Here is a 44,718-nt window from a genome sequence, read left to right as displayed (position 1 = left end):
TTCGTAATTGGATTGCAAATATAGGGCTGTTTTTGAATAATCCAAATAGTTAAAATGAAAAAAATTAAATAAAATTTAATGTTAGGAGTTAACTCTTTTCATTTCAAAGAAATAATTTTTTAGATTTTAAAAAGAAATATTCGTCTTTTTCTTTTTTTCTTCAATTTTAACGCCTTTAAATAGGTAAATAATCCCAATAAATGAGATCGAAATGGTGATGATAGAGAAAATAAATGCAGCACTTGTAGCTAAAGTTTCATCAAAATTGAATCGATGTGCAGCATACATAAACACTGCTTCTCTTATTCCAAATCCACTAAATGAGATAATCGATAAAATTCCTGATACTAAAAAGATCAATAAATATATACTGAAATTGTCTGGATGAATATTCAATCCTTCCAAAACAAAATACAACATACCAACTTGTATCAATTGTAATACAATCGAATAAATCATCGAGTTGTAAAAAGTTCTTTTATGAATAGGGAAAATGATTCCTAAAATAAATGGAACAGCTACAAAACCAACCAATGAAAAGATTAAAGAACCATATTGTATCCAAGGGTAATCTGTCAAATTTGAGAAAAATATTAGAAAAATGATGATTAACAACATTGCGCAAAGTCCAATAATTTTGTCAAGAAAAACCGCTTGCGAAATTTCTTTTAGACTGATTTTATAGTTTTTATTCAACACATAAACTTTGTATGCATCTCCACCAATTCCACCTGGAACAAAGGTATTGTAAAACATTCCTAAAAAATACAAACGTGCATTTGATTTATATGATAAATCAAGATTGATGTCCCGAAAATAATAGTCTAAACGAAAAACAGACAATGCTTGCGAAAGTACATAAAGGATAACAGCAATAAAAATATACGCCCAATTCGCATTTTTGTAATGACTGAAAATATCAAAAATATGTAGTTTAACAAAGAAGATATAATAGATTAACGCAATACTAATCGTTAATTTAATTCCTGTTATAATATATTTTTTAGTTTTTGGATTCAATTGAAATCTTTTGATAATTAACGCACAAATTTAGAGAATCTTCTAGTAACCATTCAAAAAATTATTTATCTACCAATATTTGTCTGATATTACGTAGTTTTGCGTTTAAATTAATCGAATCATGCAATCAAAAGTTATTGTAATTACAGGTTCTTCTTCGGGGGTAGGATTGACTTTGGCAAATTATTTTCACGATAAAGGACATCAAGTTTATGGTTTATCAAGAACAGCTAAAGGTCAAGAAAAATTTAAACATATTGCGACAGATGTTTCGGATAAAGAAAATGTAAAACGTAGTTTTCAGCAGATTTTTTCGGAAACAAATAACCAAATTGATGTGTTGATTAACAATGCCGGAATTGGAATGTTAGGCGCTGTGGAAGATGCTTCGAAAGCTGATATCGAGAAATTATTGGAGGTTAACGTCTATGGTCCAATTTATACAATGCAAGAAGTTTTGCCTACAATGCGCGCGCAAAAAAACGGTTATATCCTGAATGTTTCGTCGATTGCGAGTAACAATGGTTTGCCTTTTAGAGGATATTATTCGGCTTCGAAGGCGATGATTGATCGTTTGATTGAATCGGCTCGTTTGGAAAATCGTCACACAGGAGTAGAAATTGCTACGTTGAATTTTGGAGATATCAAAACCAATATTGCAGAAGGTCGTGTGAAAACTTTTGTGTCAAAATTTTATCAAAAAAGATATGATGCAATGGTTGCTGATATCGATCACGAAGTGCAAGATGGTACGCCAACAGAAGATTTGATTCCGATTATTGAAAATATTTTGGCTCAGAAGAATTTGAAACCACATTATTATATTGGAAAATCGATGCAGAAATTTTCGGTAATCTTGAAAAATATTTTACCTCAAAAAATGTTCGAAAATATTATTGCAAAATATTCAAAATTAGATTAATAGATGGAAAAGGTTATTTGGCATTATAAATCTTTTGACGATTTAACATCGAAAGAGCTATATAAAATAGTGCAATTGCGTAACGAAGTTTTTGTGATTGAACAAAATTGTATTTACCAAGATTGCGATGATAAGGATTTGGTTTGTGGACATCTTTGGGCAACGATTGGCGATGAGGTTGCAGCGTATTCTCGAATTGTTCCGAAAGGAACTTCATACGAAAACGAACCTTCAATTGGTCGTGTAATTTCGAATCAAAAGTTTCGTCGTTATGGATTAGGGAAACAATTGATGAAAAATTCGGTTCAAATCATTGAAAATCAATTTAAAACGTCTTCAATCCGAATTTCTGCTCAATCTTATTTGAAAGAATTTTATTCTTCGTTTGGCTTCGAGCAAGTTTCGGAAGAATATTTAGAAGACGATATTCCGCATATCGAAATGTTGAGAAAATGAAATTTCTAAAATACTTTTTCATAACGCTATTTTCAGCTTTCATTGCATTAGTTTTGGTTGATGTCTATTATTCGAATCAACTCAAAAAAATGGCTTTGTTTAGCGGAGAAGTGCAAGAATGGAATCAAATAAGAGAAGGAAAAACGAAGGTTGAATTGGCTATTTTTGGTTCTTCTCGAGCATTTATTCAAATTAATCCGAATATTTTAGAACAAGATTTAAAACTGACCACGCATAATTTTGGATTAAACGGAAGTAAATTCAAAATGCAATTGTATCGTTTCAATTTGTATTTGAATCATAATCCAAAACCAAAAATAGTTGTTTGGAATTTAGATACTTTTTCGTTTTCACACATTGATGAAGTTTTTCAGCCAAATCAATATGCGCCATTTATGTTATGGAATTTTAAACTTTATGGTGCATTAAAAGAATATAAAGATACGAAATTGGTTGATTTTATTGTACCGCTTTATCGTTACAGAGATCAAACGTATTGGAAAGATCAAATTGTAAGGGCTAAGAAAGAAAAATTGCATAAAGACGGACTTTTTCGTGATGATGGTTTCAAATCATATAACCGAAAATGGAATGTTGATTGGGAAAAAATGAAAAAGAAAAACTCTGATTTTGACTTCTCAGATTATACTTTATTAGAAGAATTAATTGCGAAATGTGAGCAAGAAAATATTCAGCTTATTTTTACAATTGCACCCGAATTTTACAAAGGTCAAGATTATATGTTGAATCGAGAAGAAGTGATTAATCGTTATCAAACAACATTACAAAAGCATCATCTTCCGTTATTAGATTATTCGACTGATTCGATCAGTTATCAACAAAAATGGTTTTACAATACCACCCATTTAAACGATAAAGGGGCGGATGAGTTTACCAGAATATTAGCAACAGCTTTAAAACCTTATATGCAATAGGTGTACAATATAATTAACGCATTCAAAAAGACACTGTTGGAACAAAGTTCCAGTAGTGGTTTTTTGTATGGGATACCTAAAAGAAGAAAGGAAGGATTCGGAATTTTTAGCGAAAAATCGTATTTTTAAATCCGTAATTTCAACCCCTCTTTAGGCCACTTTATTTTCTTTCACGGCCATTGTTCAGTATCGGTTCTATGACGCTTCTATGCCGCCTTTATGCTACCTCTATGCTGCCTTTGTACCGCCTCAACTTCGCCTCAATCAGGAGGTTTCTCTTGTCTTTCTTCGGTGATGCTCTTGTCTTGCTTTAAGTAAAGTTCTCCTATGAAATGAATGCGCATAAAAAATCCTCATTCCAATGAATGAGGATTGATCGTATAGTACCGTTAAATGGTTTCGATTTGTTTTTTGTTTGGTTTCTGCGTCAAATACACACCTGATAATATCATAGCAAAGCCAAATAAATGCATGAATGTGATTTGTTCTCCAACTAAAAATCCCCAAAAAACAGAAACAATCGGCATCAAATAGGTGACCATTGAGGAGAACATCGAGCCAGTGGCTTGGATTAATTTGTAGAATAAAATCATTGCTAATGCAGTCCCAATTAAGCCTAATATGGCGACATATCCCAAACTTTCTAATTGTTGAGGTGTACCAACAAAGTCAGTGAAAAAACCGGATAAAAATAAGATTACAATAGAAGGTAATAACCAGATTGTAAATAATGCTGATGACAATTGGAATGATGGTACATCGTTTAAATAGCGAGTTAAAATCAAACTATTTAGTCCATACAAAGCAGTTGCTAATACAATTAATAAACAATGTAATAAACTGTTTTCACCTGAAAAACTATCTCCACTAATTAATAGAACAGCTCCTAAAAAACCGATCAACGCACCAATTATTTGATTTTTAGTTCCTTTTATGTTAAAAAACAAAGCGCCAAATAACAAGATAAATAAAGGAACCAACGAATCTAAAATTCCAGCCATCGAGCTTGAAACGTGCGTTTGAGCCATTGGGAATAAAAACATTGGAATAAAATTTCCACAGAAACCAGCCAATGCAACGTATTTTAATTTGTTTTTTGGAATCTTAAATAAACTTGGAATTCCCCAAATGGCTAAAATTCCTCCTGCGATAGATAGACGTAAAGCGCCTACTTGATAGGGTGTGTAAGAAACCAATCCTTGTTTGATTAGTATAAAAGAACTTCCCCAAGTTAAAGCTAAAATACCGAGGATAATCCAATATTTTAATTCGATTTTCATGTGCTAAATTTGCGCAAAGATGCGAAAGTTAGCTGTTTTTACAAACATAATTTATTTACAAAAGCAATCGTTGGTATGATCGTTAACCATTCCGGTCGCTTGCATGTGCGCATAAATTGTTGTTGAACCAAAGAATTTAAAACCTCTTTTTTTCAAATCTTTTGCAATTTTGTCCGAAATTTCTGTGGTTGCAGGAACTTCTTTTATAGAATTCCAGTTATTTATAATCGGTTTGTAATCAACGTATTTCCAGATGAAATTGGAAAAAGAACCAAATTCTTTCTGAATTTCTATAAATAATTTTGCATTATTAATTGCTGCTGAAATTTTTCCTTTATGCCGTATAATTCCTTCATTTTTAACCAATTCATCAATTTTAGTTTTATCAAATTTGGCTACTTTTTCAACATCAAAATTCGCAAAAGCTTCTCTGAAATTTTCTCGTTTTTTAAGAATTGTAAACCAACTTAATCCAGCTTGAAAAGATTCGAGAATCAGAAATTCGAATAAAATTTTATCATCTTTTACAGGTTTTCCCCATTCGTTATCGTGATAATCGATGTAATCTTGGTCTTTATTTACCCAAGCGCAACGTGTTTTTTCCATGGTTTATAAATTTTTATAGGCTTCTTCAATAGAAAAAATTGGTAATTGACATGCATAATTTTCGCAAATATGAATGGATGTTTTATTTTCAATCAATCTATTTTTAGTAATCTCTAATTGTTCTGTTTCTGAAGCAACAAAAATCGCATTCGGTACATAACATTGTTGGATTTGTTTCGAATATTTTTGAGCTTCATTACCAACGATAACAATTTCTTTGAACGGATAACTGAAATTTAAATACAACTGAATCCAATTTGCAAAACCAGTTGGATAATCGTGAATTTTTTCATCAATATTCGTTAACATTTGCTTGGCTTGTTCGATGTATTTTTCTTCATTTAAAATTTTTCCTAATTTGAATAAATTAGTTGCCATGACAGAATTTGAAGAAGAAATAACATTATCATAAATCTCAAATGTTTCATTCACCAAAGGTGTGTCATAATGCGACTTGTAAGCAAACATTTTATTTTTGTGATTGTAAAATTGATTAAATGTTTCCTCTGTTAATGTTTGAGCGGTTTCCAAATATTTTATCTCGGATGTGATTTCAAAAAGCTTAATTAATGCTTCAATCATCAACGCATAATCATCTAAAAATCCTGGAATTGTCGTTTGTTTATCTTTATAATTTCGGAATAATGTTTCGTTTTTCCGTTGATTTTCTAAAATAAAATGAATTGCGTTTTCGGCTAAATCAAGATATTCAGGAATTTCAAAAGTGATAAATGCATCGCACAAACCTTTTATGGTTAGCGCATTCCAAGAAGTTAAAACTTTTTCGTCACGATGAGGTTTTATACGTTGTTCACGAATTTGATTAAGGATTTTTTTCCATTCAGAAACTTTGGTTTGAAGTTCTATTGTTGTAATATTCTGTTTAGATGCAAAATCTTCGTCATCTGTCAACCGCATTAAAATATTATTGCTTTGTTCCCATTCACCAAATTCATCAACATTGTAATATTGCTGAAATAAGTCAAAATCATTTTTCAAAATTGTTTTCAATTCATCCGATTTCCAAACATAATATTTTCCTTCTTCACCTTCAGAATCAGCATCAATAGCAGCATAAAAAACATTTTCTGGCGAAAGCATTTCATCTTTTAGCCAATTGATGGTTTCTTTTACTATATTTTCATATTCTTTTTCGTTGAAAACTCGATAAGCATTTGAGTATAGAGAAAGCAGTTGTCCATTGTCGTAAAGCATTTTTTCGAAATGTGGAACTTTCCAATACGGATCGACTGAATATCGCGAAAAACCTCCTTTCAATTGATCGTAAATTCCTCCAAAAGCCATTCTGTCTAATGTTATTTTGGTTTGAATTAAACAGTTTTCGTTTTTAGTTTGAATTCCATAACGTAAAATAGTCTCCCAAGCATTTGGTAACATAAATTTTGGTGCACGATTAAAACCGCCCCATTCGTCATCAAATTGTTGTCTCCAAAATTCGAATGTTTCGTCGATTTTTTCTTTCGAAAAAAAATGTTCAGATTTCAATTCAATCGTTTCCATTTTGTGTAAACCATCAGCAATAGAGTTGACATATTCCATTGTTTTAGCTTTATTGTGATGATACAAATGATTAATATTTTCTAATAATTCAATCCATTGAACTTTTGGGAAATAAGTTCCGCCATAAAAAGGATGACCATCAGGCAAAGCAAAAACATTCAGCGGCCAACCACCAGATGGATGAATTATTTGCGAAACATTCATGTACAAAGCATCTAAGTCAGGGCGTTCTTCACGGTCGATTTTAATGCATACAAAATACTTGTTCATTAATTTAGCGACTGTTTCGTCTTCAAAAGATTGGTGTTCCATGACGTGACACCAATGACAAGCTGAATAACCAATTGAAATAAGCAGAGGTTTGTTGATTTCTTGTGCATGATTCAAAACTTGGTCGCTCCAACTTTGCCACCAAACAGGATTGTTTTCATGCTGTTTTAAATAAGGGCTTGTTGCATTTTTGAGGTTATTTTGTTGAAAACTCATCCGTAATTATTTAGAAATTTAAAGTTCGTTTATTTTTTGTGGATGAAAAATTATATTTTCGATAAAAATTAAACACATGAACTTTTACGAGTATATTTCTATAGGTGCGTATATGGCTTTGATGATTGGAATTGGAATTTATTCTTACCGAAAGTCGACAAGCAATTCTGAAGAATTTTTGATTGGAGGACGGAAAATGGGAGCTGCTGTTACGGCACTTTCTGCAGGTGCTGCTGATATGAGTGGTTGGTTGCTGATGGGAGTTCCTGGAGCAATGTATTTCACAGGTTTATCGAGTGCATGGATTGCAATAGGTTTAACAATTGGTGCTTTTCTTAATTATGTTTTTGTTGCGCCACGCCTTAGAGTTTATACTGAAGTTGCCAATAATTCGATTACAATTCCTGTCTATTTCGAAAATAGGTTCAAGGATAAAACACGTTTATTACGTATTGTTTCATCTATTTTTATTTTGGTGTTTTTTACTTTGTATACATCTGCTGGAATGGTTTCTGGAGGGAAATTGTTTGAATCTGCTTTTCATATGGATTATATGACAGGAATTTGGATGACAAGTTTTGTTGTTGTTCTGTATACTTTTTTGGGTGGATTTTTGGCTGTTAGTTTAACAGATTTTATTCAAGGAACAATTATGGTGTTGGCTTTGGTTATTGTGCCAATAGTTGCTATTGCTGAAATTGGTGGAGTAGAAGAAACTTTTTCATTAATTAATACGAAAGGTGATAATTATTTAGATCTATTTGAAGGGACAACTACTATTGGGATTTTATCTTTGATGGCTTGGGGTTTAGGTTATTGTGGTCAACCACATATTCTTGTTCGCTTTATGGCAATTGGTAAAGTGTCAGATATTCCGAAAGCAAGAAATATTGGAATAACATGGATGATCTTTACTGTTGGTGGAGCATTATTAGTAGGTTTGGTTGGAATTGCTTATTTGATGAAGTTTGATCAATCAACGATGCAACTTTTTGATGGTTCTAAAACAGATGCAGAAACAGTGTTCATCTATTTTTCGCGTGTATTATTCCATCCATTGATCGGAGGATTCTTATTGTCAGCAATTTTAGCTGCTGTAATGAGCACCATTTCTTCTCAGCTTTTAGTTACATCAAGTTCGTTAACAGAAGATATTTACAAAGCATTTTTAAATAAAAAAGCAACACCAAAACAGTTATTAACAGCAAGTCGTTTATCGGTTTTAATTGTAGCATTAATCGCGGTGTTGTTGTCATTAACACCAAAAGATTCTATTCTAAATTTAGTTGGAAATGCTTGGGCAGGATTTGGATCTGCATTTGGACCAGTAATCGTTTTCTCTCTTTTTTGGAAAAAAACTTCTTGGCAAGGAGCTTTAGCAGGTATGTTAACAGGAGGAATTGTTGTCTTAGCTTGGGTTTATGTAAATCACGATTACAAAGATTGGTATGAAATGATACCTGGGTTTTTATCTTCGGTTATCGCAATTTATGTCGTTTCGTTAATGACTCAAAAACCTAATAAAGAAATTGACAAAGAATTTGATGAAATGAAAGCTGTTTTGAAAGAGAATTAACATGCATCCAAAAGAAATAGAAAATATATTAAAGTTAAATCCTTTTGAGCGCTATCAATATTTATTCGAAAAATTGCTGACGGGGAAATTGCTTATATAATGATTTTTCCTGATGGTAATTATGCTATTTCTATAATTAATGATAAAAAAATATTTCCAATTTGGTCAGCGAAAGTATTTGCTGAATTAACAAAAAATGATGGTTGGGAAAATTGCCAAATATTGAAATTGACTTTAGATGATTTCGAAGAAACTCTTTTCTATTATATTGATGAAAATAATTTATTGATAAATGTTTTTCCTACAGATAAAACTGGTTTTGTCGTTAGTTTAGAAGAATTCGCTAGGGACTTAAAAGATGAATTAGAACAATATCAATGAAATATAAAAAAAATAGGTAGGCATTTGTCTACCTTTTTTATTGCTTAAAATTATGAATTTATTATTCAAAAGTTAAAACTTAAAACTTAAAACTTCAAAAATTGTTGATAAGTTTCACTTGTAGAGAATAAGGTCAAAAGAGAGATTTGTTTGTATATTTGTAAAGTTTGATTAAAAAAATAGTCAAAATTAAATCAATTTATACGAAAGGATGAACGATATTATTCAATTACTGCCAGATCATGTAGCCAATCAAATTGCCGCAGGAGAAGTTGTACAACGACCAGCTTCTGTCATAAAAGAATTGATTGAAAATGCGGTGGATTCTGGCGCGACTTCTATTCAGGTGATTGTAAAAGATGCTGGCAGAAGCTTGATTCAAGTGATTGATAATGGTTCGGGAATGAGTGTGACAGATGTTCGAATGGCTTTTGAACGTCACGCTACTTCAAAAATCAGAAAGACAGAGGATATCTATAATATTCATACAAAAGGTTTTCGTGGAGAGGCTTTGGCATCGATTGCTGCGGTTGCGCAAGTAGAAACGAAAACGCGTCGAGAAGATGATGAGGTTGGTTCGCAATTGGTGATTGAAGGTGGAGAAGTTCGTAACCAAGATCCGGTTGTTTGTCCAGTTGGAACGTCTATTTCGGTAAAAAATCTTTTCTATAATGTACCTGCTCGTCGTAATTTCTTAAAATCAAATCAAGTTGAATTTCGTCATATTCAAGATGAGTTTCAACGTGTTTCGATGGCGCACGAAAACATTAGTTTCTTTTTACATCACAATGATGCAGAGGTTTATCATTTGAAAGCCGGAAATCTGAAACAACGTATTGCTCAAATTTTTGGAAAAAAATTAAGTTCACAAATTATATCCGTTGAAGAAGATACAGAAATTGTAAAAGTAAAAGGTTTTGTTGGAAAACCAGATGCAGCAAAAAAATCGCGTGGCGAGCAATTTTTCTTTGTGAATAATCGCTTTATTCGTAGCGGATATTTGCATAATGCAATCGTAGATGCTTTTGAGAGTTTGTTGCCAACGGGGTATAGTCCTTCTTATTTTTTGTATTTAGAAATTGATCCGTCAAAAATTGATATTAACATTCATCCAACTAAAACAGAAATTAAATTTGAGGATGAAGCATTGATTTTTACTATTCTTAGAGCTGCTGTAAAACACGCTTTGGGACAATTTAATGTAATTCCTTCGTTGGATTTTGAACAAGATCCAAACTGGGCTTTTATTCCGTCTGCGACAGAAGATACAGAAATTAAAATGCCAGAAATTACGGTAGATTCTAGTTTTAATCCTTTCGAGCATCAACAAACAAGAGCGCCGAAACCATCTGATATTCGTGCGAATATGGATTTTTATAAAGATGCTGTTGAGTTAGAAATTGAAAATAATCATGCGCATCAATTATTTGAATCTGAAGATTTTCATGATAGTTTTGAAGTAATTCAATGGATGAATCAATATTTGGTTGTTGAATACCGTGGCGAATTGTTAATCATCGATCAACATCGCGCGCATCAAAAAATATTATTCGAAAAATTTATACATTCAAATAATGGAAGTGCATTGGTACAACAAATGCTTTTCCCGATTGAGTTGGAACTTTCGCCAAATGATCGTCAGAAATTAATCAATGTAGAACATCAATTGTTGAGTTTTGGTTTTGATATATCGTTGGATGAAGAAGCAATACAGATTAATGCAATCCCTGTTGATGTGCAACAAGAGGATGTTGTATCTGTTTTTATGGATTTTATCGAGGAATTAGAATACCAAGAATCAATTGAATTAGAAAATACGTTTGCAAAAATTTTAGCAAAAAATGCGGCTGTTAAAAAAGGAGTTTCATTAAAATCTGAACAAATGCAAACTTTGGTCGAAGAATTGTTAAGACTACCAAATCCGAATTTTACGCCATACGGACGCCCAATTTTTGTGCAGATGAATACGGCTGATATCAAAAAAACATTACAATAAACGAATGAGACAATCTATACCACCGATTACAAAGAATTTACTTATTATAAACGGTTTGTTCTTTTTTGCAACATTTGTTTTTATGCAGACTAGACAAATCGATTTGAGAGTGATTTTAGGTGCTTTTTATCCAGAATCTCCCAACTTCAAATTTTGGCAAATTTTGACGCATATGTTTATGCATGCCGACTTTTCACATATTTTGTTTAACATGTTTGCATTGTGGATGTTTGGTTCTGTGGTTGAACAAACTTTTGGACCAAAAAAATTCTTGACGCTTTATTTGTTAGCTGGTTTAGGCGGTTTTATATTGTTTAATGCAGTTAATTACTTTCAAATAGAGCAGTTAAAAGATGCTGTTCAAACGCAAGGAATAGGTTTTAGTCAAATTTATGAAGCTGCAAAATTAAATATGCAAGGTGGATATCATACGAATTCAATTATTCAAACTAACCAAGCTGCGTCAGAACTTTTGACAAATTATGTAACACCAATGGTTGGTGCTTCTGGTGCGATTTATGGTTTGTTATTGGCTTTCGCGGTTTTATATCCAGACGAAAAATTAATGTTAATCTTTTTCCCAGTGCCAATTAAAGCAAAATATTTTATTCCAATAATGGTGTTAATTGAGTTTTATATGGGATATCAAAATATCGGAAATGTAGCACATTTTGCGCATTTAGGAGGTGGATTGATTGGTTTCTTGTTAACAAGACATTGGAAAAAGAATTTATATAGATGGAATTAAGAAATGGCAAATAATATCTTAGACGATTTAAAATTAAAATATTCATCAGGAAATAGTGCAACAAAGTTAATTTACGTTAACGTTGTGGTGTTTTTTACATTGTTAATTGTTGATTTTGTTCTTCGAACGGTAGCAAATTCTACGATTACAACAACTGGTTTGTTTGCGTTGTCATCTTTCAATGATTTAATTGTGAGACCTTGGCAAATCCTAACATATTCTTGGTTACATGGCAATCTTTTTCATTTGATAATGAATATGGTTTTGTTGTATTTTGTTGGACAAATGTTTTTGCAACAATTTCAAAACCGAAATTTAGTTACATTCTATATTTTTGGAGGGATCACTGGCGGAGTTTTCTTTTTATTGTTTCAGAATGTTTTCAATTATTCACATTTATTAGTTGGTGCTTCGGCAGCGGTTTATGCAGTTTTTTTTGCTATGATTTCGTATAATCCGAAAATGCCTGTTCGTTTGTTATTGATTCCAACTTCATTTCCTTTGTTGTATATTGGTTATGTATTTATTGCATTCGATGTGTATAATATTATTGCTAATCAAAATGCGGGCGGAAGTATTTCGCATTTGGGAGGTGCTATTTTTGGTTATCTTTATATGAAACAATTTGAGAGAGGAAATGATTTTTTAGGTAACTTTATTTTCAAAATAGAGCAGTTATTTAAGAAAAAAGAGAAATCAACTTTCAAAACATATAAAAATACTTCTTCAACTTCTTCGCGATCAAATGTTCCGAAAGATGATTACGATTTTAATCATCAAAAAGTTGAAAAACAAAAAAAAATTGATGAAATTTTAGATAAGATTTCTCGTTCAGGTTACGAGAGTTTGTCCAAAGAAGAAAAAGACTTTCTGTTTAGAGAAGGTAGGTAAAATGAGTATAATCAGTAAGTTTAAACTAAATTATTTCAATCGTTTAGTACTAACAATTAATATCGTTTTTTTGTTGGTGGCTTATTGTGTCTATTTAAATAAAATTTTTACGCCTACAGAAATTCCATATTTTAACTTCATTTCGATCGGTTTCCCAATATTATTTGCATTCGGAGCAATGTTTTTACTGTATTGGTTGCTGTTTAGCTGGCGACACTTTTTGTTAATTTTAGTTCTTTCAGCCGGATTATTTTATCCTATTTATCTTTCATATCCAATTATACAATTCAATAAAGTTGAAGACAAAAAAGCTGATTTATCTGTATTGACATATAATGTACATGGTTTTAAAGAAGAAGGAACAAAAGAGCTTTTGATTAAGAATAAAGCTGATATTATGTTGCTTCAAGAGGCATATGAAGGTCAACAGAAAAGTCTAAAAAATAAAGAATTCAAAAATTATTATTCAGAATTTTATGGTTTATTGACAATTTATAGTAAATATCCTATTATTCAAACAAAAAAAATAACACCTGATGATAATGAAGAATTGAATGGACTTGCCGCTTATGCTGATATCGATTTGGGAAATGATACGATTCGTGTGATCAATGTTTATCTTGAGCCAATGTACATTGATAAAGCGATGGTGAAAGAAATTATTCAGTCTGATGATTCGCGAACTGCCGAAATTTCGAGTCGAAAAGTTGAGTTGAAATTGGTGCAAGGAATGCAAAAACATCAAAAACAGTTAGAAGCAATTATTCCATATATCAAATCTTCGCGTCATCCTGTTATTTTGGGAACGGATCTTAATTCGACACCAGTTTCGTACGAATATGAGAAGTTAAAAAAATATCTTCAGGATTCTTATATCGAAGTTGGAAAAGGAAATGGGACAACTTTTCATGGATTTAAATTTCCAATTAGAATTGATTATTTATTTCATTCTAAATTATTTAAACCTGTTGAAGCACATGTTATTCGAAAAAAATTCTCGGATCATTATCCAGTAGCTGTAAAATATAAAATTTCAGAATAATATTTTCCTATATTTATTCAATAATCAATCAAAATGAACCATAAAGAAAGCTTTATTCAAGAGATACAAAGTCGTTATTCTTATAAAAACGATAAAATAATTTTAGGCAAAGCCAAATTAGATGGCGAAATTGTAGAAGAAGCTGAAATTTCAGTTGCGCTAAAAACAATGAATCGTCACGGGTTGATTGGTGGTGCAACGGGAACTGGGAAGACAAAATCTTTGCAGATTATCGCTGAGCAACTTTCTTTAAAAGGCGTTCCAACATTATTGATGGATATCAAAGGAGATTTATCAGGGATTGGAGCAGCTGCAAATTCGGAAGATAAAAATGCGCAAGAAAGAATGGAATCGCTTAATTTGCCTTTTGATCCGCAAGCTTCTCCTGTCGAGTTTTTGTCTATTTCTGATGAGCCAGGAGCAAAACTTCGTGCAACTGTAAGTGATTTTGGTCCAATTTTATTCAGTAAAATTTTGGAACTGAATGAAACACAAGAAAGTATTATTTCAATTATATTCAAATATTGTCAAGATCGTAATTTACCTTTGATTGATTTGGAGGATATTCGACGTGTTTTGCAATATGTGACAGATTCTGATGAAGGAAAATCTGAATTAAATTCGAATTATGGAACAATTGCGCCAGCTTCTTTGGGAGCTATTTTGCGCAAAATTGTTGCATTAGAACAGCAAGGTGCAACAAAGTTTTTTGGAGAACCAAGTTTTGATGTTCAGGATTTATTGAAAACGAAAGACGGAAAAGGAATTGTAAATATTATTCGTTTGATTGATATTCAAAATCAACCTAATTTATTTTCAACTTTTATGTTGAGTTTATTGAATAAAATTTATTCTCAATTCCCTGAATCTGGAGATTCTGATAAACCGAAATTGGTGATTTTTATTGATGAAGCACATTTGATTTTTAAGGAAGCTACGAAAGCTTTGTTGAATCAAATTGAAACAATGGTAAAATTAATTCGATCAAAAGGTGTGGGATTATATTTTGTAACGCAAGTTCCTGGAGATGTTCCTGATGCAGTTTTGAGTCAATTAGGTCTTAAAGTTCAACATGCGTTAAGAGGTTTTACTGCGAAAGATCGTAAAGAAATAACAAAAGCTATCGAAAATTATCCGACAACTACCTATTATAAAGCAAGTGAAGTAATCACTCAATTAGGGATTGGAGAGGCTTTTGTGACTGCTTTAGACGAAAAAGGTATTCCAACTCCTTTGGCTTATACATATATGCGAGCGCCAAATTCGAGAATGGATATCTTGACTTCAAATGAAATCGATACGATTACCTCAAACTCAGATTTAGTGACAAAATATGCGACAGATATTGATCGTGAATCTGCAAATGAAATTTTATCACAAAAATTAGAACAACAAAAAAATATAGAGAAACCTGTTCCAAAAGCAACTTCAACAAGAAGTATTCCTAAAGAAAAAAATTGGACAGATAATCCTGTTGTGCGTGATGTAAGTCGTACTGCAACTCGAAAATTGATGGATTTTGGAATGAAAATGTTAACTAATTTTTTAAAAGGAAAAAAATAAGCACGTGTACGCGATTTTAGATATAGAAGCGACTGGCGGAAAAGTGGGGGAAGAGTCAATCATAGAGATTGCGGTGTATAAATATGATGGAAAAGAAATTGTCGATCAGTTTATATCATTAGTTAATCCCGAAAAAAAGATTGATCAATATGTACAAAGGTTAACGCATATTTCGGATAAAATGGTGTTGACAGCGCCTAAATTTCACGAAGTAGCAAAACGTATAGTTGAGATTACAGATGATTGTATTTTAGTTGGACATAATGTAATGTTTGATTATAGAATGCTAAAACAAGAGTTCGATCGTTTGGGATATAATTACGAAAAAGAATGGATTGATACTTTCGAATATAGCGAAAAATTGATTCCAGGATTACCTTCATATTCTTTAGGAAAATTATGCGAATCGCTTGGAATTGTAGTGACAGATAGACACAGGGCTTCTGGAGATGCAAGAGCGACAATTTCTTTGTTTAAATTATTGTTAGATAAAGATTCGGAAAAAATAATCACGAAGAAAACAGGTTTAAAACAACCTAAAAAAGCACATTCTAAGTATCAGAAACTGCTTGAAGGTTTACCTAATTCTATCGGGGTTTATTATTTATACAATAGCCGAAAACAACTTATTTATATTTGTCGAAGCAATAATATTGCACGATCTATTAATCAAATTTTTACATCAAAAACTTTAAAAGCTAATAAGCTGAAACGTTATACACGTTCTATAAAATTCGAAGAAACTGGAAGTGGTTTTCTTGCTGCAATTAAAGAAAATAACGAGGTCTTGAATAATCAACCAATGTATAACGTAAAGTTAGTTGAGAATAAAGTTTATCCTTTTGGATTGTATTATTTGGAGTCTAAACGTGGTTATTCGAGATTAGAAATAGGGAAAGTTAGAAAGACACAACCTGTTTTGAAATTTAAAACTAAAGAACGTGCAAAAGAGGTTTTAGAGAAAATCGTTCATGATTATAATCTTTGTCAACAAGTAAATGCGGGAATTAAATCTGATGAATCTTGTTTCCAATATAAAGTAAATAAATGCAATGGAGCTTGTGTAAAAGAGGAATCTAAAGAAGTTTATAATGAACGAATTCAAAGTTTTATTAAAACAACTGAATATCCTTCCGAAACTTTTTTGATTATTGATAAAGGACGAAAAGGAATTGAAAAATCATTTTATTTAGTTGAGAATGGAGAATTTAAAGGATATGGTTATTACGAATATCATCATCAAATAAAAACGTTAGAAAAGATTCACAATATCTTAATTCCGATTAAAGAAACGGAAGAAATAAAAAATATGCTCAAATACTTTTTGTATAAAGTTTCTTCTAATTCTAATCAAATCATTATTATTGAATAATATTCTTTATGAAGAAAATATAAAAAATAATAAAAAAGCTCAGTTAATATTAACTGAGCTTTTTTGTATGATTAAATTTAGACTATACCCGTTGTGCATTTTAAATAATTTGAGTTTTTAGATTATTAATATTTCGATTAAAGTATGTTTTATTAATGTACTGAACCACAGTAAGTGCAGTAATTTTAGCTAAAATTCTGGTTTTAAACCCTTCGAAAGTCTTTGCATAATTTCGTCTAATCATAAACTGATCACATAGTTGAGAAAATAACGTTTCAATTCTTTTTCGATACTTTTTGAATGAATAAAACTGAGGTTTGTAATCTTTTTGATTCGATCTTTTTGGTGATTCTAATCGTATATGAACTTCACTAAATAAATAAATTTGAATTGTTTGCAACTAATAATCTCTATCACCAAGTAGTACTCAATCTGATAGTTGAGATTTTATATCTTTCAAAAAATAAATATCATAAACAGATGCAGGACTAATATCAATACTCTAGAAAACACATCTTAAAGAACAATCAGCATAAAGTTTATAGCCTTAAGAAGACATTTACTGAGAAGCACAAAAACCTCTATTTGGTGCACTAAACTGATTTTATTTGCAAATTTTCGAGCGTTTAATTCTTGCTATTTTACAAAACTGAAACGGCATACTATCAATGATTAAAACAATTTTCAAATTCATTAAATTCTTTCGCTAATTTGAGGCGAATACTATTAATTTGATATGATAATCTACATTTTCTTCGATTGTAAATACTTCGCTCAATTTTACAACTTACGCTTTAGGAATATTCCGAAATGAATTATTTTCACTATCAATACCCATAAATTCAGTAGTTAAGAAAAGACTTATGAGTTTTAAATCAAATGTTTAGGTCTTCTACATTGATAAATTAAAAGTTTATCTTAGGATATTTTTCATAGAATTTCCAATATTCTTTTATAATTTGCAAGTAAGTTATTCATTGTGAATTTTTTGTTGTAAAAACAATTTACAAATTTTCAATCAAATGAACAACTTTATTATTTAATAATCAAAATGCAGAACAGGCTAAAAATATAAACTTTTAATAAAATCTCTAGAATAATTTTGAGGATGAGGAATTTTCAAATAATTGCAATTAACTAAAACTTTATTATAGAATAATATATCAATATCTATTAAACGATCAACGTAACTCTCATTTTCTTTGGGTTTAAAATAGATTCTTCCCATTTTTTGTTCAATATCTTTAATTTTTTTCAAAATCTCAAATGGAGAATAACTTGTATTAATTTCTATTTTTTGATTTAAGAATAAATTAGGTGTAGTAAATCCTTCAGCCTTATTTTCAAGAATATTAGATTCTTTTTTTATTTCGCCTACCTCTTTGTTTATAAGGTTTTTAGCTGATTCTAAATTATTTTTTTTGTCACCTAAGTTTGTACCAAGTAACAAAATGACTATATTTTGCGACATATAGAGCAAAAGTAATAATAAATTAAAAATGAAAAACTTTTTCGGGAGAGTATTCTCAACAATCATAGGAAATCTATTAACGATTAGTGTATTTGTCATACTACTTTTCGTGTTGATATTTGTTTCAGCATTATCTGCTCCAACAAAAAGTGTGAAAGATGGTTCTGTTTTAGAAATTTCGTTGGAAGATCCAATTATGGAAAGTGATATGGATCGTTCCGTTTCTATTTTTGATATGTCAGAAAGTTCAAATGTTTTTTTACAAGATATTATTCATTCAATTGAAGAAGCGAAGAATGATGATAAAATAAAAGGAATTAGTCTGAAATTGGATAAATTTTCTGGTGGAGCTACGCAAGCGACTGATATTCGTAATGCGTTAGAAGATTTTAAAAAATCTGGAAAATTTGTGTATTCATATTCTAATTCAGGAAGTCAGTTGTCATATTATATAAGTAGTGTATCTGATAAAATTTATCAAAATCCTTTGGGTGGAACTTTATTACAAGGTTTGAGTTCTAATATTATGTTCTTCAAAAATGCAGGAGATAAATATGGTGTAGATTTTCAGGTGATTCGTCACGGACAATTTAAGAGTGCTGTAGAGCCTTATATGAGAACAAATATGTCTGATGAGAATCGTTTGCAATTATCGGAATTATTGAATGATGTTTGGGGTAATGTTTCAACTTCGATTACAAAATCACGTAAAATTTCTCCTGAACAATTTACAACAGTAACAGATAGTTTGTATGCTTTCATTCCAGAAACAGGAAAAGAAAACAAGATTTATGATGTATTGGCTCAAGAAAATGAATATCAAAAAATGTTATTCTCAAAACTTGGTTTGAAAGAAGAAAAATCAAAAACTGATTTTGAAGTTCTTGATAAACATACTATAAAAATGGAAGATTATTTTGAGACCTTATCAAATAAATCTGAAAAAGATAAAATTGCAGTTTTGTATGCTTCAGGAACAATTACTGAAGGAGATGGTTTTGATGGTATTCAATCGAAGACTTATGTGGATGCGATTCGCAAAATCAGTCAAAACGATAAAATCAAAGCTTTAGTTTTACGTGTAAATTCTCCTGGAGGTAGCGCAAATGCATCAGAAGAAATTTTATATGAATTGATGCAATTGAAAACAAAAATGCCAATCGTAGTTTCTTTTGGTGATGTTGCAGCATCTGGTGGATATTACATTGCACAAGCTTCTGACAAAATTTATGCTCAACCAAATACAATTACTGGTTCGATTGGAGTTTTCGGAATGATCCCAAATGCGCAAAAATTATTCAATAATTTCGGATTAGATTTTGATGAAGTAAAAACGAATGCAAATGCAGATCAGTTAAAATCTTTGACGACACCATTATCACCAACAGCAAAAAATACGATGCAAAAATCAATTGTATTGATTTATGGAAAATTCGTAAATCACGTTGCGACGAATAGAAAATTAACATACGAGCAAGTTGATAAAATAGGTGAAGGACGTGTTTGGTCTGGAACTCGTGCAAAACAAATTGGTTTGGTAGATGATTTCGGAAGTTTAGATACAGCAATAAAAGAAGCCGCTAAATTGGCTAAAATCGAAAAATATTCGACAGAGAATTACCCAAAACGAAAAGATTCTTTCGAAGAATTTATGGATAATCTTCAAGGAAAAAATACCGAAGCAGCAATTGCAAAAGAATTAGGTTCGGACGGAATCCGAATTTACAAAGAAATAAAGATGATGAATGAACAAAAAGGTGTTCAAGTTAGGCTACCTTACGATATTCAAATTCAATAAAAATCATAAAAAAGGGTTAAAATATTTTTAACCCTTTTTTATTGTTAAAATCTTACTATTTTAGTAAAAATATTTAGATGATTAAAAAATTAAATTCTCTTTTATAATCATCTAAATTTATTATACTTTTGTACATTCATTTTTAATAATACTGAGACATAATCAACGATGGGATTATTTGATTTTTTCACGCAAGAAATTGCGATTGACCTGGGGACTGCTAACACTTTAATTATTCATAATAATAAAGTTGTAGTAGATAGTCCATCTATCGTCGCTATACATAGAAGAACAAATAAAGTTATTGCTGTTGGAGAACAAGCAAAACACATGCAAGGTAAAACGCATGATGATATAAAAACAATTCGTCCTTTAAAAGACGGAGTAATTGCAGATTTTGAAGCTTCAGAATTCATGTTGACAGAGTTCATCAAGAAAATTCCTGGAATTCAAGGGAAGTTATTTTCACCTTCATTACGAATGGTGATTTGTATTCCTTCTGGAATTACAGAAGTTGAGAAACGTGCTGTAAAAGATTCTTGTGCACGCGTTAACGCAAAAGATGTTCGTCTTATTTACGAACCAATGGCTGCTGCGATAGGTGTTGGAATTGATATCACTCAACCTAAAGGTAACATGATTATTGATATAGGTGGTGGTACTACAGAAATTGCCGTTGTTGCATTAGGTGGTATTGTTTGTGACAAATCTGTGAAAATTGCAGGTGATGTTTTTACAAATGATATTGCATATTACTTAAGAACCCATCATAATTTATATATCGGAGAAAGAACTGCTGAACGTGTTAAAATTGAAGTTGGAGCTGCTGTAGAAGAACTAGAGCATGCACCAGAGGATATGCCAGTACAAGGACGTGATTTGATTACAGGAAAACCAAAAGAAATTACTGTAAATTACCGCGAAATTGCACGTGCATTAGACAAATCAATTTTACGCATTGAAGATGGTGTAATGGAAACGTTATCTCAAACTCCTCCAGAATTAGCTGCTGATATTTACAACACTGGTATCTATATGGCTGGTGGTGGAGCTATGTTGAGAGGTTTAGATCAACGTATTTCTAAAAAAACAGGTTTACCAGTTTTCTTGGCTGATGATCCTTTACGTGCTGTTGTTCGTGGAACTGGTATTGCACTTAAAAATATTGATAAATTCACTTTCTTAATGAAATAGAAGAGTAAAGAGCAATGCAATATATTCTGAATGCGATTAGAAGAAATGGAATGCTATTAATTTTTGTCTTTTTAGAGTTAATTGCGTTGTTTCTTGTCTTTAAGAAAAATATTTATCACGAAACTATTCTTGCCTCTGCAAGCACATCGTTTACAGGTTATGTGGATGATAAAATTGCGAAGGTGACAAACTTTATTCATTTACCGAGTGCCAATAAAGATTTGATGGACGAAAATGCCTTTTTGCGTGAGCAATTGGTGCATTTAGGTATTAAAGATGCGAAAACTAAACAGTTTTACAAATCGGATACCTTAGGTTATCATCAAACGTATTCTTTTGTACCTACAGAGATTGTAAATAACTCGATTATCAAAACGCAAAACCTTTTGACGATTGATAAAGGAACAAATGATGGAATAGAAAAAGGTGACGGAATCATTACAAATAATGGTGTAATTGGTATTGTAACTTTTGCTGGGAAAAATTATTCTCGTGCAATTTCGTTGTTAAACAAGGATATCAATATCAATGCACGTATCAAAGGAAATCAATATTTTGGGACAGTGAAATGGGATGGAAAAGATCCTCGTTTTGTCCAATTATATGAAATTCCGAAATACATCGAAGTGAAAAAAGGAGATATTATCGAAACAGATGGTAAATCGCCAGTTTTCCCAGAAGGAATTATTATAGGTAAAGTTGTAAGCAAAGGAATTGATGAAACGGGAGAAATGAAAGTTCAAGTAAGATTGAAACAAGATTTCGCCAATTTAGCACAAGCTTATGTGGTCACAAACCTTAATAAAGTTGAAATTCAACAAGTAGAAAAATCAGATACAATAACAAGTCCACAGAATGTTCAATAAAGATTTTTTAATCAATATTATCAAGATTATCGTTTTAGCTTTGTTACAAGTTTTTGTGTTTAATCACATCAACTTTTTAGGAAGTTATCAACCATATATCTATATTGTATTTGTATTATTTTATGCGCCTTATCAAAATAAATATGCCTTACTAATCTTATCATTTATGTTAGGATTAATGATAGATATTTTCGAATACACAGGAGGAATTCATGCTTTTGCATTAACACTTATCGCATTTCTTAGAAATCCAATCATCAAACTTTTGGCAGGAAAACAAGATTACGAAATGGAATTTTTCTCTTTCAATTCGTTCAGTTTTGCGCAATGGTTGTTTTATTTGATTATTCTAATTCTTGCACATCATATTATTTTATTACTTCTTGAGAATTTTAAACCATCAGGAATTGGACCTTTGATGCTAAAAGCATTAATCAGTTCGGGAATAACTTTTGTGTTTGTCTTTATTTATAAAATTTTATTTAAAAATAAAGTTGGAGTATGAAAAAGTTGATGGTTGTTTATGCACTCATCCTGTTTATAGTGTTTCTATTTATAGGACGTTTGGCGTATTTGCAATTATTTACAGATCGTTATACGTTAAATGCATTTAATACTTCGATCAAACAAGAAATCATTTATCCCAATCGTGGTGATATTCTTGATCGAAACGGAAAATTGTTGGTGAGTAATACCTATTCGTATGAATTAGACGTTATTCCAGGAAAATTAATTGACAGTTATGGAGAATATATGAATGGTTTTGATAAACCTAAATTCTCTAAAATGATTGGAATTTCAACACAACAATTTGATTCTATTTTAGAAAAAATTGTTACCGCAAAAGATTACAAAAAATTATCTCCATACCCTTTTTTAAAGAATATTTCGCGCGAAAATTTTGCTCGTATGCAAGAGCAATTATATTTGTATCCAGCGTTTAGTATCATCAAACGTCCTGAACGTAAATACATGGTAAATTCTGCCGGAAATATACTGGGCTATATAAACGAAGCCAATCAAGCATATATCAAAACAGATTCAACCTATTATCAACCTGGAGATTTGGTTGGTATTGCTGGTGTTGAGAAATCGTATGAAAAAGATTTGCGAGGAATAAAAGGTGTAAAAAACTGGATTGTAGACCGAACAATGAATGTTGTTGGTCCATATAAAAACGGAGATTATGATCGACCTGTAAAAAGTGGGAAAACAGTTCATTTGACAATTGATTATCGTTTGCAAGAATTGGCAGAACAAATGCTTCAAAATAAACGTGGGGCAATTGTCGCACTTGATCCTAATAATGGTGAAATTTTGGCTTTAGCATCCGCACCTACAATTAATCCAAACGATTATTTGAATACAAAGTTGAGAAGTGCATTAATCAACGATTCTATTGCTCGTCCAACTTATGATAGAGCTTTACAAGGAACTTATCCTCCTGGTTCTACATTCAAAATGGTAACGGCTTTGGCAGGTTTACAAATGGGAACGATGACAGAAAAAACAACATATGTTTGTAAACATGGTTTCCGTTATGGACGTATGCATATTGGTTGTCACTGTGGAATGTATTATACGCCGCAAGGTTTAGAACATGCAATTGGAAAATCGTGTAACAACTTTTTCTCAGAGGCTTACCGAGATATTGTTCGTAAAAATCCAAACGATTATAGTGTCGGAATTAATGAATGGGCTTCCATTTTGAATAGTTTCGGCTTAGGAAAATTTATGGGAACAGATTTACCTGTTGGTAGCAAAGGTCTTATTCCGACAGCTGAGTTTTACGACAATCGTTTTGGAGAAGGAGTTTGGAATCCTTATCGTATTATTTTTAATGGTATGGGACAAGGAGATATCAATACAACTCCGCTGCAAATGGCAAATTATACAGCAATTATTGCCAACAAAGGATTTTTCTATACACCGCATATTGTACATAGTATTGATGGAAAACCATTGACGGATTCTACTTATATGGTGAAAAAAAATACATTGGTTGATCCAAAACATTTTGACATCATTCAACGCGGAATGCGTAATGTATTTACAATGGGTACAGCTCGTAGTTTTGATACAAGTTCTTTTGTACAATTTGGTAAAACTGGAACTTCTCAGAACTCTCATGGACAAGATCACTCATTATTTGTATTGTTTGCTCCAGCAGATAAACCAAAAATTGCGATTGCTGCAATTGTAGAAAATGGTTCTTGGGGTACAACTTATGCTGGACCAATGGCGAGTTTGATTGCTGAATTGTATGTAACAGATACAATAAAACGTCCTGCGTTAGTGCAACGTATGAAAAATGGTAATCTACAAGGCGAATATCGTCGTCAATGGATAGATTATCTAAAAAGAAAAGGATTATACGTAGAACCTGTAAAAAAGGATTCTATCGGAAATAAAATAGATAGTTTAAAATTAAAAAAAGATTCAACAAAACTAAAACATGAGCCAAAGCAGATTACTAAAAGGAATTGATTGGACCGTACTGATCCTAGGGTTTCTGATAGTAACTTTCGGGATTATGAATGTGTATAGTGTCAATCCAGATTTAGGTGTAAAACAGCTAATTTGGTTTGGACTTGGAATGGTGATGATATTGATTTTGATAATTGCGAGCGGAAACAACCGTAATTTTTTCGAAATTTATAGTCCTGTCTTTTATATCATTTCCCTCGTTTTGCTTATTGGAGTTTTGATTGTTGGAAAGGAAATTAATGGAGCAAAAGCGTGGTATCGTTTTGGACCTCTGAGTTTGCAACCAGCCGAATTTGCGAAGATTGGTACAGCTTTGTTGATTGCTAATTTTATCAATCATTCAAACGCAAATCTAAAAGACTTAGGTTTTATAGGAAAAATATTGTTGATTATCGCAATACCAGTAGTTTTAATTCTTTTACAACCCGATTTAGGTTCAGTAATTATTTTCTGTTCATTAAGTATTGCCTTGTACAGAGAAGGACTTAATCCATGGATAATTTTAGCACCAATCATATTATTAATCATTTTCTTGATTTCGATTGTACAAATTCCTTTTTACGTTTTATTAGTTTTTGGATTTATAATTCTTACAATAGCTTTATTAATTTTAGCTTTCAATTATAATCAGAATGTAGTTGATGCGATGCATGGTGTTTTAATCGGCTTATCAATTTTCTTTTTATTATTGATTGGAATTTGTTATTTGGTTGAAGATTTATCTGAAGAAACACGCGAATCTTTCGGACATTTATTTCCAATGCGTTCCTTATTTTTCTCAGAACCAATATTTTTTAATACAACTTTCTTTGGATTGATAGGATTCTTTATATCAATTATTCCAGTTTTAATTTTAAAATTAACCGAACAAAAAGAAATTAATGATTCACCATTCAAAACACAATCTGGATTAGCTGCAAATGTTCTGAATTTTAGTATTATTGCGTCTATTGTGTTGTTATTATTTGCAAGCACGGTTAGTTTTATTTCTCCGATCATTTTTGAGAAATTACCCAAACACCAAAAAGAGCGTGTGATGGTTTTGTACGAAGGAGAAGCAAAGTATCGTGATACTTCGGGATATAATTTATTGTATGCAAAAACAGCGATTGGTTCGGGCGAATTATATGGAAAAGGTTACAATCAAGGAACTATTAAAAAAGGAAGGTTTGTACCAGAACAACAAACCGATTACATTTTTACAACAGTAGGAGAAGAGTGGGGATTCATTGGTAGTACAGCCTTGGTGATTGTTTATGCAGTTTTCGTAGGGCGATTATTTTTCTTAGCCGAAATCCAAAAAAATAGATTTGCACGATTTTATGGATATGCAGTCGCCTCTATTTTATTTTTCCACTTTTTTATCAATATCGCAATGGTGATTGGGCTTTTCCCAACGGTTGGTATTCCGTTACCATTTTTCAGCTACGGAGGAAGTTCGTTATGGGGATTCACTATTCTGATCGGAATTTTCCTAATCATTCATTACAAGAACAGTCAAGGATTTATTTAGAATAATAATTCAATAGAATAAAAAAGCTACATTGATTTTCAATGTAGCTTTTTCGTTATTATTTCGATACTTCTAACTCAGAAATATGATGAACTTTCTTAATTAATTTATTGTCTTTATCAACCAAAATTAGAGTAGGAGTAGATTCTATTCCATATTCTGCCGCGATTGGCGAATCCCATCTCAAAAGATCAGTATAATTGTACCAAGGTAATTCTTTCGTAGCATTGTTAAACGCTGTTTGATCATAGTCTAAAGAAATAGCAACAATTTCTCCACCTTTTGATTTGAAGTTCTTGTAAAACTCTTTAATGTGCGGTAATTCTTGTTGACAAGCAGGACACCAAGAAGCCCAGAAAACAATTAATTTTTGATCTTCTTTGATATCATATAATGATTTTTTCCCATTAACAGGTTGAGGAAAAGTGATATTAGGAACTTTACTTCCCACTTGCATAGAAGCGCTTTTTTCCACTTTCTTTTTCAATTGATCTGTTACATTAGAAGTCAAACTTTTTACTTTATCTACATATTTTTTATGAAAATTTGCATATTCTTTTTCAGGAACAAAGTTTAAGATAGTTGTCAATACATTTTGACCTCTTGTTGTTTTGATATCTGTTTTAGCTAAAATTTCGTCTGTAGCAGCAATTAAATTTCCTTCTACATCTTGATTGTTTGCAGCAGCTAATTTTCCATTAATATAAGCAAAAACTAAATCATTAAACATTCCAGATTGCTCCAATCGTATATCATCTTTTACAAAATGATTCACAATTTCATTTAGCGTTTCAGCATCTTTATTTGTTTGAGCTTTTTGTTTCAAATCATTCAACTCATTAATATAGGTAATTAATGGCGAAAAATTTTCGTTACGTTTCAACTCTTTTATACGCTTATCTTCTTTTACCATTGCTGTATAAAATTCATCAGTTGGTTTATACATTTGCATTAAATAAGGAAAAACCTGGTTCTGAATTTCATTTAATGGTTGAAGTGCTAAAACTTTATTGTATTCCTTTTGTGTATTTCCCTCAAAAATTTCAAGTTTAGTAGATATTTCTTGCCCACTAACCGTTTTGAATTTTAGATTTTTGTTATCAGTTAATAACGAAAGATTTTCACCTGTTGGCAAATCAATACGTACAAAACCATTGTATTCTTTTGGAACTTTTACAGAAAAATTTCCGTTGTTATCAGTAATCGCATTGTTGATTAATTTCATTTCGGCATTGTCGAAAATTTTAACCAAAACAGGTTTATTTGCATAATTTTCTATTTGCCCAGAAACATTAAACTGCCCAAAGACAGAACTTCCTAAAACAACAAGCGGCAGTATAAATTTATTTTTCATAGTTTGTTTGATATAAAAAAACCTCAATCTATTGATTGAGGTTTAAAAGTATGAATTTATTTTTTAATTATTAGTCTTTGTTCATATGAATCTATTCCTGCAATTGTTACAGCTGTAACAATTAAAAAAGGTGCATAATCATGAATAGATACTTTTCTAATACCATCCCTATTTCCTGTATTATCTCCGTTCATATTACAATTTTTCCAATCTGAATAAAGGATTTGTAGGTTGGGCGTTAACAGATACATTAATAATGAAAACAAATAAAAAAAACAAGTTAATTTTCAATAATTTTTTCATGGCTAGTTTTATTTGTTAATGGTTTTCTTCGTTAAAGTTTCACCATCTTAATATACAATCTTAACCAAATATAAGGTTGGAATATTATTAATATTTAAATTATAATCTGTATTTGTAGAAATATTGTTTTATAAAATATTTGACGTCCAATTAAATTAAAAATTGAAATATTAGCAGTTGTATTACTTTGCTCAAATTTAACAAAATGACCTCCATTATTTCTATATAAATAGTAGCTTATTCAAATCATTTATATCTAGTGTTTTTGGTGATTGATTCCAATAGAATTCTAAGCGATTATTAATTTTATCGTCAGCTATCTTTTATATATTTATATTGTGTAGAATCACTATAGACCTAAGCAAGTGCGACTAAAGCAAGTAGATTCTTTTTCATAAATTATGTTATTTTTGGTAGGTTTCTATTAAATTAAATAATAATTTTATTACAAATATAAAAATATTTATTAATAAGTTACTATTCAACAGATTATATTATAACTTTTTCTGGTAAATCTTTAATGTTATACATTAAATCAGTAAAGATTTCTTCCGTAACTGCTCGTAATCCTCGAGCTCCTAAACCCAATTCATTGGCACGGTCTACAATTTTATTTAGGGTTTCGTCCGTCACTACAAGCTCTTTTCCATCTAAGGCAAAAAGTTTTGTATATTGTTTCATCAGAGAGTTTTTTGGTTCTGTCAAAATAGCTTTCATCGCTTCTTTATCTAATGCTTTAAGATAAGTAATAATTGGTAAACGTCCAATTAATTCTGGAATGATACCAAAGTTTTTCAAATCTTGTGCATTTACTTCATCCAAAAGATTTTCTATTTCTTTGTGATCTTCGTTCTTGAAACCAATTACGTGTTTCTTCAAACGATCTGCGATGTGTTTTTCTATTCCAGAAAAAGCTCCGCCAGCCACAAATAAAATATCTTTTGTATTAACTTCTATAAATTTTTGATCAGGATGCTTACGTCCCCCTTTCGGTGGCACGTTAACAATAGTTCCTTCTAAAATTTTAAGCAAAGCTTGTTGTACACCTTCTCCAGAAACATCACGTGTAATAGATGGATTGTCACTTTTACGTGCAATTTTATCTATTTCATCAATAAATACGATTCCTTTTTCGGCAAGCTCTACATTATAATCAGCAGATTGTAAAAGACGCGTCAAAATACTTTCTACATCTTCTCCTACATATCCAGCTTCTGTAAGTACAGTTGCATCAACTATTGCAAACGGAACATTTAATAACTTAGCAATTGTTTTAGCTAATAATGTTTTTCCACTTCCTGTTTCTCCAACTAAAATAACGTTCGATTTATCAATCTCTACATCATTTTCTTTGTCTAGTAATATTCTTTTGTAATGGTTGTATACGGCAACCGACAATATTTTTTTTGCCTGGTCTTGGCCAATCACGTAATCATCTAAAAACTCTTTAATTTCTTTCGGAGATTTTAGCGTTAATGGTTTTATCAAATCGTTATTTTCGTTAAATTTCGATTCTTCTAAAACTATACCATGAGCTTGTTCTATGCAATTATCACAAATATTACCGTCGATTCCAGACACTAAAATATTTACTTCGTTTCTGCTTTTTCCGCAAAAAGAGCACTTATTTTCTTCCAATTTTCTATACTTAATTAAGATGCAAAGGTATTTATTTTCTTTTAGATAGAAAATATTTATTTGTTAATTTCTATCAGTATAAATTATGGTAAAATAAAGGATGAAGTTATCTTATTTTAGATTATTGTTTTTTATGTTTCTTTCTTATTGTTTTACAAATTTTTAAGTATTTGTAAACGAAAAAGGATACTCAATAAGTTGAGTATCCTTTTTTTGTATTTTTATTGAATTTAAAATTATTTACGAGGCAATAAAACTTCGTCAATCATTCCATATTCTTTTGCTTCTTGTGAAGTCATCCAGTAATCACGTTCACCATCTTTTTCGATTTGCTCGAAAGTTTGACCAGAATGAGTTGCAAGAATGTCGTATAATTCTTTTTTTAATTTCAAGATTTCCTTCAATGTAATTTCCATATCAGTTGCTTGTCCTTGAGCACCTCCTAAAGGTTGATGAATCATCACGCGAGAATGTTTAAGTGCTGAACGTTTTCCTGCTGCACCTGCACATAATAAAACTGCTCCCATAGAAGCTGCCATTCCTGTACAAATTGTTGCAACATCTGGTTTTACTAACTGCATTGTGTCGTAAATTCCTAATCCTGCATAAACACCACCACCTGGTGAGTTAACATAAATCTGAATATCTTTTGTTGCATCTACACTTTCTAAGAACAATAATTGTGCTTGAATAATATTTGCAATTTGATCATCGATTCCTGTTCCTAAAAAGATGATTCTATCCATCATCAAACGAGAGAAAACGTCCATTTGTGCAACGTTCAATTTTCTTTCTTCAACGATGTAAGGCGTTGTATTTTGGATGTAACTCTCCATATGTAAAGAGCTAATTCCTTTGTCTAACAGCGCATATTTTTTAAATTCTTCTCCTACGTTTTTCATTATTAAATTTAGATTTTAAATGAAAGGTATAAAGAATTTTTTAGAAGTGATTAAGCTTCTGCTAATTCTTTATTTTTTTCTGTAATAATGTCAACAAACTCGTCAAATGTTACTTCTTTCTCGTTCAATTTTACATTGTTTTTGAAGATGTCTAACATTTTGTCTGTAAACACTTGGTATGATAAACGGTTGTATTCTTCTTGATTCTGTAAAGCAGACATTGCAATTTGTTGTAATGTTTCTTCTGGAATAGAAGTTTGACCGTACATTTTTAATTGATCTTTGATTGCAGCAAAAGCAGCTTCTTTTACTTCCTCAGCATTTACTTCTACATTGTTAACTTCAGCAATTTTAGCTTCGATTAATTGGTAACGTAAACCTTTGTCCATTTTTACCAATTCTTCTTTCGCTTGCTCTTCAGAAGTTACATTTTCGTTAGAAGTGATTAACCATTTTGTTAAAAATTCTGTTGGTAAATCAAATTGAACTGTATCTAATAATTTAGCTACAACATCATTGATAATTTGTTTGTCAGATTCTTTGTTGTACATGTTTTCTGACTCTTCTTTGATTTTGTTACGGAAAGCTTCTTCTGAATCTACAGCTCCTTCTCCATAAACTTTATCAAATAATTCTTGATTAACTTCAGCTTTTTCAGCTTTGTTAATTTCTTTGATTGTATACGTAACGTTAGTTCCTTCTTCAGAAACTTCTGTGTTCAATTGTTGTGCAGCTTCTTCAGCAGTGTCAAAAATATCGTTAGAATTTACTTCTACAACATCACCAGCTTTTTTACCGATAAATGCAGAAGCATCTTTCAATTCTTCTAAACGGATAAATGTTGGTTTAGCTTCTTGTCCTTCTACAGCAGCTTCTACTTTCAATACAGCTTCAGCTTCAGCTTCAGTTAAAGATTTTAATGATCCAAAACGAGCAGCGAAATTATCTACATATTTTTGGATTTCGTCGTCAGCAACTTTTACTTTGTAGCTGTCAACTTCTACTTTAGATAAATCAACATCAAATTCTGGAGCTAATCCTAATTCGAAATCAAATGATAATTGATCAGCATCCCAATCAACATCTTTCATTACTGGAACTGGATTTCCTAAGATTGATAATTTTTCTGTGTTGATGTATTCAGATACACTTTTTTGTAAAATTTCGTTAACTGTATCAAAAACAACAGCTTGTTCGTATTGTTTTTTTACAAAGCTCATAGGAACTTGTCCTTTACGGAAACCTTTGATGTTAGCTGTTTTTCTGTATTGGTTTAATACATCAACTACTTTTTCTTGATAATCTGCCTTATCAACAGTTACAGTTAATACTGCGTTTAATTTGTCTGTTGTATTTTTAGTAATATTCATCTACCTTAAATTTGGAGTGCAAATGTATAAATTATTAATGATTTTTAATAGTAAAAAGTAATATTACAATCAATTCATTCACTATAAATTAACAATTCGGATGGAATCTTATCAAATACTTGATATTTTGATTTTAGATGGAATGATTGAATTGATTATTTACTACTTTTCTGAGGTGATATTTTCAACAATTAAGCCATTTGATTTTTGCTGACACAATGACATAAAAAAATCCAGAATATACGTTCTGGATTTTCAATATTTCGAAAATTTAATTTCTTATAATTCTCCGTAATTTGCGTAAGATTCGTCAAAAACAAAATCCTCCATAAATTTAGTTGTGTAATTACCCGCGATAAAATCTGGATTATCCATCAACTGTAAGTGGAAAGGAATCGTTGTTTTGATACCTTCGATATAAAATTCCCCTAACGCACGTTTCATTTTTGCTATTGCTTCTTCACGCGTTTGTGCAGTAACAATGATTTTTGCAATCATAGAATCGTAATTTGGTGGAATTGTATATCCAGCATAAACGTGTGTATCAACACGAACACCGTTACCACCAGGAATATTAATATTTGTAATTTTCCCTGGAGAAGGGCGGAAGTCGTTATAAGGATCTTCTGCATTGATACGACACTCGATAGAATGTCCGTTTGGATAATAGTTTTGACCAGAGATTGGCTCACCATCCGCTAACATAATTTGTTCACGAATTAAATCGAAACCTGTTACTTGCTCAGTAATTGGATGCTCTACTTGGATACGAGTATTCATTTCCATAAAGTAGAAATCTCCGTGTTTGTCAACTAAGAATTCAATTGTGCCAACACCTTCATAACCTATATATTCACAAGCTTTAACTGCTGCATCTCCCATACGTTGACGTAATTCGTCTGTCATGATTGGAGAAGGGGTTTCTTCTGCTAATTTTTGATTACGACGTTGAATAGAACAGTCACGTTCTGATAAGTGACAAGCTTTACCGTTTTGGTCACTTGCAACTTGAATCTCGATATGACGTGGTTCTTCGATTAATTTTTCCATATACATTCCGTCGTTACCAAAAGCTGCAGCAGCTTCTGTACGAGCAGATTCCCATGCGTGTAATAAATCTTCTTCTTTCCAAATTGCACGCATACCTTTACCACCACCACCGGCAGTAGCTTTCATCATAACTGGGTATTTAATTTCGCGCGCAACTTCTAAGGCTTGCTCATAGCTTTCTAATAAACCATCAGAACCTGGTACTACAGGAACACCAGCTTCTTTCATAGTAGCTTTCGCATTGGCTTTATCTCCCATACGCTCGATATTTTCTGCAGAAGCACCGATGAATTTGATTCCGTTAGAAGCACAGATTTTAGAAAAAGTTGAGTTTTCAGATAAAAACCCGTAACCTGGGTGAATAGCATCCGCGTCAGTAATTTCTGCAGCCGCGATGATGTTAGCCATTTTTAGGTACGAATCTTTACTTGGAGCAGGACCAATACACACAGCTTCGTCAGCGAAACGTACGTGTAATGAAGTCTCGTCTGCTTTAGAGTAAACGGCAACCGTTTTGATTCCCATTTCTTTTGCAGTACGTATAATACGCATTGCAATTTCACCTCTATTAGCGATTAATATCTTTTTAAACATAATTTTTTAGATGTAATTGATTAAGCTGGATCAACTAAGAATAATGGTTGATCGTACTCAACTGGACTAGCGTCGTCCACTAAGATTTTTACAATTTTTCCAGAAACTTCTGATTCGATTTCGTTGAATAGCTTCATTGCTTCAACAATACATAAAACTTTACCTGGAGCAATAGCATCACCTACATTAATAAAAGGTTCTTTACCTGGTCCTGCAGCACGGTAGAAAGTACCAATCATAGGAGATTTAACTGTAATTAAATTACTATTTTCTTCTTCTGTTGATGTTGTAGAGTTATTTGCTGGTGCAGCTGCTGACGCTTGAGGAGCGGCAATTGGAGCTACAGGAGCTTGTGGTACATAAATTTGTTGAGATGCAACTTGTGCAGGTACGCTTGCTAAAGTTTTGATTTTGATTTCGATGTCATCTTGTTTGATGCTTACTTCAGCAACTTCTGCTTTTGATACGAATCTAATTAAATTTTGAATGTCTTTAATGTCCATATAATGCGGTTTTTTATTTGACCTTTTATGTTTGTTTTTTATAAAACGATTTCAAAGGTATTGAAAAAAAAATAAAAAAAGCTGTTTCTTTTTAGAAACAGCTTCAAAATCTTTCGAAGATTATATTATTCAGTAACTTCTTGTACTTTCTCTAATACTACTTTACCTTTGTAGTATAATTTTCCGTCAGACCAGTGAGCTCTGTGATATAAATGTGCTTCACCTGTTGTTTTATCGATTGCTAATTGTGGAGCTTCGATTTTGTAGTGTGTTCTACGTTTATCTCTTCTTGTTGACGACTGTCTTCTCTTAGGATGTGCCATATCTAACTACTTTTTTTTCTTTATTTCTATAATTTATTTTAATAATAAAAACCAATTAAGGTTTCAAATCTTTCAATTTTGCCCAACGAGGATCAATGTCGTTATTATCGTCATCGTCATCATTGTTGTTGTCTTCATCGTAATGCTCGTATTCTTCATCTTCGTCTAATTCGTAAATGCTGTATTGGTCTAACAATTCAATCATTTCAGAATCGCTTTTGCCATTCAAGACATCGGGATGAATTCGTTTTGTTGGTACTGATAACATTGCCAATTCATAAAGAACTTGCGCAACGTTGATTTGGTATTCCTCTCTTGGAATTACCCACATTTCAAAATCAGTATCGTCAAACTCGTTTCCAAATTTAACAATTAATTCTGCATTATTTGAAATTTCTTGTTGAAACAATTCTCCAGTCAAATCACAAGGGACTGTAATGTCTCCTTTTAAACTGATTTCTAACTCAAGCATTGTTGATTTTTTATCTAAAATAATTGTTGCAATTAAATTAGGATTGTCAAAATCTTGCTCAATTTCAAATAAATCAAAGAACGATTGTGATAATTCGAATGTAAAATCACTCTTACCAAAAGGCAAGCTTGTAAATACAATATTATAATTTTTTAACTTGTCCATACCACAAAAAGGTGTGCAAAGATAATCTAATTTATTTAAAATTAATAGCTCTTTGCAACTTATTTTAAATTTTTATTCTTTATTATCGCCTTTTTCTAATTTTAGATGGATATGTTGCAATACATTTTTTGTTAGCTCTTGGTATTCGTTTCGATTTTTATATAATTCGATCGCTGAAAAAATAGCTTCCTTAAATGATTCTTCGTTTGCAATTCCTTTTCCTGCGATGTCGTAAGCCACACCATGATCTGGCGAAGTTCGTACAAATTTTAATCCAGCTGTATAATTAACGCCTTCATCAAAACTAATTGTTTTGAATGCCACCAATCCTTGATCGTGATACATGGCCAAAACCGCATCAAAAGCGTCTAAATTACTTGGATTGAAAAAACTATCTGCCGAATAAGGTCCAAAAACTAATTGATTTTCGTTAATGCAACGCTCGATAACTGGCGAAATAATTTCTTTTTCTTCTGATCCTAACAGACCATTGTCACCTGCATGAGGATTAAGACCTAAAACTGCAATTTTTGGTTTTTCGATGGCGTAATCTTCAATCAAACTTTTATGAATTTGTTGAATTTTTGCATAAACAGATTTTGGATTAATTTGTTTTGCAACTTCGCTAATTGGAATATGTTGCGTTACTAAACCAACTCTCAATTTTTCTGAAACTAAGAACATCAAAGGTTTTCCTCCCCAAATTTCTCCTAAATATTCGGTATGACCTGGGAAATGAAATTCTTCGGACTGAATATTATCTTTATTAATTGGAGCCGTTACCAAAACATCAGTAAAACCATCTGAAACAGATTTTGCAGCCGCTTTTAATGATTGATAAGCGTGTTCACCAGCTTCTTTGGTTACTTTACCATAATGTACATCAATTTGATCTTTCCAAAGATTAACCACATTGATTTTTCCGTCTACAATTTGATTCGCATCTTGAATACCTTGAAAATTGATTCGGTCAAATTTTAAACGATCTTTTTGATACGATAATAATTTGGTTGAACCGAAAATAACAGGCGTAAAAAACTCTGTTATTTCTTTTTCTTGTAAGGTTTTTAAGATAACCTCAATTCCGATTCCGTTATAATCACCAATCGAGATGGCAACTCTAATTTTTCTATCTTTTTCAGACATAATGTTAGTTTAATATGATTGGCTGGATGGTTTGTATTTTTTTAAAAATCTTTTGTAAATTAAATCTACAATTAAACCTCCAATCCATGATGAAAAGAATAAAACTGGACAGATCGCAATTTCGTACCAAGTTGGGTGATAAGGCGTGATAAGAACGTCGCCTAATGCAACGATTAACACAATAAAACCTACAAACATCGTGTAAGCTTGTTTAGCTCTTCTTACGATAAGTGCTGTTATAACACCTCCAACTAAAGCTGCAATTCCACTAATTGCGAGCATTGATCCAAAAAATTGAACTTCGAATTTTTTTCCTTCTTGGTGCGAAAAGTATTTGATGATGTGTCTCCATTCCGGAAAAACTTTGTTGTCCCATCCCAATCTATCCGCGTTGTATATAAGACCAAATTGTATGATAGCGTAGATAACAGCTAATCCTACTATTACAGCAATTGTGTTTCTTAATACAGTTTTGTCTTTTAGCATAATATTTTATTAGTCTGCAATAGCGATTACAGAAATTTCAACATTTACGTCGCGTGGTAAACGAGCAACTTCTACACATTCGCGTGCAGGATAATTTTCGTCATTAAAATAAGAAGCATAAACTTCGTTAACTGCGTTGAAATCATTCAAATCCTTAACAAAAATTGTTGTTTTTACAACTTGGTCAATTGTTGTTCCGCCAGCTTCTAAAATTGCAATTACATTTTTCATTACTTGATGAACTTCATCTTGAATACCTGTTGTAACCAATTCATTTTTTTCTACATTAAAAGGAATTTGTCCTGATGTGTAAATAAATCCGTTGTATTTTACACCTTGTGAATAAGGTCCAATTGCTTGTGGTGCTTTTTCTGTATGAACGATTTGTTTTTTCATATTAATATTTTTTTAGTAATTAAGTCTTGATCTATCGTTGTATTTTAAATCTTGTAAGATTGATGCTTTGATTCCGATAAAGAAATCATAACTTTTATATGTTCCCATTGGTGTCCAGTTGAATGATAAGGTAAAGCTTCGTAAATCTCTTTCAAAACCAAAACGTACATAAGTTATTTCACTTTTGATGAAATCGTAAGTTGCATTTGCAGAAATTGCCCAATATGGTGTTGGCGAAATTTTACCATTCATTGCAATAGAACCTGTGCTACTTCCTTTTCGTTCTGTTCCTTTGCTATAATTATAACTTAAATTAGCTGTTAAACTCCAAGGAATAGCAAATTGCGCATAATTATCGCTGTCATAATAGAAATTTTCATCACGAACTGTTCCACGTTTTTTATAGTTCTTGGCATCGAAACGTTTTCCGCCAAATGTACTATTGTCAAATGTATAACCAGTTCCTAATGTCATATTCGAAATACGAAGATTTCCTAAGCCAAGTTCATCAATGTATTGAGCAACTTCACTTCCTTCAGCATTCATGTAACGTTGAATTTTATATGGATTAACAGTTGACGAAAATTGTACGTTTACTTTTCTATCAAACAAAGATGTCATTCCGTTAATACTGATTGGAGAAAGTTTAAATTCATCTGCAGAGAAGTTATAAGATGAACTCAAACGTAAATATTCAAATATCTTTACTTTTTTGAAACCTTTCGGGTCATTTGCATCTTTTACTTTCATCTCTAAGTTGTTCGAAATTCCAAAGTTTAATGAATTTGTCAAACCAGGAATTGATACACCATACAACATGTTTTGATATTGATTGTACCAAACTTCTTCTTGATTTTGGTTTTGATAAGCTTTGTAATATCCCCAAGATTGACTTTGGAAATCCGGCGTATAACTATAACCAATAGATGGTGTAATCACGTGCTGAATTCCTAAAATCTTAGCATCTTTATTTGGATTAAGATATAATCCATAAATATTAGTTGAAACAGAAGCATTGAAATTAAATGTTCGATATGAATTGAATCCTTTCAATGTTGTGTCCTCTATTTTTCCGTTAACAGAATTGTAATTTTTAATCAAACGATTATCACCCCAAACTTCATTATAGTCAGAAGAAAGTGTTAATGGGAAATAATTAGCAAGTGTAATACCTGTCTGCAAACCAATTTTGTGATTCGCACCCATTCGCATTTGATCTTTCCACATTTTGTCTGTAAAGATGTCTTTGTCGTTGGTGTTAACTTCATTTCCAGCTTGCATACTATACGTTAAACCAAGATTCTGAATTAAACCTTCTTTTGGCATATTTTTCTTTGCAAACGGGAAAATACGAGACATAGTCAAGTTGAAACGAGGAAATGCAATGTTAATATCTCCAGTATTGTAATTTTGAGAGTGCGACATACTCAACTGAGCTGTTAGTGGAGCATTCTCAAAGTTTTTTGTTAAGTTAATAGACGAGTTAACGTTGTTTGTAAAAACTTGTCCAGTATTAATGTATTGATTTCGTACAGATTCACGGTAATATTTCGAACTCGAAAAGTTAACATTGGCATTGAATAACCAATATGGATTTGCTTTCGGATCTTGGCTATGTGACCACATAACACCAAACATACTTTGTTTAGAAAAGGCATTAGAGCCTTCTGTAAGACCTTTGATACCAGTTAAGCGATTTTCTACATTCGCTGCAAGTCGCCCATTGTATTTGTAACGTTTTTTATAGGTAGACTCGGCTCTAGTAGCCCAACTACCTTTTGTATAGATATCTCCCGAAAGTTTTAAATCAAAATTATCTCCAAATGGAACATAAAACCCTAAATCTTCGATAAAGAAACCAAGATTTGTACGCTCACCTGGGCGAGGCATCAAAATACCTGCGGCACGTTTTGCACCCATCGCTGGGATGTAACCAAATGGCAATGCTAAGGGCGTTGGTACGTCATAAATCCACATATTGATAGGTCCGGTAATTAATGTTTTCTTACCATTTTTATCAATCATTTTTCCTTCTTTGGCGCGAAGAAAATAATCTGGTCGAGTATCTTTTCCTTCTTTAAAATAAGTATCCGTTGTAAAATCGGCACGTTTTAACAACATTACCGAATCATTGACACGCTTCGCTTTATCAGCAATGATGATTCCATCTTCTTGCGTCATGCGAATGTTATATGCAATTCCAACTTTCGTTTTGAAATTTACTTTGAAAGCATCTTGCAAAATTTCTTGTTGACCTTGTGTAAACTTAGTTTTTTCAATAATATTCCCAATAGAATCGCGCTTACCTTCGGCATATACATCACCTGTATCCCAATTTAGTTCGATATAATCTGCATCAATAGTCATATCGCCGTAAACTACATGTGCCTTACGCAAAAGGTAAGTCATACGTTTTTTACGATTATGTATTTCGTCCTCGGAATTGTGCTCTACCACAAACTCTAATTTCTCTTTTACAGGGATAATAGTATCTAATTTTACAGAATCAGAAACTATCTTAGAGTGATCTTTATCGTTATTATTTTGCTTAACTTGTCCAAAAGAAACGGTGCAAACCATAACTGGACTAAAAAATAAAATCGATTTAATTGCCTTTGTAAACAAATTGAAAAACTTATTTTTTATAAATTGCGTCAAAATTAATCAAAAAAACAAACCTATAGTATGAGTTTAAAAATGATTAACATACAAAAGTATTTATTTTTTGCGATGATGATGGTATTTTCTACATTTTCATTTGCACAAAAAAAGCAAAATTTTGTAATTGTTATTGATGCTGGTCATGGTGGACATGATGCTGGAGCAAGGGGAGTCGCTGATTATGAAAAGAATATCACGTTAGATGTTTCGAAAAGATTAGCGGAGTTAATTAAGAAAAATCACAAAGATGTTAAAGTTGTTTTAACACGTGATACAGATATTTTTTTAGAATTATGGGAACGTACACGAATTTCAAATGATAATCATGCGAATTTATTTGTCTCGATTCACTGTAATTCGGCTGATAACAAAAGCGCAACAGGAACAGAAACATTTGTAATGGGATTGAAACGATCTAACGAAACAGATGAAGTTTCTAAACGTGAAAACTCGGTTGTGTTTTTAGAGAAAGATCAAGAACGTTACGAAAAATTTAATCCAAATGATCCGGAAGCGGTTATCGCTTTTGAGATTATGAATGCAGCTTATAAAGAACAATCTATTCGTTTTGCAGATTTGGTAGAAAAAGGTTTCGTAAATCGTGATTTCAGAAAAAGTAGAGGTGTTAAACAAGCAAATTTTCACGTGTTGAGAGGAAATGCTTCTCCTTCTGTTTTGGTAGAGTTAGGATTTATTTCGAATTATGATGAAGGAACATTTTTAGCATCAGACGAAGGAAAAGATAAAACGACGACTACAATTTATGAAGCTTTTAAACAATTCAAAAAAGAATATGATCGTAGAAGTGGAGTAGAGGACGAGGACGAAAAACCTAAACCAGTTAAAAAAGTTGAAAAACCTGTAGAAGGAAAAAAATTGAAGGTAAGGGTAATGGAGTCTAAAATGAAATTTTCTTCAACTTCGCCGCAATTAAGAGGTTTAACAGATTTAGATGTAATTCAGGAAGGTGATAATTACGTGTATTATTACGGAGAAACAGATTTACAATCTCGTGCAGATGATTTGTTGCAAACGGTAAAACGTAAAGGATTTTCTGGTGCAAAAATTGTAGAATTTGAAACGAATAAAAAATTAGAAGGTGGTAAAAATTATCGTGTTCAGTTTATGACATCAAATAAAAAATATAAAGACAAAGACGAAAAATTTAATGGATTGACAAATGTGTTGCGAGTAAAAGAAGGTGGACTTCAGAAATATTATTATGGCTCTGATAAAACAATGGAATCTGCTCAAAAAACATTGAAACAAGTACAAGACAAAGGTTTTAGAAACGCCTTTATCGTTACATTTAATGGTGAAGAACCAATGTAAACGTAATATAAAATGTTTCTTTACAAATTAAATTTTATTTTTGCATAAAATCATAACAAGTGAAGTTATCTAAAGAATTAAAAATAGGAGTTGTTACCATCTTAACCTTAGTAGGTTTTTTCATGCTATTCAATTTCTTAAAAGGTCAAAATATTTTTTCATCAGGACGTTTGTTTACTGTAAAATACGAAAATGTAAGCGGATTAGCTCCTTCTAAACCTGTTTCTGTAAACGGTTTGAGAGTTGGTCAGGTGAAAGAAATTAAAATTATAGATACTGCAAAACCTATCTATTTTGAAGTCGTGATTTCTGTCGAAAAAGATATTCAATTTTCGAAAAAAACAATTGCAGAAATTTACGAACCAGGAATTATGTCTGGACCAGAAGTTAGACTTTTATTAGACTATGGACCAGATGTAGCAAAAGATGGTGATTATTTACAAGGTCGTATTGCAGGCGGAATGTTAGATGGTTTGACGAAACAATTAACGCCAACACAAGCAAAGTTAGATAGTGTTTTATTAAGTTTTAATCAAACATTAGGAAGTGTAAACAATGTTTTGGATCCGTCAACTCAACAAGATATTAAAGCAATGTTGAGAAACTTGAATCATACAATTGATTCGTTCGACAAAACAGCGCAATCGTTGACTGCAACATCAAATAGTGCAAATAATTTGATCAAAACAAACGAAAAGACATTGAACACAACGCTTAACAATGCAAGTGCTACAATGGCTTCTGCAAAAGCTACGGTTGACAAATTTGGAAAAACTGCGGATAAATTAAACGCGTTAGAATTAGATCAAGTGATTAAGAATTTTGAAAATGCGTCTAAAAACTTAAATACATTGTTAGAAGATATGAATAATGGAAAAGGTTCTTTAGGAAAATTAGCAAAAGATGAAACGCTTGCTAACGAACTTGAAGCAACAATCAAAAATATGAATGAATTGGTAACAGACTTAAAGAAAAACCCAAGTCGTTATGTGAACATCTCTGTTTTTGGTAAAAAGCAACCAGTTCAGCCATAAAATCAAAACTAAAATTTAAATACTCAAAACTCACAAAAAGACTAATAAAAAATGATGAAGTACATTCCAAATGTAATCTTTCTTCTAATTATGATAGGAAGTATTTGGTTCTTTGCGCAAAACGTAAAGAAACTTATACGTAACATCAAATTAGGGAAAGAAATAGATCGTTTCGATCATCCTGCGGAAAGGTGGAAAACGATGGCTCGTGTGGCTTTAGGACAAGGTAAAATGACTGTTCGTCCTCTTGCTGGTATTCTACATGTTTTTGTTTATGTAGGATTTGTTTTAATCAATATCGAAGTATTAGAAATTATCATCGATGGTGTATTCGGAACACACCGTATTCTAAGTTTCTTAGGAGGTTTCTATAACGGAATGATAGGGTTTTTCGAGATTTTAGCCTTTTTGGTGATGGTTTCGTGTATCATTTTCTTCTGTAGAAGAAACTTTGTAAAAGTTGGACGTTTTTGGAAACCAGAAATGAAAGGCTGGGCAAAAGACGATGCTAATTATATCCTAATTATGGAGGTTGCATTTATGTTGGCTTTATTTACAATGAATGGTGCAGATCAAGTGTTACAAAAAATGGGTGCACCTCATTATATCGAAACAGGATCTTTTCCAATTTCTTCTTGGTTAACAGCACCAATTATTAGTCAATTCAACGACATCACATTTATTACAATTATAGAAAGAGCAGCTTGGTGGTTTCATATCATCGGAATTTTCTTTTTCTTAAATTATTTGTATTATTCAAAACATTTACACATCATTTTGGCTTTTCCAAATACATGGTTTTCTAAGTTAGAACCAAAAGGAGAATTCAATAATTTACAATCTGTAACAGATGAGGTAAAAATGATGATGGATCCAAATGCAGATCCTTACGCAGCACCTGCCGAACCACAGGGAGAGCCAGAAACATTTGGAGCAAAAGATATTTTTGATTTAAACAGAGTACAATTATTGAATGCCTACACATGTACGGAGTGTGGGCGTTGTACATCTGAATGTCCAGCAAATTTGACAGGGAAAAAATTATCTCCTCGAAAAATTATGATGGATACTCGTGATCGTTTAGAAGAAGTAAGTAAAAACATCGATGCAAACGGAAGTTTTGTGGATGATGGTAAAATGCTTGTCAACGATTACATTTCACCAGAAGAATTATGGGCATGTACATCTTGTAATGCATGTACACAGGCTTGTCCAGTAAATATCGATCCGTTATCAATTATTGTTGATTTACGTCGTTATTTGGTAATGGAACAATCTGCTGCACCAAACGAGTTGAACATGATGATGACAAATGTCGAAAACAATGGAGCTCCTTGGCAATTTAACAATGCGGATAGATTGAATTGGGCAAACGATTAAAATTGTAAAATACAATTACTCATTCTCAAAGAACTATTAATTTTTGTACATAACACACAAACACAGCACACATGGAAAATTTCTTAGAGGAAAAAATTGAAAACGGAGAAAGAGTAAGTCCTATTTTACCAGAAAATGTTAAAAATTATTTAATTGACATTGATGGAACAATTTGCGATGATATTCCAAACGAAGAACCAGAACGTATGCTAACAGCAGAATTATATCCAGATGCTTTAGAAACATTAAACAAATGGTACGACGAAGGACATATTATCACATTTTTTACATCACGTACAGAAGAACATCGTGAGTACACAGAAATTTGGTTGAAAAAACATGGTTTCAAATACCATGGACTTTTAATGGGAAAACCTCGTGGAGGAAATTATCATTGGGTTGACAACCATTTAGTAAAAGCGACACGATACAATGGTAAATTTACAGATTTGGTTGAAAAAAATGTTTCGATTCAAGTTTTTGATGATGGAAAACATTAAACTAAATCCATTCAAATAACACAAAGACTACAAAAAAATATGTCAAATATTACAGTTAAAACAATGGCTCAATATATGGCCGAAGGCAAACAACCAGAAGTTTTGTTTTGGGTTGGTTGCGCCGGAAGTTTTGATGACAGAGCTAAAAAAATAACACGAGCATTCGTTAAAATTTTAAATAATATTGGCGTAGAATTCGCCGTTTTAGGAACAGAAGAATCGTGTACAGGTGATCCTGCAAAGCGTGCTGGTAACGAATTTGTTTTCCAAATGCAAGCTATGATGAATATTGAAGTTCTGAATGCTTACGAAGTGAAAAAGATCGTTACAACTTGTCCACATTGTTTCAATACGTTGAAAAATGAATATCCAAGTTTAGGTGGAGAGTATGAAGTTTTGCATCATTCTCAATATTTACAGCAGTTAATCAACGAAGGTAAATTGAAATTAGAAGGTTCTGAAACGTTCAAAGGAAGACGAATCACTTTCCACGATCCTTGTTATTTAGGTCGCGGTAACGATGTGTACGAAGCGCCTCGCGAATTAATCGAAAAATTAGATGCCGAATTAGTCGAAATGAAACGTTGCAAAACACGTGGATTATGTTGTGGTGCTGGTGGAGCGCAGATGTTCAAAGAACCAGAAAAAGGAAACAAAGACATCAATGTAGAACGTACAGAAGAGGCTTTAGAGAAAGAGCCGCACATTATCGCAACAGGTTGTCCATTTTGTAATACAATGATGACAGACGGTGTAAAACACTTCGAAAAAGAATCAACGGTTATGGTAAAAGACTTAGCTGAATTGATTATGGAAGCGAAAGATTTATAATCGAATTTATAAAAATAATATAAAAAAGCCATCTCTTTGAGATGGCTTTTTTATGTAAAAATTTTAGCTTTCTAACATCTAACATCTAACATCTAACATCTAACATCTAACATCTAACATCTAACATCTAACATCTAACATCTAACATCTAACA

The 44,718-nt window shown here is 31.8% G+C and carries 40 protein-coding genes and 1 pseudogene; 22 read left to right on the top strand and 19 right to left on the bottom strand.

Annotated elements, in window-relative coordinates; all coding sequences use genetic code 11:
- Positions 1-126: 126 nt before the first annotated feature.
- Entirely contained in the window at positions 127-1,020 is an 894-nt protein-coding gene (locus tag HXZ69_RS00680) for a lysylphosphatidylglycerol synthase transmembrane domain-containing protein (protein WP_286494700.1), read from the bottom strand.
- Between the two features lie 121 nt (positions 1,021-1,141).
- Here HXZ69_RS00680 and HXZ69_RS00675 point away from each other — a divergent pair, with 121 nt between their 5' ends.
- The 3 genes from HXZ69_RS00675 to HXZ69_RS00665 are packed head-to-tail and all read left to right on the top strand — an operon-like array spanning position 1,142 to position 3,333.
- Entirely contained in the window at positions 1,142-1,942 is an 801-nt protein-coding gene (locus HXZ69_RS00675) for an SDR family NAD(P)-dependent oxidoreductase (RefSeq protein ID WP_125348676.1), read from the top strand.
- 3 nt (positions 1,943-1,945) lie between these two features.
- Entirely contained in the window at positions 1,946-2,398 is a 453-nt protein-coding gene (locus tag HXZ69_RS00670) for a GNAT family N-acetyltransferase (protein WP_286494699.1), read from the top strand.
- Positions 2,395-3,333: a hypothetical protein gene (locus tag HXZ69_RS00665; RefSeq protein ID WP_286494698.1), complete on the top strand. Its 939-nt coding sequence runs from the start codon at positions 2,395-2,397 to the stop codon at positions 3,331-3,333. The genes HXZ69_RS00670 and HXZ69_RS00665 overlap by 4 nt, the downstream gene beginning before the upstream one ends.
- Before the next feature lie 389 nt (positions 3,334-3,722).
- Here HXZ69_RS00665 and HXZ69_RS00660 read toward each other — a convergent pair whose 3' ends face one another.
- Genes HXZ69_RS00660 through HXZ69_RS00650 form a run of 3 tightly spaced genes read right to left on the bottom strand, consistent with a single transcriptional unit; the run spans position 3,723 to position 7,226 of the window.
- On the bottom strand, positions 3,723-4,613 hold the full coding sequence (locus tag HXZ69_RS00660; protein WP_286494697.1) for a DMT family transporter: 891 nt from the start codon (positions 4,611-4,613) through the stop codon (positions 3,723-3,725).
- Between the two features lie 51 nt (positions 4,614-4,664).
- Positions 4,665-5,219, bottom strand: a complete 555-nt coding sequence (locus HXZ69_RS00655) for a DNA-3-methyladenine glycosylase I (RefSeq protein WP_286494696.1) — start codon at positions 5,217-5,219, stop codon at positions 4,665-4,667.
- 3 nt (positions 5,220-5,222) lie between these two features.
- Entirely contained in the window at positions 5,223-7,226 is a 2,004-nt protein-coding gene (locus tag HXZ69_RS00650; protein WP_286494695.1) for a thioredoxin domain-containing protein, read from the bottom strand.
- 76 nt (positions 7,227-7,302) lie between these two features.
- On the opposite strand from HXZ69_RS00650, the gene putP reads away from it, so the two are divergent.
- The 8 genes from putP (at position 7,303) to HXZ69_RS00610 (ending at position 16,795) form a co-directional block, all read left to right on the top strand.
- On the top strand, positions 7,303-8,802 hold the full coding sequence (putP, locus tag HXZ69_RS00645) for a sodium/proline symporter PutP (protein ID WP_286494694.1): 1,500 nt from the start codon (positions 7,303-7,305) through the stop codon (positions 8,800-8,802).
- A gap of 99 nt (positions 8,803-8,901) precedes the next feature.
- Entirely contained in the window at positions 8,902-9,183 is a 282-nt protein-coding gene (locus tag HXZ69_RS00640; RefSeq protein WP_286494693.1) for a DUF2750 domain-containing protein, read from the top strand.
- Positions 9,184-9,394: 211 nt separating this feature from the next.
- Positions 9,395-11,179 carry a DNA mismatch repair endonuclease MutL gene (gene mutL / locus HXZ69_RS00635; RefSeq protein ID WP_286494692.1) on the top strand — a complete coding sequence of 595 codons (1,785 nt, stop codon included), beginning with the start codon at positions 9,395-9,397 and terminating at the stop codon, positions 11,177-11,179.
- A 4-nt stretch (positions 11,180-11,183) separates the two neighbouring features.
- Entirely contained in the window at positions 11,184-11,927 is a 744-nt protein-coding gene (locus tag HXZ69_RS00630; protein WP_502875726.1) for a rhomboid family intramembrane serine protease, read from the top strand.
- Between the two features lie 3 nt (positions 11,928-11,930).
- Entirely contained in the window at positions 11,931-12,818 is an 888-nt protein-coding gene (locus HXZ69_RS00625) for a rhomboid family intramembrane serine protease (RefSeq protein ID WP_286494690.1), read from the top strand.
- A 1-nt stretch (position 12,819) separates the two neighbouring features.
- Entirely contained in the window at positions 12,820-13,860 is a 1,041-nt protein-coding gene (locus HXZ69_RS00620; protein WP_286494689.1) for an endonuclease/exonuclease/phosphatase family protein, read from the top strand.
- A 33-nt stretch (positions 13,861-13,893) separates the two neighbouring features.
- Positions 13,894-15,423, top strand: a complete 1,530-nt coding sequence (locus HXZ69_RS00615) for a helicase HerA-like domain-containing protein (protein WP_286494688.1) — start codon at positions 13,894-13,896, stop codon at positions 15,421-15,423.
- 4 nt (positions 15,424-15,427) lie between these two features.
- Positions 15,428-16,795: an exonuclease domain-containing protein gene (locus tag HXZ69_RS00610; protein WP_280045288.1), complete on the top strand. Its 1,368-nt coding sequence runs from the start codon at positions 15,428-15,430 to the stop codon at positions 16,793-16,795.
- 100 nt (positions 16,796-16,895) lie between these two features.
- On the opposite strand, the pseudogene HXZ69_RS00605 reads toward HXZ69_RS00610, so the two are convergent.
- Both HXZ69_RS00605 and folK read right to left on the bottom strand, forming a co-directional pair.
- A pseudogene (locus tag HXZ69_RS00605) lies at positions 16,896-17,722 on the bottom strand (IS982 family transposase).
- 136 nt (positions 17,723-17,858) lie between these two features.
- Positions 17,859-18,365 (bottom strand): 2-amino-4-hydroxy-6-hydroxymethyldihydropteridine diphosphokinase, encoded by a 507-nt coding sequence (gene folK, locus HXZ69_RS00600; protein ID WP_286494687.1) that lies wholly within the window; start codon positions 18,363-18,365, stop codon positions 17,859-17,861.
- A gap of 10 nt (positions 18,366-18,375) precedes the next feature.
- Between folK and sppA the strand changes: the two genes are divergently transcribed.
- From sppA to rodA, 6 genes are all read left to right on the top strand, one after another.
- Positions 18,376-20,064, top strand: coding sequence for a signal peptide peptidase SppA (gene sppA / locus HXZ69_RS00595; RefSeq protein WP_286494686.1), 1,689 nt, complete (start codon positions 18,376-18,378; stop codon positions 20,062-20,064).
- A 168-nt stretch (positions 20,065-20,232) separates the two neighbouring features.
- Positions 20,233-21,258, top strand: a complete 1,026-nt coding sequence (locus HXZ69_RS00590; RefSeq protein WP_019975837.1) for a rod shape-determining protein — start codon at positions 20,233-20,235, stop codon at positions 21,256-21,258.
- A gap of 14 nt (positions 21,259-21,272) precedes the next feature.
- Positions 21,273-22,124, top strand: a complete 852-nt coding sequence (gene mreC / locus HXZ69_RS00585) for a rod shape-determining protein MreC (RefSeq protein ID WP_115001503.1) — start codon at positions 21,273-21,275, stop codon at positions 22,122-22,124.
- Positions 22,114-22,629: a rod shape-determining protein MreD gene (gene mreD / locus HXZ69_RS00580; RefSeq protein WP_115001501.1), complete on the top strand. Its 516-nt coding sequence runs from the start codon at positions 22,114-22,116 to the stop codon at positions 22,627-22,629. The genes mreC and mreD overlap by 11 nt, the downstream gene beginning before the upstream one ends.
- Positions 22,626-24,611 carry a peptidoglycan D,D-transpeptidase FtsI family protein gene (locus tag HXZ69_RS00575; protein WP_286494685.1) on the top strand — a complete coding sequence of 662 codons (1,986 nt, stop codon included), beginning with the start codon at positions 22,626-22,628 and terminating at the stop codon, positions 24,609-24,611. The genes mreD and HXZ69_RS00575 overlap by 4 nt, the downstream gene beginning before the upstream one ends.
- A 46-nt stretch (positions 24,612-24,657) precedes the next feature.
- Complete coding sequence (gene rodA, locus HXZ69_RS00570) at positions 24,658-26,124, top strand: rod shape-determining protein RodA (protein ID WP_502875724.1); 1,467 nt, start codon at positions 24,658-24,660, stop codon at positions 26,122-26,124.
- Positions 26,125-26,182: 58 nt separating this feature from the next.
- Here rodA and HXZ69_RS00565 read toward each other — a convergent pair whose 3' ends face one another.
- The 13 genes from HXZ69_RS00565 to HXZ69_RS00505 all read right to left on the bottom strand — a co-directional run bounded on the left by HXZ69_RS00565 (position 26,183) and on the right by HXZ69_RS00505 (position 39,451).
- The gene (locus tag HXZ69_RS00565; RefSeq protein ID WP_286494682.1) at positions 26,183-27,478 is read right to left on the bottom strand and encodes a TlpA family protein disulfide reductase; all 1,296 of its coding nucleotides are present in this window, start codon (positions 27,476-27,478) and stop codon (positions 26,183-26,185) included.
- A gap of 56 nt (positions 27,479-27,534) precedes the next feature.
- Complete coding sequence (locus tag HXZ69_RS00560) at positions 27,535-27,672, bottom strand: hypothetical protein (protein ID WP_286494681.1); 138 nt, start codon at positions 27,670-27,672, stop codon at positions 27,535-27,537.
- A gap of 598 nt (positions 27,673-28,270) precedes the next feature.
- Positions 28,271-29,419 (bottom strand): ATP-dependent Clp protease ATP-binding subunit ClpX, encoded by a 1,149-nt coding sequence (clpX, locus tag HXZ69_RS00555; protein ID WP_221854332.1) that lies wholly within the window; start codon positions 29,417-29,419, stop codon positions 28,271-28,273.
- A gap of 236 nt (positions 29,420-29,655) precedes the next feature.
- Positions 29,656-30,321 carry an ATP-dependent Clp endopeptidase proteolytic subunit ClpP gene (clpP, locus tag HXZ69_RS00550; protein WP_038331995.1) on the bottom strand — a complete coding sequence of 222 codons (666 nt, stop codon included), beginning with the start codon at positions 30,319-30,321 and terminating at the stop codon, positions 29,656-29,658.
- A gap of 50 nt (positions 30,322-30,371) precedes the next feature.
- Positions 30,372-31,691, bottom strand: coding sequence for a trigger factor (locus HXZ69_RS00545; RefSeq protein ID WP_180905001.1), 1,320 nt, complete (start codon positions 31,689-31,691; stop codon positions 30,372-30,374).
- Positions 31,692-31,970: 279 nt separating this feature from the next.
- A complete protein-coding gene (gene accC, locus HXZ69_RS00540) occupies positions 31,971-33,335 on the bottom strand; it encodes an acetyl-CoA carboxylase biotin carboxylase subunit (protein ID WP_221854334.1) in 1,365 nt (454 codons plus the stop codon).
- A gap of 20 nt (positions 33,336-33,355) precedes the next feature.
- A complete protein-coding gene (accB, locus tag HXZ69_RS00535; RefSeq protein WP_125348723.1) occupies positions 33,356-33,838 on the bottom strand; it encodes an acetyl-CoA carboxylase biotin carboxyl carrier protein in 483 nt (160 codons plus the stop codon).
- A 125-nt stretch (positions 33,839-33,963) separates the two neighbouring features.
- Positions 33,964-34,161, bottom strand: coding sequence for a 50S ribosomal protein L32 (gene rpmF / locus HXZ69_RS00530; protein ID WP_019975824.1), 198 nt, complete (start codon positions 34,159-34,161; stop codon positions 33,964-33,966).
- A 55-nt stretch (positions 34,162-34,216) separates the two neighbouring features.
- On the bottom strand, positions 34,217-34,798 hold the full coding sequence (locus HXZ69_RS00525) for a YceD family protein (protein WP_125348725.1): 582 nt from the start codon (positions 34,796-34,798) through the stop codon (positions 34,217-34,219).
- 72 nt (positions 34,799-34,870) lie between these two features.
- Entirely contained in the window at positions 34,871-35,944 is a 1,074-nt protein-coding gene (pdxA, locus tag HXZ69_RS00520) for a 4-hydroxythreonine-4-phosphate dehydrogenase PdxA (RefSeq protein WP_125348727.1), read from the bottom strand.
- Positions 35,945-35,953: 9 nt separating this feature from the next.
- On the bottom strand, positions 35,954-36,430 hold the full coding sequence (locus HXZ69_RS00515) for a hypothetical protein (protein ID WP_125348729.1): 477 nt from the start codon (positions 36,428-36,430) through the stop codon (positions 35,954-35,956).
- A gap of 9 nt (positions 36,431-36,439) precedes the next feature.
- The gene (locus tag HXZ69_RS00510) at positions 36,440-36,826 is read right to left on the bottom strand and encodes a RidA family protein (RefSeq protein WP_125348731.1); all 387 of its coding nucleotides are present in this window, start codon (positions 36,824-36,826) and stop codon (positions 36,440-36,442) included.
- A gap of 12 nt (positions 36,827-36,838) precedes the next feature.
- Complete coding sequence (locus HXZ69_RS00505; protein ID WP_219033626.1) at positions 36,839-39,451, bottom strand: putative LPS assembly protein LptD; 2,613 nt, start codon at positions 39,449-39,451, stop codon at positions 36,839-36,841.
- A gap of 72 nt (positions 39,452-39,523) precedes the next feature.
- Between HXZ69_RS00505 and HXZ69_RS00500 the strand changes: the two genes are divergently transcribed.
- The 5 genes from HXZ69_RS00500 to HXZ69_RS00480 all read left to right on the top strand — a co-directional run bounded on the left by HXZ69_RS00500 (position 39,524) and on the right by HXZ69_RS00480 (position 44,564).
- The gene (locus tag HXZ69_RS00500) at positions 39,524-40,819 is read left to right on the top strand and encodes an N-acetylmuramoyl-L-alanine amidase family protein (RefSeq protein ID WP_257467976.1); all 1,296 of its coding nucleotides are present in this window, start codon (positions 39,524-39,526) and stop codon (positions 40,817-40,819) included.
- Positions 40,820-40,878: 59 nt separating this feature from the next.
- On the top strand, positions 40,879-41,853 hold the full coding sequence (locus tag HXZ69_RS00495) for an MlaD family protein (protein WP_038332017.1): 975 nt from the start codon (positions 40,879-40,881) through the stop codon (positions 41,851-41,853).
- Positions 41,854-41,907: 54 nt separating this feature from the next.
- Positions 41,908-43,233: a 4Fe-4S dicluster domain-containing protein gene (locus HXZ69_RS00490; RefSeq protein WP_185144083.1), complete on the top strand. Its 1,326-nt coding sequence runs from the start codon at positions 41,908-41,910 to the stop codon at positions 43,231-43,233.
- 71 nt (positions 43,234-43,304) lie between these two features.
- Positions 43,305-43,733: an LNS2 domain-containing protein gene (locus tag HXZ69_RS00485; protein WP_125348737.1), complete on the top strand. Its 429-nt coding sequence runs from the start codon at positions 43,305-43,307 to the stop codon at positions 43,731-43,733.
- Positions 43,734-43,772: 39 nt separating this feature from the next.
- Entirely contained in the window at positions 43,773-44,564 is a 792-nt protein-coding gene (locus HXZ69_RS00480; RefSeq protein ID WP_038332021.1) for a (Fe-S)-binding protein, read from the top strand.
- Positions 44,565-44,718 lie beyond the last annotated feature (154 nt).

Source organism: Empedobacter sp. R132-2 (genome assembly GCF_030324375.1).
GTDB lineage: Bacteria > Bacteroidota > Bacteroidia > Flavobacteriales > Weeksellaceae > Empedobacter > Empedobacter falsenii_B.
The sequence above is the reverse complement of the archived record's forward strand: the minus strand, read 5'-3'. Positions and strand labels throughout refer to the sequence as shown.

Excerpts from the sequence above, each read along its gene's own strand:
- folK (WP_286494687.1), bottom strand. The coding sequence starts at position 18,365 with ATGACAAATACACTAATCGTTAATAGATTTCCTATGATTGTTGAGAAT.
- HXZ69_RS00625 (WP_286494690.1), top strand. The coding sequence starts at position 11,931 with ATGGCAAATAATATCTTAGACGATTTAAAATTAAAATATTCATCAGGA.
- accB (WP_125348723.1), bottom strand. The coding sequence starts at position 33,838 with ATGGACATTAAAGACATTCAAAATTTAATTAGATTCGTATCAAAAGCA.
- HXZ69_RS00630 (WP_502875726.1), top strand. The coding sequence starts at position 11,184 with ATGAGACAATCTATACCACCGATTACAAAGAATTTACTTATTATAAAC.
- pdxA (WP_125348727.1), bottom strand. The coding sequence starts at position 35,944 with ATGTCTGAAAAAGATAGAAAAATTAGAGTTGCCATCTCGATTGGTGAT.
- HXZ69_RS00650 (WP_286494695.1), bottom strand. The coding sequence starts at position 7,226 with ATGAGTTTTCAACAAAATAACCTCAAAAATGCAACAAGCCCTTATTTA.
- HXZ69_RS00525 (WP_125348725.1), bottom strand. The coding sequence starts at position 34,798 with ATGGACAAGTTAAAAAATTATAATATTGTATTTACAAGCTTGCCTTTT.
- HXZ69_RS00575 (WP_286494685.1), top strand. The coding sequence starts at position 22,626 with ATGAAAAAGTTGATGGTTGTTTATGCACTCATCCTGTTTATAGTGTTT.
- HXZ69_RS00480 (WP_038332021.1), top strand. The coding sequence starts at position 43,773 with ATGTCAAATATTACAGTTAAAACAATGGCTCAATATATGGCCGAAGGC.
- HXZ69_RS00590 (WP_019975837.1), top strand. The coding sequence starts at position 20,233 with ATGGGATTATTTGATTTTTTCACGCAAGAAATTGCGATTGACCTGGGG.
- putP (WP_286494694.1), top strand. The coding sequence starts at position 7,303 with ATGAACTTTTACGAGTATATTTCTATAGGTGCGTATATGGCTTTGATG.
- HXZ69_RS00660 (WP_286494697.1), bottom strand. The coding sequence starts at position 4,613 with ATGAAAATCGAATTAAAATATTGGATTATCCTCGGTATTTTAGCTTTA.
- HXZ69_RS00515 (WP_125348729.1), bottom strand. The coding sequence starts at position 36,430 with ATGCTAAAAGACAAAACTGTATTAAGAAACACAATTGCTGTAATAGTA.
- HXZ69_RS00565 (WP_286494682.1), bottom strand. The coding sequence starts at position 27,478 with ATGAAAAATAAATTTATACTGCCGCTTGTTGTTTTAGGAAGTTCTGTC.
- HXZ69_RS00500 (WP_257467976.1), top strand. The coding sequence starts at position 39,524 with ATGATTAACATACAAAAGTATTTATTTTTTGCGATGATGATGGTATTT.
- clpP (WP_038331995.1), bottom strand. The coding sequence starts at position 30,321 with ATGAAAAACGTAGGAGAAGAATTTAAAAAATATGCGCTGTTAGACAAA.
- rpmF (WP_019975824.1), bottom strand. The coding sequence starts at position 34,161 with ATGGCACATCCTAAGAGAAGACAGTCGTCAACAAGAAGAGATAAACGT.
- HXZ69_RS00655 (WP_286494696.1), bottom strand. The coding sequence starts at position 5,219 with ATGGAAAAAACACGTTGCGCTTGGGTAAATAAAGACCAAGATTACATC.
- HXZ69_RS00675 (WP_125348676.1), top strand. The coding sequence starts at position 1,142 with ATGCAATCAAAAGTTATTGTAATTACAGGTTCTTCTTCGGGGGTAGGA.
- mreC (WP_115001503.1), top strand. The coding sequence starts at position 21,273 with ATGCAATATATTCTGAATGCGATTAGAAGAAATGGAATGCTATTAATT.
- HXZ69_RS00620 (WP_286494689.1), top strand. The coding sequence starts at position 12,820 with ATGAGTATAATCAGTAAGTTTAAACTAAATTATTTCAATCGTTTAGTA.
- accC (WP_221854334.1), bottom strand. The coding sequence starts at position 33,335 with ATGTTTAAAAAGATATTAATCGCTAATAGAGGTGAAATTGCAATGCGT.
- HXZ69_RS00510 (WP_125348731.1), bottom strand. The coding sequence starts at position 36,826 with ATGAAAAAACAAATCGTTCATACAGAAAAAGCACCACAAGCAATTGGA.
- HXZ69_RS00665 (WP_286494698.1), top strand. The coding sequence starts at position 2,395 with ATGAAATTTCTAAAATACTTTTTCATAACGCTATTTTCAGCTTTCATT.
- HXZ69_RS00560 (WP_286494681.1), bottom strand. The coding sequence starts at position 27,672 with ATGAACGGAGATAATACAGGAAATAGGGATGGTATTAGAAAAGTATCT.
- rodA (WP_502875724.1), top strand. The coding sequence starts at position 24,658 with ATGAATGTGTATAGTGTCAATCCAGATTTAGGTGTAAAACAGCTAATT.
- HXZ69_RS00640 (WP_286494693.1), top strand. The coding sequence starts at position 8,902 with ATGATTTTTCCTGATGGTAATTATGCTATTTCTATAATTAATGATAAA.
- mreD (WP_115001501.1), top strand. The coding sequence starts at position 22,114 with ATGTTCAATAAAGATTTTTTAATCAATATTATCAAGATTATCGTTTTA.
- HXZ69_RS00490 (WP_185144083.1), top strand. The coding sequence starts at position 41,908 with ATGAAGTACATTCCAAATGTAATCTTTCTTCTAATTATGATAGGAAGT.
- HXZ69_RS00615 (WP_286494688.1), top strand. The coding sequence starts at position 13,894 with ATGAACCATAAAGAAAGCTTTATTCAAGAGATACAAAGTCGTTATTCT.
- HXZ69_RS00545 (WP_180905001.1), bottom strand. The coding sequence starts at position 31,691 with ATGAATATTACTAAAAATACAACAGACAAATTAAACGCAGTATTAACT.
- HXZ69_RS00670 (WP_286494699.1), top strand. The coding sequence starts at position 1,946 with ATGGAAAAGGTTATTTGGCATTATAAATCTTTTGACGATTTAACATCG.
- mutL (WP_286494692.1), top strand. The coding sequence starts at position 9,395 with ATGAACGATATTATTCAATTACTGCCAGATCATGTAGCCAATCAAATT.
- HXZ69_RS00485 (WP_125348737.1), top strand. The coding sequence starts at position 43,305 with ATGGAAAATTTCTTAGAGGAAAAAATTGAAAACGGAGAAAGAGTAAGT.